This window comes from Dolichospermum sp. UHCC 0352 (assembly GCF_009711925.1).
GTDB classification, from domain to species: domain Bacteria; phylum Cyanobacteriota; class Cyanobacteriia; order Cyanobacteriales; family Nostocaceae; genus Dolichospermum; species Dolichospermum lemmermannii.
Genome location: NZ_VIKY01000263.1, coordinates 1 through 57,671 on the forward strand (window position 1 = coordinate 1; position 57,671 = coordinate 57,671).

At 37.2% G+C, this 57,671-nt stretch carries 22 protein-coding genes and 2 pseudogenes (1 of these 24 running past the window's edge); 15 read left to right on the top strand and 9 right to left on the bottom strand.

The features are described 5' to 3' along the window. Window positions 1-114: 114 nt before the first annotated feature. From FJR06_RS18645 to FJR06_RS18660, 4 genes and pseudogenes are all read right to left on the bottom strand, one after another. Window positions 115-1,398, bottom strand: coding sequence for an MFS transporter (locus FJR06_RS18645; protein ID WP_168652012.1), 1,284 nt, complete (start codon window positions 1,396-1,398; stop codon window positions 115-117). A 61-nt stretch (window positions 1,399-1,459) separates the two neighbouring features. Further along, the gene (locus FJR06_RS18650; RefSeq protein WP_168652013.1) at window positions 1,460-9,985 is read right to left on the bottom strand and encodes a non-ribosomal peptide synthetase; all 8,526 of its coding nucleotides are present in this window, start codon (window positions 9,983-9,985) and stop codon (window positions 1,460-1,462) included. Between the two features lie 34 nt (window positions 9,986-10,019). Further along, on the bottom strand, window positions 10,020-10,934 hold the full coding sequence (locus FJR06_RS18655) for a glycosyltransferase family 2 protein (protein ID WP_168652014.1): 915 nt from the start codon (window positions 10,932-10,934) through the stop codon (window positions 10,020-10,022). Window positions 10,935-10,940: 6 nt separating this feature from the next. Further along, window positions 10,941-11,321: pseudogene (locus tag FJR06_RS18660) on the bottom strand (hypothetical protein); the annotation flags it as partial. 192 nt (window positions 11,322-11,513) lie between these two features. Here FJR06_RS18660 and FJR06_RS18665 point away from each other — a divergent pair. The 3 genes from FJR06_RS18665 to FJR06_RS18675 all read left to right on the top strand — a co-directional run bounded on the left by FJR06_RS18665 (window position 11,514) and on the right by FJR06_RS18675 (window position 19,082). Then, complete coding sequence (locus tag FJR06_RS18665) at window positions 11,514-17,969, top strand: non-ribosomal peptide synthetase (protein WP_168652016.1); 6,456 nt, start codon at window positions 11,514-11,516, stop codon at window positions 17,967-17,969. Window positions 17,970-18,058: 89 nt separating this feature from the next. After that, window positions 18,059-18,268 carry an MbtH family protein gene (locus tag FJR06_RS18670; protein ID WP_168652017.1) on the top strand — a complete coding sequence of 70 codons (210 nt, stop codon included), beginning with the start codon at window positions 18,059-18,061 and terminating at the stop codon, window positions 18,266-18,268. Window positions 18,269-18,344: 76 nt separating this feature from the next. After that, window positions 18,345-19,082, top strand: coding sequence for a glycosyltransferase family 32 protein (locus FJR06_RS18675; protein WP_168652018.1), 738 nt, complete (start codon window positions 18,345-18,347; stop codon window positions 19,080-19,082). Window positions 19,083-19,698: 616 nt separating this feature from the next. On the opposite strand, the gene FJR06_RS18680 is transcribed toward FJR06_RS18675, so the two are convergent. The 5 genes from FJR06_RS18680 to FJR06_RS18700 all read right to left on the bottom strand — a co-directional run bounded on the left by FJR06_RS18680 (window position 19,699) and on the right by FJR06_RS18700 (window position 42,871). Then, on the bottom strand, window positions 19,699-20,904 hold the full coding sequence (locus FJR06_RS18680) for a macrolide family glycosyltransferase (protein ID WP_168652019.1): 1,206 nt from the start codon (window positions 20,902-20,904) through the stop codon (window positions 19,699-19,701). A gap of 83 nt (window positions 20,905-20,987) precedes the next feature. Next, entirely contained in the window at window positions 20,988-22,046 is a 1,059-nt protein-coding gene (locus FJR06_RS18685; RefSeq protein ID WP_015080898.1) for an NAD-dependent epimerase/dehydratase family protein, read from the bottom strand. An 18-nt stretch (window positions 22,047-22,064) separates the two neighbouring features. Next, on the bottom strand, window positions 22,065-33,005 hold the full coding sequence (locus FJR06_RS18690) for a non-ribosomal peptide synthetase (protein ID WP_168652020.1): 10,941 nt from the start codon (window positions 33,003-33,005) through the stop codon (window positions 22,065-22,067). A gap of 42 nt (window positions 33,006-33,047) precedes the next feature. Beyond that, the gene (locus FJR06_RS18695) at window positions 33,048-42,209 is read right to left on the bottom strand and encodes a non-ribosomal peptide synthetase (RefSeq protein WP_168652021.1); all 9,162 of its coding nucleotides are present in this window, start codon (window positions 42,207-42,209) and stop codon (window positions 33,048-33,050) included. Between the two features lie 89 nt (window positions 42,210-42,298). Beyond that, a complete protein-coding gene (locus tag FJR06_RS18700; RefSeq protein WP_168652022.1) occupies window positions 42,299-42,871 on the bottom strand; it encodes an aspartyl/asparaginyl beta-hydroxylase domain-containing protein in 573 nt (190 codons plus the stop codon). Between the two features lie 244 nt (window positions 42,872-43,115). On the opposite strand from FJR06_RS18700, the gene FJR06_RS18705 reads away from it, so the two are divergent. From FJR06_RS18705 to FJR06_RS18760, 12 genes and pseudogenes are all read left to right on the top strand, one after another. Then, a complete protein-coding gene (locus FJR06_RS18705; RefSeq protein WP_168652023.1) occupies window positions 43,116-43,880 on the top strand; it encodes an SDR family oxidoreductase in 765 nt (254 codons plus the stop codon). An 87-nt stretch (window positions 43,881-43,967) separates the two neighbouring features. Next, the gene (locus FJR06_RS18710) at window positions 43,968-45,317 is read left to right on the top strand and encodes an MFS transporter (RefSeq protein ID WP_254434452.1); all 1,350 of its coding nucleotides are present in this window, start codon (window positions 43,968-43,970) and stop codon (window positions 45,315-45,317) included. Further along, window positions 45,314-46,645, top strand: a complete 1,332-nt coding sequence (locus FJR06_RS18715; RefSeq protein WP_015080892.1) for an alpha/beta hydrolase-fold protein — start codon at window positions 45,314-45,316, stop codon at window positions 46,643-46,645. Before FJR06_RS18710 ends, FJR06_RS18715 begins: the two co-directional genes overlap by 4 nt. A gap of 37 nt (window positions 46,646-46,682) precedes the next feature. Beyond that, window positions 46,683-47,789 carry a hypothetical protein gene (locus FJR06_RS18720; protein WP_168652024.1) on the top strand — a complete coding sequence of 369 codons (1,107 nt, stop codon included), beginning with the start codon at window positions 46,683-46,685 and terminating at the stop codon, window positions 47,787-47,789. A gap of 7 nt (window positions 47,790-47,796) precedes the next feature. Continuing rightward, window positions 47,797-48,132, top strand: a complete 336-nt coding sequence (locus FJR06_RS18725; RefSeq protein WP_168652025.1) for a hypothetical protein — start codon at window positions 47,797-47,799, stop codon at window positions 48,130-48,132. Next, window positions 48,132-49,514 carry a fatty acid--CoA ligase family protein gene (locus FJR06_RS18730; protein WP_015080889.1) on the top strand — a complete coding sequence of 461 codons (1,383 nt, stop codon included), beginning with the start codon at window positions 48,132-48,134 and terminating at the stop codon, window positions 49,512-49,514. The genes FJR06_RS18725 and FJR06_RS18730 overlap by 1 nt, the downstream gene beginning before the upstream one ends. Window positions 49,515-49,548: 34 nt before the next feature. Beyond that, the gene (locus FJR06_RS18735) at window positions 49,549-51,189 is read left to right on the top strand and encodes a glycosyltransferase family 39 protein (RefSeq protein WP_168652026.1); all 1,641 of its coding nucleotides are present in this window, start codon (window positions 49,549-49,551) and stop codon (window positions 51,187-51,189) included. A gap of 42 nt (window positions 51,190-51,231) precedes the next feature. Further along, window positions 51,232-51,705: a GtrA family protein gene (locus FJR06_RS18740; RefSeq protein WP_085929749.1), complete on the top strand. Its 474-nt coding sequence runs from the start codon at window positions 51,232-51,234 to the stop codon at window positions 51,703-51,705. Continuing rightward, a pseudogene (locus FJR06_RS18745) lies at window positions 51,702-52,484 on the top strand (polyprenol monophosphomannose synthase); the annotation flags it as partial. The gene FJR06_RS18740 and the pseudogene FJR06_RS18745, both read left to right, overlap by 4 nt. A gap of 61 nt (window positions 52,485-52,545) precedes the next feature. Further along, window positions 52,546-53,583: a bifunctional 2-polyprenyl-6-hydroxyphenol methylase/3-demethylubiquinol 3-O-methyltransferase UbiG gene (locus FJR06_RS18750; RefSeq protein WP_168652027.1), complete on the top strand. Its 1,038-nt coding sequence runs from the start codon at window positions 52,546-52,548 to the stop codon at window positions 53,581-53,583. A 207-nt stretch (window positions 53,584-53,790) separates the two neighbouring features. Then, the gene (locus FJR06_RS18755; RefSeq protein ID WP_168652028.1) at window positions 53,791-55,821 is read left to right on the top strand and encodes an alpha-amylase family glycosyl hydrolase; all 2,031 of its coding nucleotides are present in this window, start codon (window positions 53,791-53,793) and stop codon (window positions 55,819-55,821) included. A gap of 413 nt (window positions 55,822-56,234) precedes the next feature. Continuing rightward, window positions 56,235-57,671 carry the 5' portion of an ABC transporter ATP-binding protein/permease gene (locus tag FJR06_RS18760; protein ID WP_168652029.1) on the top strand. 243 nt of this gene lie beyond the right edge of the window, so only the first 1,437 of its 1,680 coding nucleotides appear in the window; it begins with the start codon at window positions 56,235-56,237; its stop codon lies off the right edge, out of view.

Genomic DNA, 57,671 nt, shown 5'->3' on the forward strand with positions numbered 1-57,671 from the left:
TATTTTATAATTGCTGAAATGCTTTTTACATATACATTTTCGCAGTTTTTGACCCCTTTTTTTCTTTTCTTTGTGAGAAATCCGGGATCAGGGGGTTACTTCGTTCCCAATTCTTTATTGAGCCGATACTTCCAAATCTCGAATGGCAGGGTATTGAGAGCTAATAAATACTGTCGCTAATAGAAGAAATCCTATGATTACAAATAATAGTCCAATACCACGACCAGGACCAGACCCAATTATTTGGCCTAATAGTAATCCAGCCCCAGGTCCGTCAAAAGACATGAGTGGCTCAAAAACATAATCAGCAAGCGGTCCAGCAATAATCGCAGCAAGCGGTACAACCGTTACCCATATCGCTCCAGTTAAGGCAAATACTCTTCCCTGTAACGATTCAGGAACTATTGTCTGTAAGATAACTTGCACTGATCCACTGATAAAAGGTGTAGTCAGGAAGAAAAGTAAAGTAGCAATAGCAATTTGAATGATAGAAGGGCGTAAACCAGCAAGAATTATGCACAACCCACTCAGCGACATAGAGATGAGAATAGGATTGATCAAGTTCTGCCAATTTTTCTTCCATGTACTCATTACTATAGAACTGATTAACATCCCCATACCGCTAACAAATACTATCTGTCCTAAACCAGATGGACTGGTTAAAGAAAGAATTAGTGGAAAGCTTAGTACACTCATTAAACCGATAAAAAATTGGTAAATGGTGAATAGAATCAGAAAGCTAAGTAATCCAGGATGCTCTGTTAGATAAGTCCAACCGCTTAGTGCTTCTTGCCAAAATGAAGAAGATGGATTGTCCCGCTTCCCATCAGCAGCATGATTTAACTGAGGGAATCGTACCAATACAAGGGGAACAAGAGCAACTAACACAGTTACAAAGTTGATGATAAGAATATCTCTTGGCTTCAGAATACCCAGCAAAATACCTCCGAGTAAAGGTCCAATAAGTTGCTGAATGCCCGTTCCTAGTTGAATTATTCCATTTACCCGTGTTAAATCATCTTTAGGCACTAGAGAGGTAATAGAAGCTTGATAAGCAGATGAATGGAAGGCACCAATGATGGAAGTAAAAATATTTCTGAGATAGATGTGCCAAATCTCTAATTGACCAATACTTATTAGCACTATCAACATCAGAGTAAACAGTCCTTGACAGACACCACTAATTATCATGATCAAGCGACGATCCCAACGATCAACTAATATGCCTGTTATAGGCGAAACAATAATGATTGGTATTGTACAAGCAACGGTAAGGAAAGCAAATTGGGTGGTAGAGCGAGTTTCCTGAAAAATTGAGATATCCAGAGCAAACCCGGTCATGGAAACACCAATTAAAGAAATTAGTTGTCCTAACCAAATAAATGTAAAAGTCTGCATTTTTTATTTATAAAACCTACTGCACATAAATCTAGATGAGACTAGCATAACAAGCTACAAGCTAGTTATCTAAAATCTTCACAATTTCAGCTACTAAATTTCTGACATCAGGTTCTTTGAGCATGGTCTGATGTTCACCTGTTACGCAAGAAACACGCACTTTTTCACAGGTTAATTTTCCCCAACCAACTGTAGGATCATTTGGAAACTGTTCTGCTAAGGATGCAGTTTTAAAGACTGTAATAGGAGATTTCACAGGCTGTGGTTGATAAATTAGACTAGCTTGTAAATTAGCTTTATAAACGTTAATTAAACCTGCAATTAAATTCCGTCCTGAGTCTGGTGGGATAACTTCATGATGCTGCAAAGTTTGTAGCACATATTCAAATTGGGATTCTTGATCTAAAGTTGCTAGTTCTTCATAGGCAATATTGATGGTTTTTTGAAAATGCAATCCTATTTGTTCAACAATAAAGCAAAGAATACCAGCATCATCTTCAAGGGAAGCTGTAATTTCATCAGTTGCTAAAGGTGGATGGGTATCCATAATTAATAGATGTGCAATTTGTTCTCCTCCAGTTTCTAATTGAGCAGCCATTTCAAAAGCAATTAATCCTCCTAGTGAGTGACCACCTAATAAATAAGGTCCAAAAGGCTGTATTTCTCGAATAGCACTAATATAACTAGTTGCCATTGCTTCGATAGTATCTAAAGGCGGTTGTTTACCATCTAAACCACGTGCTTGAATTGCATAAATAGGACGTTGTTTATCCAGTTCCTTAGCTAATTTTTCGGCTAATACTGAATAGGATAAACCATAACCACCTGCTTGGTGAATGAGAAATAAGAGAGGTAAATTACCTTTAGTTTGCAAAGGAATGAGAACATCTAAATTACTGCTGGGTTTTTCCTGCTCCAGTAAGGTGGCAATTTTTTCTATTGTGCCTTCTCGGAATAAGGAAACAACTGGTAAATTACATTTTAATTTTTGTTCAATGGCAGCTATTAATCTAATGGCTAAGAGAGAATGACCACCTAAATCAAAGAAGTTTTCAGTTACACCTATAGGACTGACTTTTAATATTTCTTCCCATATTTCCACCAACTTATATTCTAAAGGTGTGCGGGGTGAAATTTGTTGATCAGAGTCAATATTTCTGTCTACACTTAGGGTAGATAGGGCTTTCCGATCAACTTTACCATTAGGTGTTAAAGGTAGATGATCTAAAATCACAAAATTACTGGGTATCATGTAATCAGGTAATTTTGCTTTTAAGAAATCGCGCCATATACCTGAAGAGATTAATGGCTGTTGCTGAGTAACAATATAGGCAATGAGACAGTTACTACCAAATGAATCTGTAGAAGTAATCACCACAGAATTAAGTACATCTGGATGTTGACTTAATGCTGTTTCAATTTCTCCCAATTCAATGCGGAAACCGCGTATTTTTACTTGATGATCAATCCGTCCTAAAAATTCGATGTTACCGTCAGGAAGATAACGAACTAAGTCACCTGTTTTATAGAGACGCGCACCTGGTTGATGACTAAAAGGATGAGGAATAAATTTATCATTATTTAATTCTGGACGATGGAAATAACCCCTCGCTAGTCCAAGACCCCCAATGTGTAGTTCTCCTGGAACACCAATAGGAACTGGTTGCAAATGGGAGTCAAGAATATAAATTTGAGTGTTAGCAATTGGGCGACCAATAGGAACTATTTGTTGGTTAATTTCATTCTTACAAGTCCAGAATGTGGCATCAATACAAGCCTCGGTAGGTCCATAGAAATTGTGTAAGTTCACGTTTAGTTTACTTAACAACCTCTGTTCCAGAACCACCGACAAAGGTTCACCCCCACAGAATATATGTTTTAAAGATTTACAAGCCTCAATTCCCCCCTGTTCTAACAGCATTTGTAGTAAAGATGGAACGAGTTGCACAATAGTTACTTGTTGCTCAGATATCAGTTTTAAGAGGTAAACACTGTCTTGATGACCGCCTTTTTCCGCAACTATTAACTGTCCTCCTGTTAATAAAGGCGCGTAAAATTCCCAAACTGAAGCATCGAAACTAAAGGGAGTTTTTTGTAATACTTTATCTGTTTCTTGGAAAGAGAAAGTTGCTTGCATCCATAACATATGATTACAGATAGCATGGTGTGGTATCATCACTCCTTTTGGTTTGCCACTTGAACCTGATGTGTAAATTAGATAGGCTAAATTTTCACAGACTACATGACTAGAAAAGTTTTCTGTACTTTCTTGAGCAATAATTTCCCATTCAGTATCTAAGCAAATAATTTTGTTAATTGCTGGGATATTTAAATTTTCCAGCAGTTCTTGTTGAGTTAATAATATTGATATTTGAGCATCTTCTAACATAAAATTTAGACGCTCTTGCGGATAGTTTGGATCAATGGGAACATAAGCACCACCAGCTTTCAGAATCCCTAGTAAACCAATTACCATTTCTAAAGAACGTTCAATACAGATTCCTACTAATACATCTGGTTTTACCTCTAAAGATTGTAAACAATGAGCTAATTGATTTGCCCGTTGATTTAACTCTTGATAACTAAGAGTTTGGTTTTTAAACACCATTGCAACTGCATTTGGTGTTTTCTCAACCTGTAATTCAAATAATTGGTGAAGGCATTTATCTTGGGGATAATTAACTTGCGTTTGATTCCATTGAACCAATAATTGATTTTGCTCATTTGGTGTAAGTATATATAACTCGTTAATTCGCTGTTCGGGTTGGGTAACAATACTATCTAATAAAGTTTGGAAATGTCCGATCATTCTGTTAATTGTTGCTACATTAAATAAATCGGTTCTATATTCCCATGTTCCCTCAATTCCTTGTTGGGTTTCTGTCATCAACAAAGTTAAATCAAACTTGGAAACCGCTTGTTCTAATTTCCAGGGAGTTAGTTGTAAATTGGGTAATTCTAATTTACCCATTGGTGTATTTTGCAGGACAAACATCACCTGAAATAAGGGATGATGGCTCAAATTTCTTTCGGGATGTAGTTCTTCGACAATTCTTTCAAAAGGTACATCCTGGTAAGCGTAAGCTTGTAAGGTTTCTTCTTTAATTCTGGAGAGTAAATTGATAAAATTAGGATTACCGCTTAAATCATTTCTAATCACTAAAGTATTGACAAAAAAGCCAATTAAATCTTCAACTTGTTTACGATTACGGTTAGCAATTGGTGTCCCAATTAATAAATCCTCTTGCCCTGAATAACGCATTAATAAGATGCTAAATACCCCTAATAATCCCATGAATAAGGTAGCACCTTGAGATTCACATAATTTTTGCAACTTCTCACTTGTTTGTTTATTAATGGTAAAGGATACTGCACTACCTTGATGACTAACAACTGGGGGACGAGGATAATCTGTTGGTAATTGTAAAACCTCAGTTGCACCAGCTAATTTTTGTTTCCAGTAAGCTAATTGTGCAGGTAATTGTGTTTGCTCAAAAGTTGTCCGTTGCCAATTAGCAAAGTCAGCATATTGTATAGATAAAGGAGATAAAGATTTGATATTATCCTGACAGAGTGCAGTATAAGATAAGGATAATTCCTTAATCATTAATCCCAAAGACCAAGCATCAGAAATGATATGATGTATTACTAAAACAAATATATAAACGTCTTCAGATAACTGATAGAGATGGACACGCAATAAAGGCAGTTTACGCAAATTAAAAGGAGAAATGATGACTTCTTTAACGGCATTTTTCAGTGTTTCTTGTTGGGTTTGAGAGTCTAAATGACTAAGATTTGTTACTGTTAACGGCACTTCTAAAAATTCATGAATTACTTGGATTGGTACACCGTCTTGACTATCAAAGGTTGTACGTAATACTTCATGACGTTGAATAATGATTTGCAAACTTTGATGTAATGCTTCTTGGTTTAAATTGCCATCTAAACGGAAAGCAACAGAGATATTATAAGCAGGAGTATTGGGTTCTAATAAATCTAAAAACCACAGTCGAGATTGAGAGAAAGAAAGTGGTAAATTTTCTCGGTGAGTTAGATGAGATATAATATCTTGAGGTGTATTTGTAGAATTACTCACTAGAGATAAACTATCAATTTCATCTGCTAAACCACCAATAGTGGAATATTCAAAAACCGCACGTAAAGGCAAAGCTAAACTAAATTCTTCTCTAATTCTAGAAACTAATTTAGTGGCTAAAAGTGAATGTCCACCTAAATGGAAGAAATCCTCTGTAATACCAATATTATCAATTCCTAAAACATCAATCCAGATTTGAGATAATTTCTTTTCTGTTGAAGTTGTGGCTGGAATAAAAGCTTGTTTACTAATAGTTAAATCTCGCTCTGGTATAGGTAAAGCACGTCTATCTAGTTTACCACTGGGAGTCATGGGGAAACTGTCTAACATCACAAAAGCAGATGGACGCATATATTCTGGTAATTTTTCCCGCACCTGTTTTTTTAGCTGGGAAATTAAGGATTTGGCAAAACGTCCTTTAAGTGGATTAATCCAGTAAGATTGATTACTTTCAGTGGATATTTTACTGCTAATTGGCATTACTGGTGCAAGACGTTTTCCTTCTGTTGTGGGATAGAAACAAACATCAAAATAATCAGGCTTTGTTAGTGAATAACTAATAGTTACTTGACAACCAATTTCTTGAGCAACTGCATATAAATCTGCTGGATCAATTGCTTTTTTGATATCAATATTTTCAATAACTTGCTTTAATTCAGCAATGGTATTTTCACTATTATTCTCTGATATCCATTGACAAATGGCAACATCTTTAATTAACCGAGAATGGGGTATATTACACCAACCAATTGTACCCACTTTGATAATTTGCTGTTTTAAATCTTCTAATTGTAAATTTGCTGTTTCCCAATCTTGCCAAATAACTTTTATTGGTTGATTTGCTGATGTACCTAATTTATCTAAAACGACATCATAACGATATTTAGTAAGTTCATTATCGCTATTTTCGGCTTTGAGTTGAATTTCTACTGCTGTTAAATCGGGGAATACTTCTGTTAAATTAACAAAGAAAAGCGGATCAATTACTAACTCGTTTTCTGTTTTGGCTATGCGCCTAATTTGGGTATTAAAGGTTTCTTTATCTGTATTATCATTAGCTTGAAAATAGGCAACACTGGCATGAAAATAATTTAAAAGTGATAAATTCCGATTATCACCAATAAATAAACTTCCTCCTGGTGCTAGTATTCGTAAAGCACCTGTAATTACTTGCTGTAAATACTCAATAGAGGGAAAATATTGAGCAACAGAATTAATCACAATGCTATCGAAATAATTTTCAGGAATTTCTGAAAAGTCAGTGGCTTCTCTAGTTAATAAATTGATATGATTCCAGGAGCGATTTTGGAGAATATTTGTCAAGCGAATAATTGCAGCTTGGGAAAAATCTGTTCCCCAATAAGATTCTACTTGATCAGCAATATTTAATAATATCATCCCTGTACCGCAACCAATTTCTAAAACTCTTTGGGGTTTTAGAGCTTGAATTCGTGTTAAGGTATTATTTAACCATTGACGCATTTCTTCAGCAGGAATAGGTTGATTGTCGTAACTACTATTCCAACCGATAATATTAAATGATTCGTTAGTTTCTGTTTCAGTCAGATGATAGGTGTCGTTAAAAGTATATTGCCATTCTTCGGTTTGTTCTCTTATCAAAGTTTCCGAGTCGAAAATTTGATTTTTAGGAACAATATAAGCCTCTATTCGTACATCTTCTTCAGCTTCTTCTCTGACAATGACTAAGGCATCACGTACTTCTGGATGATGCTTAATAACTGCTTCAATTTCACCTAATTCAATGCGGAAACCACGAACTTTTACTTGATGATCGTTTCTTCCTATATATTCAATTTCACCGTTATCAAGAAAGCGAGCTAAATCACCAGTTTTGTAGAGACGTTCTGGTTTTGAATTATTAAATGGATTGGGAATCATCCTCTCTGCGGTTAATTGTGGACGATTAAAATAACCGCGAGTTACACCTGCACCACCAACATACATTTCCCCAACTACGCCAATGGGAACGGGTTGACAATGACGATCTAAAATATATAAGGAAAGATCAGGAATTGGTTTACCAATTAAACTTCCTAACCGTTGTTTAACATCTTTTAAATAAATCGGACGGTAAGTAACGTGAACTGTGGTTTCTGTAATTCCGTACATATTTACGAGTAAGGGAAATTGATCATCATGACGTTCAAACCAAGGTTCTAAACTTGCTAAATCGAGGGCTTCACCTCCAAAAATAACATAACGTAATTCTATTTCTGCTTCTCGACAAAGTATTGATTCTGCTTGAATTAATTGCCGAAAAGCTGAGGGTGTTTGGTTTAAAACTGTGACTTTAGAATCACATAATAAGTTATAAAATTCTTCAGGTGAACGACTAACTAGATACGGAACAATTACTAAATGACCACCAAAGAAAATAGCACCCCAAATTTCCCAAACTGAGAAATCAAAAGCGCAGGAATGAAAGAGTGTCCAAACATCTTTGGCGTTAAAGTTAAACCATTTTTCAGTTGCTAACATTAACCGCACAACATGACGATGACTGACAACAACTCCTTTGGGTTTTCCTGTAGAACCGGAGGTATAAATAATGTAGGCGGCGTTATCTGGAAAGACTAATATTTCTGGATCTGTTGTTGGCGCTTGTGCCAGTTCAGTTTGACAGTTATCAATAAATATAATTTTAGCTGAATGGGGTGGTATTTGTGTTTCAAATTGAGTATGTGTGAGTAAAACTGTAACTTGACTATCCTCTAACATATAGGCTATGCGATCGCTCGGATAGTCAGGATCAAAGGGAACATAAACACCCCCAGCTTTCAAAATAGCCAAAATAGCCACTATCAAATCTAAGGAACGGGACAACCATAGTCCCACTCTTGCTTCTGGTATCACTCCAGCACTAATTAAATAATGTGCTAATTGGTTAGCGCGATGATTTACTTCTGAGTAAGTGAGGTTCTCATTTTCAAATATCAATGCTATTTGTTGAGGACGTAATTTTGCTTGTTGAGTAAAAATTTCATGCAAACAAAACTGCACAGGAAAAGTTTGGGAAGGTTGATTTGGTGCTAAAACAGCTAATTCTTCTGTTCGTAAAAGAGGTACACGACTGACTGGGGTATCTGGTTGGGAGATTAAATTTTCTAGGAGTTGGCAAAAATGACGGGCAAATCTTTCTACTGTTTCTCTTTTAAATAAATCTATGTTGTAGGATAAAACTCCATTTAACCTATCTTCACTTTCAGTAATGAACAATTCTAAATCAAAACGAGCCGCTTCTTGATTTGCTAAAATGGAAACTTCTAAATCACCTGTGCTAAATTCTGGTTTGGGTGCATTTAATAAAGTAAAGGCAATTTGGAATAAAGGATTGCGACTGGTATCTCTTTCTAAATCTAATCTTTCTACTAAAGTTTCAAAGGGAACTTCTGTATGTTCAAAACCCGTCAAAATTGTTGTTTTAACTCTATTTAATAGAGTTTTGAAACTAGGTTCATCAGCTAAATTACTGCGAATTACTAACATATTCACGAAAAACCCAATCAGTTTTTCTGCATCCATTCCCGGACGGTTAGCAATGGAAGTTCCTACAGGTATATCGTCTTGTCCTGTGTAACGTGATAATAGCACTTGAAAAGCAGCCATCAAGGTCATAAATAGGGTTGTCCCCTCTTTTTGACTCAAGGTACGAATGGCTGTAGTTAGATGATTTGATAGTTCAAATTTAACTAAATCTCCGCGAAATGTTTGTAAACGGGGTCTAGAAAAATCAGTGGGAAATTGTAAAATTGGTAATTCTGCTAATTGCTTCTCCCAATAATTGAGACTATTTTCTAAATGAGAATTATGAGATTTTTCTTTTTGCCATAGGGCATAATCAGTATATTGAAATTTTAATTCAGGAAGTGTGATTTGCTCTCCTGAAATGGCTAATTGATAAAGCAGAGCTATTTCTTGTAAAATCACACCAATAGACCAAGCATCAGCGATAATATGATGTAAAGTCAGGGTGAGAATATGTTGATTTGCTGCAAGTTGAAAAAGGCGAGCGCTGATTAATGGACCAGTTTGTAAGTCAAAGGTATAACTACTTTCAGCACCTGTTATGTTAGCAATTATTTGTGTAGGTTCAGTTATATTTTTACTCCAATCTTCTAATACCAGTTCAGTCAAAGGATGAGGATGGATTTTTTGCCAAGGTTCTCCATCAATATCTACAAATGTGCTGCGGAGGCTTTCATGTCGTTGTTGTAATTGTTGAAAAGCCTGTTGCAAAGCGGGGACATTCAATAATCCTTGGAGGCTAAAAACAGAACAAATATTATAAGCTGAGGATGTTGGTTCTAATTCATAGAGAAACCATAACCGTCTTTGCTGAAAGGAAGCAGGTGCTTGGGTAAGGTTAAGACGTGAAATTAATAAGTTATCCTTTTCTAATTCGATTCCTTCTTCTTCGAGGAGCAATTCTAAAAGATCAATATCTTCAGCTTCTGAATAGTTCATCATATTAATAATATATTAAAGTTACAAAGACCGAAAATTATACCAAATAGTTTTTTGCTGCTTGGAAATATAAACTCAAAGCTGACAGGATTTTCCTTTCTGTGATTAACTGATTAGCAGACATCATTGCTACTAAAGGAACTAATCTTTTTTCATAAAAAAATATGGCTTGATCAACTTGTTTTTTTTGCTCAGAATTTAATTTTTTTTTATCTTTCCACTTATTTATCAGGTTTTTAGCCTCTTTTCCAAAATCGCCTTGTCTATGTAATTGATTGATACTGTGTAAACGATATTGATGCAGTTTTTCTGCTACAAAATGAACTGAGCTTATTAAGGCAATTTGTACCAATAGATCTTGTATATATGCACCATTTTTTCCTAAATTTTCATCCCATCCTGATGTTTGTTCATAAATGCTACGACGGAAAACAGTACGTCCGTCTAATCCTCCTCCTAACCCAGATGCAATGGCTACTAAAGGTGTTTCAGGTGTATTGTATGGTAAAGTTTTTACACTGAACATGGAAGGAATCAATCTAGGACAATAAACAGTATCTATGGGTTTATCCTCTGCGTCAATATTATAGTAATCGCAGTAAGCTGCACCAACATCAAGGTGTGTATTTAGGTAGGTAATCATGACTTCTAGCATCTGCGGTTCTAAACAGTCATCCGCATCAAAAAATAGTAAGTATTGCGATTGTTCAGAACAGGACTTAAAGCCATTGTTCCGTGTAATGCACATACCATTATTAGACTGTCTAATTAACTTCAAACGTGGTTCTATTTCTGTATAGGATGCGACAATTCCGGCAGAATTATCCGTACTTCCATCATCTACAATAATATGATCCCAATCCGTGAGTGTTTGAGCGCGAACACTTTCTATCGCTTTACCAATAAATTTTTCGGCGTTGTAACAGGGAGTGATAATACTCACTTTTACCATAAAAAATTAGCTCCAGTAATAAACTGCATCATGCTGTTTAGCGAAGGAAAGAAAGCCACCAATGGTTATTCTGGTGCGATCGCCCAATGTTGGTACAATACAATGATAAAAACGACCACCATCGAAAAGCATCATATCTCCAACATTCGGCTTAAAAGTCATACTCCCATATTCTTGATCAAATAATGAATGTGATTTATAATACGAACGATTTATGTTGTCAAATGCTAACTCCTCACCGTCCCACTCCATTCCATAGACTACCAATTCCCCACCAGATTCGGGGAGAACTAAGGGAACGAAGAAACTTAGCTGGTCTGTGACATCAACCAAAGTTCTCAAATGCTCACTTTGAGGACTATTTAAAAAATCAGGCATAATCTTTACTCCAACACTATGTTTTTTAGGTTACGGTATTGACATTACCATATATTTCATATAATCATCTTCTTGTCAATCAAATGCTTCTAAAACCAATGATAGGTTCTTATTATGTGTTGTGGTAAAAAATAAAGTTTTGATTATCAAAGCATCATCAGATATTTTAAACAGTTCATTGATTTAAGGAACTAATACATTATGAATCAGATATTGCCATTATCAATCAATCAAAGAGAAATCTATATTGACCAAAGGATGTGGGCAGAAGGTTTTCATCTCAATATTGGTGCGACTGTAATTGTTTATGGCACTTTTAAACGGGAAGTTTTCAACTATGCCATGAATAAGATAATTGATTGTTATCCCGGTTTGCGGACACGAATTTATGAAGTTGAAGGTAAACCTTTACAGACCATAGCAAATCATGAAAATGCTAATATTCCTTTGATTGATTTTTCCATTCGGGAAAACAGCAAAGAACAGGCTGAAGAATATATAAATCAGGAATTTAAAAAACCTTTTAGTTTTGGTGAAAATGCCTCTTTGGTTGACTTTCAATTAATTCGAGTTCGAGAGGATTACCATATTATTTTCGCAAAATATCATCATGCTATTACTGATGGTTGGGGAACCGCTATTTTCTTTCGAGAGGTAATTAAAACTTACAATCAAATTATCCATGATGGTAAGGATAATCAAATAGAAAGAGATTGGGTAATTGCTGAATATATAGATGACGAAGCAGCATATTTAGAATCAAAGAATTTTCAGCGCGATCGCAATTATTGGCAGCAACGTTTAAGCGACATTTCCCCTAATATTTTCACCTCAATTAAACAACAAGAATTGCACGGACAACGACAATCTATTTACATTTCCCGTGAACAATATAACCGGGTTAGTCAACTTTGCCAAAACATCCAATCAAACGTATTTCATTTTATCCTGAGTTTGATTTCCATATATTTAACTAAACGCTATAGCAAGAAAGATTTAGTTGTAGGTTTGTCTCTCTTAAACCGGAATAAAAAAAGCTTTAAAGATGCCATTGGTTTATTTGTTAGCACCATTCCTTTTCGTGTGGATGTTAATGGTAATGAAACAATTCATGAGTTATTAAATAAGATTCGTTCTTTACTACGCCAAGATTATCGTCATCAACGCTTTCCTGTGGGAGAAATGAAGCGTATTTCTGGGTTTCAATCCAATAATAAAGAACATTTATTTGAAGTTTATCTTTCCTATGAAAGACATGATTACAATGAATATTTTGCCGATACTCAAACAAGTTGTATTCCTCTTTATAGTCAGCAGCAAAAAGTCCCTCTAATTATTTATGTGCGAGAATATGAAGAAAATAGCGATATTAAAATAGATTTTGATTATAACCTTTCTTATCTGGATGCAGAAACAGTTGAGCAGATAACTACAAATTTCCAAAATCTATTTACTGAAGCAGCAAATAATTTAGAAAGTACGATTTGTGATCTTGCCATTTCCTTGCCAGAAGCAAGAGATATTACTATTTCTCAACCCGAAATATTAATAAAAGACACCACGGAAACACTAATTTCTGCCTTTGTAAGTATTGCTCAAAAATATCCAGAAAAATCAGCAGTTCAATTTAATAAACATATTCTGAATTATACAGAATTGAATAGTCAAGCCAATCAGTTGGCACATTATTTACTTAGTCAAGGAGTAAAACCAGGGACAAGAATAGGAATATGTTTGGAACGTTCGGAACAGATAATTACTGCTATTTTGGCAATTCTCAAAACTGGATCAGCTTATGTTCCCCTTGATCCTAATTCTCCTGCTGTCCGTCGGCAATTAATTCTGGAAGATAGTGGCATTTTAGTATTAATTACAGAAGAAACACTACTATCAGAATTAACTGACGAAAAAATTACCGCTTTTACTCTCAAATCTATCGAATCTGAACTTATCCAGCAACCACAGACATCACCACAAATCACGGTAAAACCGGAATTTCCTGCCTATATTATTTACACTAGCGGTTCGACTGGAACTCCTAAAGGTTGTATTGTCACTCACAGTAACGCTATCCGGTTAATGCGTTCTACAGAACCCTGGTTTGGTTTTAATGAAAATGATATTTGGACGCTGTTTCATTCCTTTGCTTTTGACTTTTCTGTATGGGAATTGTGGGGTGCTTTATTATATGGTGGTAAGGTAATTATTGTTCCTTTTTGGTTAAGCCGCACACCAGAAACATTCCGAGAATTTCTCACCACAGAAGGAGTGACAGTCCTCAATCAAACCCCTTCAGCTTTTTATCAATTGATTCGCACTGATGAAGCTAGTGTGGGAGAATTAGCATTACGCTATGTAATATTTGGTGGTGAAGCTTTAGATTTACAAAGTTTGCAACCTTGGTTAGAAAAATATGGGGATAAAAAACCTCGTTTAGTGAATATGTACGGGATTACAGAAACTACCGTTCATGTTACTTATCGTCCTATTTCTCGTCAGGATTTAAAAGTAAAAGCGAGTGTAATTGGTAGAGAAATTCCTGATCTTTCGATCTACTTACTAGATGAAAAATTAGAACCGGTTGCTGATGGTATTCCTGGAGAAATTTATGTAGCTGGTGCAGGAGTGACAGGTGGTTATTTAAATCGTCCAGGATTAACAGCAGAAAGGTTTTTACCAAATCCCTTTGGTAGTGGAAGAATTTATCGCAGTGGTGATTTAGCGCAAAGATTAAGCAATGGAGATTTAGAGTATTTAGGGAGAATAGATCAACAAGTCAAAATTCGCGGTTTTCGGATTGAGTTGGGAGAGATTCAAGCAGCGTTAACATCTCATTTTCAAGTCCGAGAAGCGGTGGTTATTACTGATGAATGGGAAGAAGAAAAACGTCTAGTTGCTTATTATGTGCCTGGAGAATCTCAACTGCATGGAAATGAACTGCGTCAATATTTGAAGAATAAGTTGCCTGATTATATGGTTCCCGCAGCTTATGTAAGTGTGGATGTTTTTCCTTTGAATGTGAATGGTAAAATTGATGTTAAGGCTTTACCTACACCAGATTGGAATTTGTTAAGAGTAGAAGAGGATTATGTCGCTCCCCGCAATGCTGATGAAGAAAGTTTATGTGCTATTGTGGCGGAAACTTTGGGTTTGGAAAAGGTAGGTATTGATGATAATTTCTTTGAAATTGGTGGAGATTCAATTTTAGCTTTACAAGTGATTGCTAAAGCTAAAAAAGCTGGTTTTGGGATTTCAGCTAGAGAGTTATATGAATTTGCAACTGTGCGTTATTTGGCTACTAAAAAAGCAACAGGTACAATATCATCATCTAATATTAATCAAACTCCTGCAAGTAATTTAATTTCAGCAGCAGACAAACAGCTTTTACCGCAAGATGCTGAAGATGCTTATCCTCTTTCTAGTTTACAGGGAGGAATGCTTTATCACAGTGAATTACATCCTGATTCGGCAATTTTTCACCAAATTTTTACCTTTGATTTACATTTGAGTTATTCAGAATCAGCCTGGAAAAAGGCAATTCTTGATATTTGTTTAGCGAATCCAGTGTTAAGAAGTTCCTTTCATTGGACAGGATATAGCACTCCTATCCAAATTGTACATAAAGACGTTGAACTACCTTTAACTGTAGTTGATTTGCGAACTTTGAAAGCCAATGCACTTGCACAAATTGCTGCATGGATCGAATCTGAAAAAAACCGGGCTTTTGATATTAAGAAATCACCTCTGTTCCGTTTCCAAATTCATAGAGTATCAGATGAAGAACTCAGTTTTAGTTTTAGTTTTCATCATGTCATTCTAGATGGTTGGAGTGTGGCAACTTTACTAACGCAACTATTACAGCGTTATGTGCAGTATTTAGAATCGGAAACTTTGTTACCTTTGTCCATATCAGAGATTACTTACAAAGATTTTATTATTCAAGAACAAAATGCGATCGCTAATCAAGAAATTCGGCAATTTTGGCAACAACATCTCAGTAATTTACAAGTAACTACCCTCCCGCGTCTTCATACAGGAAGCACTGCCAAAGAATCTCAAAAACGCCAGTTAAAACGCCTATCAGTAACTATTAATGAGGAATTAGCCAATAATATTCGTAAACTCACAAAAAATATCGGTGTTCCCTTAAAAACAGCCCTTTTAGCTTTACATCTGCGGGTTCTCTCCTTTATCACTGGACAAAAAGAGGTGGTAACAGGTAACGTAATTAATGCCAGACCCGAAACTACTGATAGTGAAAATTTATTGGGTTTGTTTGTGAATACAGTACCCTTGCGCTTGGAATTAACTTCTGATAGTTGGATGGATTTGATACAGGCTGTTTTTCGTGCAGAGACAGAAATTCTTCCCTATCGTGACTTTCCTTTAGCGGAAATTCAGCGCCTCATTGACAAACGCCCCCTATTTGAAGTGGGATTTAATTATGTGCATTTTCACGTCTATGAAGCATTGCTAAATTTACCAGAAATTCAAGTTGACAAAATTGATATTTTTGAAGAAACGGATTTCCCTTTCTTGACAGAATTTTGTTTAGTACCAGGAAGTGCAGCTTTAGAACTGAATTTAATCTATGACATCCAACAATTTACAGATCCACAAGTTGAGCAATATAGCCAGTATTACCAAGCTGCCTTAGCGGAGATGGCGACTCATCCGCAAATATCATATCACAGGCGATCACTCATCTCTATCCCAGAACGGCAACAATTACTGCAAGCAGTCAACACCAACCCCCAAAACTTTTTATCTGCTGATACCATAGTTTCTGTCTTTAGTCAAGCAGCAATAAAATATACAAATAAAACTGCCCTAGTTCATCAACAAACCAGCCTCAGTTTTACAGAATTAGAAACCCGTGCCAATGGCCTCGCCCATTATCTGCAAACTCAAGGAGTCAAGCCGGAATGCTTGGTAGGTGTGTATTTAGAACGTTCAGAACAATTGGTGATTACCATTTTAGCGATTTTGAAAGCTGGTGCTGCTTATGTTCCCATTGATCCTAATTACCCAAGCGATCGCATAGAATTTTTGTTACAAGATAGTGGTATTATCTTCTTAATCACAGAAAAAGCCTTAATTTCCCAATTACCTGAATGTGAAAAAGAAATCCTCATCCTCGAAGATATTGTCACCCAGTTAAAACCGGAAAATTCTCAACCGCCAATAGTCCGTATATTACCAGATTGTCCAGCCTATGTAATTTATACTAGTGGTTCTACAGGCACGCCCAAAGGTTGTATAGTCACTCATAGTAACGTCATTCGCCTCCTCAAAGCTACCGCATCCTGGTTTGAGTTTAACAGTCAAGATGTCTGGACTTTATTTCACTCCTACGCCTTCGACTTCTCAGTATGGGAAATCTGGGGAGCTTTATTATATGGTGGTCAAGTGGTGGTAGTTCCTTATTGGACAAGTCGTTCACCAGCAGACTTTTTCCAACTGCTACAAACACACAAAGTTACAGTATTAAATCAAACACCTTCAGCCTTTAAACAATTAATCCCCATTGCCAAAGAAAAGCAAGAAAAGTTACCTTTGCGCTACGTAATTTTTGGTGGAGAAGCCTTAGAACTACCAAGTTTACAACCTTGGACGGAATTATATGGTGACGAACAACCAAAATTAATTAATATGTACGGTATCACCGAAACCACCGTTCACGTCACCTATAGACCGATTACTCAAGCAGATATAATCAGTAACCGCGGTAGCCTTATCGGTCAGCCTATTCCCGATTTACAACTTTATATCTTAGATGAGAACTTAGAACCTTCACCCTTATGCGTTCCAGGGGAAATTTATGTTGGTGGTGCTGGAGTGACTAGGGGATATTTGCATCAACCGCGCTTGAGTGCAGAAAGATTTATTCCCAACCCTTACAGCCAAATCCCTGGTAGTCGTTTATATCGTAGCGGTGACTTAGCTAGGCGTTTACCAGAGGGAGAAATAGAATATCTCGGACGTGCTGACCAGCAAATTAAAATACGTGGTTTCCGCATCGAACTAGGAGAAATTACTGGAGTTATTAATAGTCATCCTCAAGTTAAACAAGCATTAGTCATGGTGCAAAAAGCCGCAACTGGAGACAATCGCATAGTTGCCTATTTTACATCTGATACCGCACCACACCTGAAAACAGACCTACCAGAGTTTTTAAAGAGTAAACTACCCGATTACATGATACCAGCGGCCTTTGTGCCACTAGAAACCATACCCTTAACAGTTAACGGGAAAGTAGACCAACAAGCCTTACCTGCACCGGATTGGAATTGGACAAGTAAACCTTATATTGCCCCCAGAAATGACCAGGAAGCAACTATTTGTGACATCATGGCTTCCTTGTTAAAACTAGAACGGGTAGGAGTAAAAGATGATTTCTTTGAAATTGGTGGAGATTCCTTGTTAGTAACACAACTAGCCATGCGTCTGCGTCAAACATACAACAGCGAATTTCCCTTATCGGAGTTATTTAGTAATCGTACCCCAGAAGCGATCGCCAAGCTGACCGAAGGTATCCCTTTATCACCAGCAAATTCTCCCACAGCATCAACAACCACTGATATCCCCAAAGCCAACCGACAAAGACGTTCTGTCAACTTAAGTGATGATGGTACTTTAGTTAAAGACAATAGATAACAAGTCCTTGGACAAAATCAAATTTAATCTGTGTAATTTTGTTCTGTCATTATATAATCCAATCAATAAGATCAAGGAAATAAAAAACCATGAGTAACAACGAACAAAACGACGAAACTATCTATCTTGTAGTAGTCAATCATGAAGAACAATATTCAATTTGGCCTAAATGGAAACAGGAACTACCATTAGGGTGGAAATCTGTGGGTAAAGAAGGTATTAAAACTGAATGTTTGGCTTATATTGAAGAAGTATGGACGGATATGCGTCCTTTAAGTTTACGTAAAGCCATGCAATAATCATCAAATTAAACAAATACTAATCAGGGAATAGACTAATTACCAATTACCTATTCCCAATTACCCAACTAAATTTATGAGCAAAATTCCCAAAATCATCCATCAGATTTTCTTTCTAGGAGAAGCAGCAGTACCAGAAAAATATCGCCTTTATCATCAAACAGTTCTGCAAAATCATCCTCATTGGGAACATCAATTTTGGGATGAAGCCAAAGCCAGACAATTTATGGAAGCACATTATTCCTGGTTTCTACCAGTATTTGACGGTTATCCCCATGATATTCAACGTCGTGATGCTATTCGTTATTTTATCCTTTATCACTACGGAGGATTTTATCTGGATATGGATGTTGAATCCCTTAAACCACTTGATGATTTATTAGCAGATTTCGAGCTTGTATTATCAAAGTTAGTGGGGTTTAGTAATGCAATTATGGGTAGTATTCCCAATCATCCCCTGTGGCTGAAAGTATTTGAAGAATTAGAAAAACGTCAACATAATTTAGACAATAAAACTATGCCTATTTATGTTGGCTACAGTACCGGACCAATCATGTTAAATGATTGTGTAGTAGCAGGTAAATTTCATGAAAACCCTACAGTTCTTGTATGTCCAGGGTACATTTTTGAACCCGGTGCGCCAATGGAACTTAATGGTAAAATCTTCAAAAGTCGGCAGACATCAGAGACTTATACCATACACCACATGACTACTTCTTGGTTGCCTAAAAAACACCAAATAGCTAGAGTTTTATTCGGTATAATTTTAGAGCCATATTGGTTTTTCCGCTCTTTTGTACAAAGTAAAGTATAATTATTTCATATTGGCTATAGTCCTCATTATCTTCTTAACCCACTAAAATTTTATACCTTATATATTTTCTTCTTTTTTAATTAGCAAATCTTTATTACAAAAGAAAATTGATTCTAATTATAATCCCAATAATCCACAAATTTGGTCTTTAATAATTTTATTATTTTGCTTTTTTGTCATTGAGTGGCGATATTTTAACCAGCCTATAATATGGGGTTGGGGTGTTGCTAACAAAGAAGGTTTACCAATTTATTCTAGGGTATCTTTAGTTCTTTGCTCTTGGTTAGTCACTTTAATTTCGCTAAAAATCAGACATTTACCTCCTTTAATAATTAAAATTATCTCTGATTTTTCTTTGGGTATTTATTGTCTACATATATTCTTGATATTCATAATTATTCGATTATTTCCAGAACAACCTTATCCTCATTATGTTCATTATTTAATATTTGGAGGATTACTTGTAGTGACAATTTCCATAACTAAAATTATGAAGAATTTACCGATTTTCCAAGATATTATATAGTTTACACACTAAAAAATGCTGATTTAGTGGAATCTACAAGTGTGAGATCCCACATAAAAAAGTTTTTAAATATCCTCTAATACCAATATTCTAATTGCTATTCTTTTCATACACATATCGCCAAATTTCATTTACTGCTCGTTCTACACCTCCAGCCGCGCGACAAGCATCACCTAAAAGACCACTATTGACTCCAAAAGAACTATCATCAAAAATCTGCTGTGCTGTCTGTTGCAAATTTTCTACAGTAACATCTTCTAACATCATCATAATTCCTGCACCCTGCTCCTGAATGCGACGGGAAATTATTTCCTGTTCATAAGTTTGGGGGACTGCAATCATTGGTACTGCATACCAAACAGCTTCCCTTGCACCGCCACCTGCTCCGTGCATAATAAATAAACTGGCGCGTTCTAATATTTTTAATTGAGGAACAGTACCAGTAGGTCGAATAATAAAATTATCTGGAATATCTCCTAGCAGCGTTACATCCATAGCAGGACTTAATATCATCACTACTTGAGCGTCTGTATTGCCAAAGGCTTGAAGACAACTGCGATAAAATTCCACACCGGGGTCATGAATATTGCCAAAGGAAATTAGAATCAACTTATCTTTTTGCAGTTGTTCCATTGGGAAATCATATTCCATTCCTCGCACCGGATTACAAGGGCCAACAAAATGGAAACGCTCGTCAAATTTATCACTATAGGGTTGTAATTCTGGTGGTAAATAACATAAGTTTAGCGGTTCAATATTGGTAAAGGTATCCACAAATTTAATGGGTGGTATACCATAAATTCCTCGTAGTTCTCGCTGATATTGACGATAATGTTTCATCCCAGCAGCAGCCTGTTTTAAAAATCCTGGTAATTTCTTTCTTAGCCAAGGACATTCATAGAAAGTTTGAGGAGTAAAAGCTGCCGTAGCAATGGAATTAACAGCAGGAATATTCAGGATTTGGGCTACTAATCTTCCCCAAAGACAGAGGGAATCATGAATAATATAATCTGGCTTTTCTGCACGTACTGACTCCAGCAATTCTGGCAATATTTGATGGGCGCACCAAGTTAAGGAAGGGACTAAAGACATTTCATTTTCTGCTGGTGGTGCTGTTTCCGGATTTAGCGGTGGATAAGAACGAAATTTAGCTCCAAAAGATTCAATTTCTGCTTGAAAATTAGGAGCTTCATAATAAATTACCTCCTCACCTCTGTGAATTAATTCTTTCACTAATCCCAAGGTGGGGATGACATGACCGGCTGCGGAAACGTTGAAAAAAACTACACGACCCATATTTAAGTTCCCTGTTGTATATAGAAAGTTATCAAGATAGATCCTGATCAGGATGGGGTTTTACCTAATTTTTTGATAACAGCTTAATTCATGCAAATTTCATCTCTCCAAGCTGCAACAATATCAGCAAAGATTGAGTTTAAGGATTTGGTAATATACCAATTAGGATAATGGTCTTTAATTTTGCGTAAATCGCTATAGTAACAGATATGATCACCCTCCCGATTTATTGGCACATACTCATATACCATTGGTTTATTTGTTAATGCAGCCACGATTTCAAAAGCTTCTAATATTGAACAGGTATTTTCTTTTCCCCCGCCTAAATTATAAACCTCACCACTACGTGGTGCTGCCATAAATTCTTCTATAAAACGGGTAACATCGTAAGCATGGATATTATCTCGGACTTGTTTACCTTGATATCCAAATATTTTGTAAGTACGATCTTCTAAATTACATTTGACTAAATAACTCAAAAAACCGTGCAGTTCTACACCAGAATGATTAGGACCTGTTAGACAACCTCCACGTAAACAGCAGGTTTTTAAGCCAAAATAACGCCCATATTCTTGAACCATAATATCGGCTGCAAGTTTAGAAGCACCAAATAGGGAGTGTTTGGATTGATCAATGCGAAAAGATTCGGGTATACCATGCTGATAAGTAAGATCAGCATAATCCCAACGGGTTGCTAACTCCAGCATCGGTATTTCATTTGGTGCATCACCATAAACTTTGTTGGTTGACATATGCACAAAGGGAACTGAAGGAACAAATTGCCGAGTTGCTTCTAAAAGATTGAGTGTTCCTACAGCATTGGTATCAAAATCATCAAAAGGGATTTTGGCGGCTAGATCATGACTGGGTTGGGCGGCTGTATGCACGATCGCATCTGGTCTAAGACTATCAATTAAGTCTAAAATAGCAGTGCGATCGCGGATATCAATTTCATGATGCACAAAACCCTTAATTTTCGACTCTAGCCGTTTTTGATTCCAACGAGTATCCCCTTGATTACCAAAAAATACGGCTCTTTGATTATTATCAATACCGTGAATTGCCCAACCTTTTTGAGCAAAATATTCACAGACTTCCGAACCAATTAATCCTGATGATCCAGTGACAAGTAGTTTTTTCATGTTGGTTAATTTCTTGGGTTAATTTTGTTGCTGCTTGGCTTGTAATAATTGGGCTTTTTCTTCTGGTGTCATGCGTTTAAGACGTAAAAAGGCTTTAGCAATTTTTTCTGTATTTCCTGATTTGGTTTCTCTTTCTACCAGAAGTGGCGCTATTTCTTCAATAGTTACAGTAGAAAATAGTTCTCTTAATGCCAAATCAACGGCAAATACTTTTTTAATCCGTCCATGAAATTGCCCAGCTAACAGCGAATGTCCCCCCAAATGGAAGAAGTTATCTTTTACCCCCACTTTTTCAACTTTGAGTAATTCTTGCCACATTTCTACTAATGCTTCTTCAATGGGATTTCTGGGTGCTAAATAATCTACTTGTGCATCTGCTTGAGTAGGTATGGGTAAAGCACGGCGATTTACCTTATTATTAGCGGTAAGAGGCATAGTATCTAAAAAGACCCAAGCCGAAGGTATCATATAATCGGGCAGTTTTGTCGAGAGATATAAGCGCAGGGTTTCTATTGTTGGTGTTTCCTCAATGGCTACGCCACGCAAGTTATCAGATTTAGCCACTAAATAAGCCACAAGCTTTTGATCTGTAAAAGTCTCACCAATTGCTTGGACAATGGCTTGAGTAATGGCTGGATGACTTTCTAGAACAGTTTCAATTTCTCCCAACTCAATGCGATAACCACGGATTTTTACTTGATAATCGAGTCTTCCTAAAAATTCAATTTCTCCATTTGGTAGCCACCGTGCTAAATCTCCAGTGCGATACAAACGCTCTCCGGGTTGTTGTGAAAATAGGTTAGGTATAAATGTTGTTGATGTCAGTCTTGGATTGCCACGATAACCTCGCGCTAGTCCCATGCCGCCAATGTACAATTCACCAGCAATTCCTACTGGTAGTGGATTTAAACCCCTGTCCAAAATATACAAAGATGTGTTAGTAATTCCCTGACCAATAGAAAGGGCATCTTCTGGTTGCTCTACCTTTTTCATGGCTGACCAAATAGTAGTTTCTGTAGGTCCGTAAACGTTCCACAGATTTACCTTTGATTCTAAGAGAGAAGCCGCTAATTCTCCTGGCATTGCTTCCCCACCACAGAGGGCGCAAAAGTCATTTTGTGGTTGCCAACCTGCGGTTAATAGTAATCTCCAAGTTGTGGGAGTGGCTTGCATAATTGTTGCTTGAGATTGTTGCAACAATTGAGCTAATTTAAATCCATCCTGGGTTGTTTCTCTGTCAGCTAGAACTAATTTTGCACCACTAATTAAGGGTAAAAATAATTCTAAACCGGCAATATCAAAGGAAATTGTTGTTACCGCAACTTGGGTATCAGCCGCAGTTAATTGTAGTTTGGCTTGGAAACTGAGGAGGAAATTCACTAAAGATTGATGTTGAATTTGTACTCCTTTGGGTCTGCCAGTCGAACCAGAAGTGTAAATTGTGTATGCTAAATTTAAGGGTGTTTGCGGTGGAGAAATGACTGTTGGATCTTGTGGTATTGCTTCTAGTAAGAGGATTTGGGCTGATGATGTGGGTATGTGGGGGGCAATTTGAGATTCTGTGAGGATTACCCCAGCCTGACTATCAGCAAGTATCCATTGTAAGCGATCGCTTGGGAAGGCTGGATCTAGTGGTAAATAAGCTGCACCAGTTTTGATAATTCCTAACAATGCCATGACTAAACCTGCATGGCGTTCTAAACATACAGCTACTAATGTTTCTTGTTTGACTCCTAACTGGATTAATGCTTGGGCAATTTGATCAGATTTTTGATCTAATTCACGATATGTTAACCATTTTTTACCTTGAAGAATAGCAGGGGAGTCGGGATTTTGTGAGACTTGTTGGCTAAATAAATCTAGGATGGTACTAATTGGTAATGGATGATGGGTAATTGGTTGGTCAGGGGAAGTTCGCAGACCAATTTCACCAATATATTGTGGTGATTTGGTGGCAAAGGTGGTTAAAATATGGGTTAGTTGCTGTAATAATTGCTCCCGTTCTTTTACCGTCCCTATATTTTTTTGGAAGGCAATTTTTAGGGTTAGATCTTCTCCTGGTAAAGCGTAGAGACTGACAGGATAATGATTTTTTTCTAAAGACTCTACACCATTGATTACCAAGTCACCGGGATGGTTACGTAAATTTTCGCCTACGGGGTAATTTTCATAAACCACAATAGACTCAAATAAAGACTCCCCTCTGTTGACATCACTCCAACCTTGAATATCTACCAAACGATTGTAGGAATATTCATTGATGGATAAAATGCGATCGCCTACTTCTTTTAACCATTTTTGCACAGGTGTGGCTGCATCAAATTTTAACCGCAAAGGTAGGGTATTAATAAACAAACCCACCATCTCACTAAAACCTGACAATTCTGTTGTCCTTCCTGAAACCGTCATCCCAAAAACAACTTCATCAGCACCACTATATTTACTCAACAAAATTCCCCAAGCGGCTTGCACTAAAGTATTGACTGTAATTTGATTTTTATTGGCGTAGGTTTTCAGTTGTGTGTAAATTTCCGGCGCAATAGTAGCTTCTAAAATTTGGTAATCAGTAGATTTTTGATTTATTAATCCTAAGCTAGTTGCAGACTGTAAACCTGCTAATTCTTGCCGCCAAAATGCTTCTGCTGTGTGAGTTTCTTTTTGATTTAACCAGACAATAAAATCTCGATAATTTGGTGTTGGTGATAAATGCAAAACTTGATGACTTTGTTGTGCTTGATAAAAAGCAATGACATCGCCAAAAACTAGAGGTAAAGACCAACCATCTAACAATATATGATGATGAGTCCAACAGAATCGCCATTTTTGGGATTCGGTTCTTACTAACGTTAACCGCATTAAAGGTGCTGTTTCTGTGGATAAGTTTTGTTGACGGTCATTTGTTAATAAATCTGTCCACATTGACTCTAATTCATTAACGCCTAAATTCTGCCAATCTTCGACGATAAAAGGCAAATTTACACTACTATGCACTCTAGCTACAGGATGAGGAAGCGATCGCCAAATAAAGGAAGTACGCAAGCTAGAATGACGATTAATGCAGCTTTCCCAAGCAGTTTTAAATATTTCTACATCCAAATTTCCTTCAATATTACCTGTTACTTGTTGCAGGTAAATATCCTTATCAGTTTCATAGTTAGTATGGAAAAGAATACCTTCTTGCACTGGTGCTAGAGGATAAATATCTTCTAAATCAGTAGTTCCCTCGACAGCTATATTTAATTGTTCCTGAGTTAAATTAACCAAGGGAAAATCTCTAGGTTGCCAACTTTCAGCTTGATAATCACTAGCTGTTAATAAATCTCTTAAACATCTTTGATAACTATTTACTAGATTGTGAATAGTTACTTCTTGATGTAAGGCTTTACTAAAACCAAATCGCATTTGCAATTTACCGTTAGCAATTAAACCAGTTATTTCTAATTGAAAAGCACGTTGATTTTCTGGATGTCGAGAAATTCCTGTATCTTCAACAGCAGGTGTAAATGGTGCATCTGGTGTAATTTGTTCGTCAAATTGTCCCAAATAGTTAAAAATAATCCCTTGGGGAATGGGCGATAAAATAGCAGCATATTCTGGTTTTTGACTGAGAATACCGTAAGAAAAACCATTATTGGGTAAGTTTCTGAGATGTTCTTTAGTTGTGGCTAAATTATCTAAAATATTGCCATTTGATTTTGCTAATTTGCAGGGGAATAGAGATGTAAACCAGCCAACAGCATCAGATATATCTAAAGTGGTTTCTCTACCATGACTTTCCAAAGCAATGACAATTTCTGATTTACCAATCCATTCGCTAACTGCTGCTAAAAGTGCTGTGAGGAGAACTTCTTGAATGCGTGCTTTGCGGGTACGAGGGATATCAAATAATAGTTTATCCGTTTCTTCTTTGGTGAAATTACACTCAATTTGCGTTGCCGAATTTTCTGTATTATTTGCTAGTTCTATGTCTCCTACGTCGCCATGCAAGCTATTAGGTAAATCCAGGGGTAATGTGAAATTATCTACAGTTTGGTGTTTCCAAAAGTCAACATCTTTTTCCCAATTAGCACTTTGAATGGTTTGTTGTAAATAATTACTCCATTGTGGAAAACTTACACTCTGCTTTTGCAAAGATTGAGGCATATTTTCCACAACTTTCGCTGCTAAATCTTGCAAAATCACACGCCAAGAAACACCATCAACTATGAGGTGATGAATAATCAATAATAGTTTATCGGCTGTGTTTGCTGCTGTTTGGAAATAGACAGCACGGAACAGAGTACCAGTTTCTAGATTAAGTTGGCTTTGAAACTTAGTGGCTATGGTTTGCAGTTGTGCAGATAATTCAGTTTCAGGAATATTTGTTAAATCAACAATATCCAAATTTACACCTTGAATATTAGGATCTAATTCTTGTATCCAACCTGTTTCACTTTGGCGGAATTTTAACCGGAAAGCTGGATGTTTGGTGACAAGTTGATTTACAGCTTTTTGGAATTTGGCAATATTGAATTGTGGTTTGATATCCAATAAAATAGCCTGATTCCAATGTTCTGGATAAGCTAAAGATTGTTGAAAAAACCAATTCTGAATGGGAGTTAAAGGAATTTCACCTTGTTCAATAGTTGGTAATTTTACAGATTGATCATCAACTTTCCTGACATGAGAGGCTAAATCACTTACTTGGGGATGGTTAAATAAATCTTGAGGTGTAAAATAAAAACCTAAATCCCTGGCTTTAGCAATAATTTGTAATCCAATAATTGAGTCTCCACCTAATTCAAAAAAGTTATCTGTCACCCCAACACGAGATACTTGTAATACTTGTTCCCACAGTTGAGTTAAAATCTTTTCTGTTTCATTTTCTGGGGCTATATATTCGTCTCTTGTGCTTGTCTTTTCAATTTCTGGATTGGGTAAAGAATTAAGATCAATTTTACCATTTGGTAATAATGGCCAATTTTCAATTTTAACAAAGAAAGCGGGAATCATGTAATCGGGAAGAATTTGCGCTAGTTCCAAACGCAGAATTTTTTGCCAATTTGTGATTGTTTCTTGTAGTTGCAAATAAGCAATCAGCCGATTTGGTTTTCCTGGAGTAATAATTGCTTTAACTACTGCACGATTCACCCAAGTTTGTTGTTCTAATGCAGCGACAATTTCACCAGTTTCGATGCGGAAACCCCGAATTTTTACCTGTTGATCTGCACGTCCTAGAAATTCTATTGTACCATCTGGTAAGTAACGAGCGCGATCGCCTGTGCGATACATTCTTTCACCTTCCACAAAAGGATCGGGTAAAAACCGTTCCCCAGTCATTCCTGGTGCATTCCAGTAACCACGCGCTAATTGATATCCAGATACAAATAACTCTCCTGGTGTCCCCACTGGTACAGGTTGCAGATGAGAATTAAGAACATATAACTTAGTATTGGTGACTGGTTCACCAATGGGAATAATATCAGCATTTTCATTTTCTCGACAATCATGAACAGCCACATCAATTGTCGTTTCTGCTGGTCCATAAAGATTGATTAAAGGAATAGCTAAATTTTCTTTAAATTCATGCCAAACCCGTTTTTTCAGCGCTTCTCCACCACTAAAAACTAATCGCAAACTAGAACATTGAGAAAATTTTGGTTCACCCAAGATGATTTCTAATAAACTGGGGACTAATTGCAGCAATGTGACATTTTCTTGTTGTATTGTTTTCACCAAATAAGCTGGATCTTGATGTCCTCCTGGTTTAGCAATAACCAGTTTTGCACCCACCATTAAAGGTGTCCAAAATTCCCACACGGAAGCATCAAAACTAAATGGTGTTTTTTGCAGAACTATATCATGATTATTAACTGTAAAATTCTCTAAAAACCAATTTTGGTGATAGGCTAATGCTTGGTGAGAAACAGCTACACCTTTTGGTCTACCAGTTGAACCAGAAGTAAAAATGATATAGGCAATATTGTCAGGAAAAACGGTAATTTCTAAGTTGTCAGTAAATTGGGTTTCTATTTCTTCTTTGTAGATATCCAGACAAATAGTTTCACCATAATTGACCTTTAATTCTGACCGAGTTAGTAATAAATTAACCTTGGCATCTTCCAACATAGATTGGATACGCGCAGCGGGATAATGGGGGTCTATGGGTACATAACAACCACCTGCTTTCAGGACACCTAGCATGGTACAAACCATATCTAAGGAACGTTCTAAACAAATACCCACAGGTTGTTCATGACTAATACCATGCTTTTGTAAAAACCGCGCCAGGCGATTAGCTTTTTGGTTTAATTGCTGATATGTCCAAACTTCTCCTTCACAAATAACAGCAATAGAATCAGGATTTACGGCTGCTTGTTGAGTGACAATTTCATGGACTGGAGTAATTTCTAATTGATCATTTTTATCATTCGTGAAAATTTCCTGTGGTGTGAGCAAATATTCTCTATTTTTTTGAGGATTTTTACTCAATAATTCTGCACTGGTTTGATAGTAATTAGCAATGTTATTGATTTGTGCTGCGGTCAGTTCCTGACTGTTGTAGGTAATATTTAAACTGATGTTAACAGCAGCCACCTCTTCATTCCAAGTAACTGCAAAAGGAATATTTGTTTCCTCAAAAGATGTTGATTCTAGTAATTCAACTTCTCGCCAATTTAGTAATCCTTTGTAAACATGAAAATGCACAAAATTCAAAGAAGTTTCAAATAAAGGTTGATTACCATTTAGCCGTTGCAGTTCTGCTAAAGGAAAACGACGATTTGGCATTAATGCTTGTTCAGCCCGCCATGTTTCTTTAATCAAATTTACCCAAGAACCACGAGGTAATTTTAACCGTAATGGTAAGGTATTTAAAAATAGTCCTAAAATGCGATCGCTATCTGTTTCATCTGGCCTACCGTTACTTACCAAACCTGTAACTATTTCTTCTTCTCCTGAAAAAACAGCCAGAATATGTAGATGTAACGCCAGCAATACAGTCCTTAAAGGTACACCCAATTGATGAGATACATCTTTTAAACCTTGAGAAATTGTGTCTGATAAAGTTAGATCAATTTTCCCCATGCTTGATTGTGATTCCGAGGAAACTGTTATCGGTAAACGAGGTATTTTAGTAAAAGAAATTTCCTTCAGTTGTTGTTGCCAAAATTCCCTTTTTTTCTGATCTTGTAAAGCCTGTTGTTCTAAAGCAATAAATCGAGAATATTCTAAATTAGTTTGAGGATGTAAAATCGGCACACCCTTACCCATTAAATTTAGATATAAACCTGTTAATTCTGCTAAAAAGTTAGCAAAACTCCAACCATCTATAATGGCATGATGGAAACTAAAAGTTGCTTCCATCACATTTTGATCCAGCAAATGAATATGAAAACGCATTAACGGCGCACTTTTATAATCAAACCGACTTACTCGTTCTTGATCAATAAAGGTTTTGATATAATTATCTTGTGCTGATGGCAATAAATTAGTTAAATCTGCAAAAATCACCTTTGCGGGTACATCTTTAACAATCACCTGAGTTGGTTGACTAAATTCAGCTAAATAAAATGCCGTTCTTAATACCCTATGTCTAGCAAACATTTGACCATAAGCTTGTTCCCAAACTTGCAAATCAAAAGGTATACGAATCCGAAAACTAAAAACATCATGGTAAGTTGTTGAACTCTGAGAATATTCACCATGAAATAACATTCCGGCTTGCAATTGTGCTAAAGGATAAGCATCAATGGCAATATTTTCTAAATTTTCTCTATCTGCATCGGTAATTAAAGCAAACGGTTCTTGATGCCAAACTTGAGTTTCTACTGTTGCTGCTGTCTCCAAAAATTCCGCTAATTCCAATAAAACAGGATGGGAAAATATTTGCTCAATTTTTAAGTTTAATCCAGCGGCTTGTGCTAGAGAACAAACCCGAATACTGCGGATAGAATCGCCACCTAAAACGAAATAATTATCAAATCTGCCAACTCGATTTATACCTAAAACCTGTTGCCAAATTTCCGCTATTTTTTGCTCAATTTCTGTGGCTGGTGCTACAAATTCAATCCCTATATTTTCTCGATTAATTTCTGGTATGGGTAGGGATTTTCTATCTATTTTACCGTTGGGAGTGAGGGGAAATTTATCTAAATAAACTATCTGCGATGGAATCATATAATCCGGTAAAAGCTGTTGCAGATGATTTCGCAGAGTTTGAATATTTGGTTGTTTTCCAGAAGTACAAACCAGATAGGCAATTAACCGTTTTTGATTTCTTTCTGCATCAGTCGCAACTATCACAATATTTTCCTGCACATCTGGAAACTGGGAAAGAGCAGTTTCAATTTCGCCAATTTCAATGCGGAAACCGCGTATTTTAACTTGGTTATCTATCCGTCCTAAATATTCCAAATCGCCATTAGGCAGAAAACGACCCAAATCACCTGTACGATACAAGCATGAACTTGAAGAAAAATGATCTTTAACAAACCTTTCTGCTGTCAATTCTGGGCGGTTTAAATAGCCACGAGCAACTCCCGCACCACCCACATACATTTCCCCAATTACTCCTGTTGGGAGACGATTTCCATCAGAATCAAGAATATAAAGATGTAAATCGGGAATTGGTTGACCAATTAAACTACCAGATGAATTATCTACATCTTGTTTGCTAATTGGTCTATAGGTAACATGAACTGTGGTTTCTGTAATTCCATACATATTCACCAAGCGCGTCTGATTTTCCCCATAATGTTCAAACCAAGGACGCAGACTTGCAAGATTCAAAGCTTCACCACCAAAAATGATGTAACGTAAACTTGATAAATTAACAGTAACATCTTTACAAGCTAATAATTGAGCAAAGGCCGAAGGAGTTTGATTAAGAACAGTAACTTGCTCATTTTGTAGTAGTTGTAAAAATCTTTGAGGGTCACGACTCACACAATGAGGAACAATGACTAATTTTCCACCATAAAATAAAGCTCCCCAAATTTCCCACACAGAAAAGTCGAAAGCAAAGGAATGGAAGAATGTCCACACATCTTGCTCGTTAAATTTAAACCAATGTTCTGTACTCTTAAACAATCGAGTTAGATTGTGTTGAGTGACTAATACACCTTTAGGTTTTCCTGTTGAACCAGATGTATAAATAATATAAGCTCCTGAATCTGGCTCAATATTATCTATAATTAAAGCCTCTGTGCTTACATTCAAATAAGGTGCATTTTCTGCATCTAAACAAATTTTGATGGTCGAGTCTGGAAGTTTTTCAGTAATATTAGTTGTGGTGAGAATTAATTCTGCTTCACAGTCAGTAATAGTAAATTCAATTCTATCATCAGGATATGCCGGATCAACGGGAACATAAACTCCCCCTGCTTTGACTACAGCCAACATGGCTATAATCATTTCTGGGGAACGTTCTAAACAAATTACTACTCGTTTTTCTGCACTAATTCCTAATGATTGTAAATATCGAGCTATGCGGTTAGACTGACGGTCTAATTCTTGATATGTGAGGCTTTCATTGTCATAAGTTAGGGCAATGCGTTCTGGATATTTCTTAACAGTTTCTGTGAAGATTTCAGCAATGGTAATTGGTAACTGTTCTTTCTTTTCTGTTTTCTGTTCTCTTTCTTCATAGCCAAGCAGTGATAAAGAGTGCAAAAGTGCTTGAGAATTATTGGCCATGTTTAACAACAAATTGCTAAATTGTTCTAGCAATAATTCCATAGTTACTGCATCAAAACGAGCCGCATTGTAGCTTAACTTCAGAGAAATTATCTCCCCAGGAACGACTACTAAAGTTAAGGGATAATGGGTACTTTCAGAGAAGGATGACTCTGGTACATTTAAACCAAAATCTTCAGTTTTTAAGGAGTTGTCAAAGGGGAAATTTTCAAAAGCTAACAAACTTTCAAACATTTGTTGTCCACGGGGGACACGACTCCAGCTTTGAATGTCTGATAAACTAGTATGTTCAAATTGACGCATTAAAGATGCTCTAGCTTGCAGTTTTTGTAACCAAGATTCCAGAGTTTCTTCTCCAGATATCAAGACACGAAATGGTAAGGTATTAATAAAGGGTCCAATCATCCCTTCTACCCCTGGCAATTCTGGAGGTCTTCCTGCAACTGTAATGCCATAAACAATATCTGTAGTCCGACTATAGCGGTTAAGTAATATTGCCCAAGCCCCTTGAATTACAGTGTTGAGAGTGACGCTACAATTACGGGCTAATTTTTGTAAAAATGCGGTATTTTCTGGTGATAATAGTTGGTTAATTTCTCCACCTTTAAAGGTGTCGCTGACTTTGGTTTTAGAAGTCATTAATAATGGGGTAGCACTTTCAAAGTCGCCCATATATTCACGCCAAAAAAATTCACCATCTTGGGGATTTTTCTGTTTTAACCAAGCAATAAAATCACCATAGGGGCGGACATTAGGTAGGGAAATATTTATATTTTCTCTGGCTGCTTTATGCAGCATTAAAAATTCTCGCAGTAGAATTGGCCAAGACCAACCATCTAAAATTAAGTGGTGATGACTCCAGATTAAATGCCAACGATCTTCTTCTAACCGAATTAAGCTGACTCGCATTAAGGGGGGACGATTGAGAACGAAACCCTGTCGTTTATCTGATTCTAAAAATTCTTCAAGGCGGATTTTTTGGGCTATGCTACTTAATCCTCGCCAATCTTCTTCTGTGATATTAAATACGAGATTGCGAAATACGATTTGTACGGGTTCTGTTTGTCCTTTGGTAACAATAGCAGTCCGCAAAATGGGGTGACGATCTACTAAAGTTTGCCAAGCTTGACGTACTGCGACTATAGATACATCTCCCTGTAATTGACAATGTAATTGTTCAAAATAAACCCCTGATTCTGGTTCATAGAGGGAATGAAATAATAGTCCTTTTTGTAAGGGAGTAAGAGGAAAAATATCTTGGATTTTATCTTTGAGACTTGTCATAATTAACCTTGTGTTTTATTAAAAGCAGAGCATAAAAAAGAGTTATTCTAAATCTTCTAAAATCGAATCTAGTTCGTTTTCAGATAAATCAACTAGGTTGAAATCAGTAGCACTATAAAATGATGAATTACTAGATGTTGAATCTGTGAGGTATAAACGCAGGTTCTCCACATATTTTTCTCCTAGATGATTGATGGTTTGTTTTTGATGTATATTTTGACTGTAAGACCATTCTATTTGCAGAAAATCGTTTTGAATACGTGCATTAATTGCTAACAGGTGAGGACGTTCTTGTTTAGCAAATAGCCCCGTTCCTGTAGGCACATGACTAAGATTAAATAGGTGATTACCTGGGGATTTGTTGTCAATTTGCCCCAAATAGTTGAAACTGATAGCAGATTGATTAGCATAATTAAGGTTTTCCTGTAAGGTTTTATTTTGACTGACATATCGTAGTAATCCAAAACTGATGCCATGATGGGGAATATTTCTAATTTGAGTTTTAATTGCTTTGATTAATGTATCTTGATGGGTATTGGTTTCTGGTTGCTGTAGTAAAATTGGATAGAGGGAGGTAAACCAACCTACTGTTCTAGAAATATCTAATTGATCAATTAGTTCTTCTCTACCATGGCCTTCTAAATCAATGAGCCAATTGTCAGCTTGATAAGTTTCCCAGAGAGTTTTAAATAATGCCGCCAACATGATTTCTTGGATATTGGCATGATAGGTTATAGTTGCTTGTTTGAGGAGAATATTTGTCTCTTCTGGGGTTAATTGGTAAGATATTATGGCTGTACTGTCTACTGTATTTTTACCGTTGATAACTGGATAATCAACGGGTAAGGTAGCGACAGGATTTGAGAAAATGTTCTGCCAAAAGGGGATATCTTTAATGATCGCATCAGAATCTGCTAAAGTTCGCAAAGATGCAGTCCATTCTCGATAGGAGGATGTTTTTGATGGTAAGGAAATGGGTTGATCATCTATAGTTCGTTGATAGGCTTGGTTTAAGTCTGTGAGTAAAATTCGCCAGGATACGCCATCTATAATTAAATGATGAGCAAAGAGAAATAAAACGTTACCATACTCGCTGAGATTGGTAGCATATAACAACCGCAGTAATGGCGGATTATCTAATTGAAAACTTGCGTGTTCTGCTTCGACAATTGCGGTTAAAGCCTCTTGTTGGGTTTGGGGTGAATGGTCGCTAAAGTCTGCAATTTGCAAAGGTGGGCTTTTCGCAGTACCAGTATAAAATTGTTGCCATTGTCCTTGATTTTGGGAGAATCCCAAGCGGAAAACGTCGTGATGGGCAACTAAGGCGTTTAAGGACACAATCAAGGCATCTATATTTAAAGGTTCACTGCTATTCAGGGCTATTGCTTGATTCCAGTGGTGGAGATGAGTCCAATTTTTGCTCAAAAACCAATACTGAATGGGGGAAAGGTCAACAACAGCAGTTAACGGCTCAATAATTTCTATTTTCCGCGCTAATGGTTTAGCTATTGCAGCAAGTCGTGATAAAGTTTGAGCTTCAAAGATGTCTTTGGGGTTAATTTCCCAACCAGCAGCACGAACGCGAGAAACTATTTGCAAACTGATAATCGAATCTCCTCCTAATTCAAAGAAATTATCATCAGGATTGACGGTTTCCAGTCCTAAGACTTCTGCCCAGATTTGCGCGAATATCTCCTCTGTAGGCGTTTTAGCTATGGTTGGTGTAGTTGATATTTCCGGTGCGGGTAAGACTCGACGATCTATTTTCCCGTTAGGTGTGAGTGGCCAAGCTGAAACTAACACTACTGCACTAGGTAACATATATGCAGGTAAAGTTTCTGCTAAATAATCCTTTAATTCTTGACTAGTTGGTGGGTTGTCTTGCGGTGCTAGGGCGTAAGCAACTATGCGTTTACGTCCGGGTAAATCTTGGCGCAATAAAACTACCGCACTATCTACGGTTTTATGCTTAGTTAGGGCGGCTTCAATTTCACCTAGTTCTATGCGGTATCCGTTAAGTTTAACTTGGGCATCCTGACGACCCATGAAGCGGATATTACCTTGTAGATCATATACACCGCGATCGCCTGTTTTGTAAAGTCTTGCCCCTGGTGTTTTACTAAAAGGATGGGGTATAAATGCGGTTGCTGTTAAATCGGGACGGTGTAAATAACCCCGTGCTAAACTGATACCTCCAATATATATTTCCCCAGTGACACCAGGGGACACTGGTTCTAAAAATGAGTCAAGAAGGTAAATTTCGACGTTAGCGATCGCTCTGCCAATACTCGGTTCTCTCAACAAATTGCTACAATTCATCAAGCTGGCGCAAACTGTAGCTTCCGTTGGTCCGTAAGCATTGAAACAGGTGCGGCTCTCTCCACTCCAACGCCGCAATAAATCCCCAGAAACCGTTTCCCCTGCCACAATCAAAGTCTGCAATTTGGGTAAATTTGCTGGTTCAATAGCAGCTACTAAGGAAGGAGGGAGGGTAACATGAGTTATTTGCCATGCAGTTAATGTCTCCCATAGAGCAGCATTAGGAGAGCGATTTGCTTGTTCTTGCAGATATAAAGTTGCACCGCTACCCAAAGCCATAAATATCTCGGAAACTGCCGCATCGAAATTCAAAGAAGCAAATTGATAAACGCGACTTTTGGCTGTGACACCGAAACTTGCAGTTTGATTGCGTACCAGATTCTCTATCCCTGCGTGAGAAACCAAAACACCCTTGGGTTTACCTGTAGAACCGGATGTATAGATCACATAAGCCAGATTTTCTGGTCTAACTTTTAAGCAAGGACGAGGAATATTTGCCGTTAAATCTAATTCAGAAATAGCAATAACTTTGACATCATCTGGAAATAATCCTGGTGCAGAAACTGTTTTTGTTAAAATCAAACGAGTTTGACTATCTTCTACAATAAATTGCCGTCGTGTTTCTGGATAACTGCGATCTAAGGGTAAAAAGGCTGCACCTATTTTTAACACAGCCAGGAGAGAAATCACATATTCAATAGAAGGATCAAAATATAAGCCAATTATGGACTCAAATCCAAACCCTGTGGCGATGAGTTTAGCTGCCAAATTATTGGCATATTTATCCAAATCACTATAAGTAATTTCACTCTCACAACAAACCAATGCCACGCTATCAGGCTGTAAATCAGCACGTTCTTCAAATAATTGATGAGCAGGACGAAAATCCCCCCAAGTAATAGTATTAACTGCAATGTTACTGATAATTTGCGATCGCTCTGGTTTTGATAACGCCGGGATTGTTCCTAATGCCACATTCGGCTGTTCTGCCATATTCATCATGATATTCCGCAGGCGCAACAGCATGATTCTAGCCGCTGAAGGCGATAAAAATCTAGTTTGATAATTTAGTTTTAATAATAATCCCTGATCAGGAATTACACCCACCGTTAAAGGATAATTTGTTCTTTCATAAAACTGGATTTCATCAACTCTAAAATCTTGCCCTTGTTCCTTTAAACTTTGGTCAACAGGGTAATTTTCAAATACTAAAATACTCTCAAATAAAGACTCTCCTGACCCTATTTGAATCTCTTTTTGAATATCTGTTAATTTACTATATTCATATTCTCTCATTTCAACATGATGCTGTTGAATATTTTGCAACCAAGCAGCAACAGATAAACTAGGATTAATTTGGACTCGCATTGGCAAAGTATTGATAAATAACCCCACCATACTTTCTATTTCTGGTAATTCCGGTGGCCTACCAGAAACAGTAACACCAAATAATACATCTTCCCCTGCGCCATGCTTTTGTAAACAAATTCCCCAAGCACCTTGAGCTACAGTATTCAATGTTAATCGCTGGTTTTGTGCCATCTTTTGCAATACTGCAAATTCATCTTGACTCAGACGTAATTCTACTTCTTGATATGCAGGTAAATTAACATCAAATTCTGATTCTGGTATCTGCCAAGACAGACGAGTAGATGTAGAAACATCAGCTAAATTTTCCTGCCAAAATTGTTTTGCTTCCTGCAAATTCCGAGTTGCTAACCACTGAATATAATGGCGATAAGGAGGAACCGGTGGCAAAGAATGGGGAACTCTTTGACAGGTTGATTGATAAATAGTCAGAACTTCTTTGAAAATAACTGGTAATGACCAACCATCAAGGGTAATATGGTGATGACTCCACACCCATTGCCAGGTAAAATTATCTAAGCGCATGACGCTAAACCGCATCAAAGAATATTGGTCTAAAATAAATCCTTGTTGCCGTTCTGCGATGAGATATTCCTGAAGTTTATCTTCTTGCTGAGTAGAAGATAAATCACGCCAATCTTTTTGGACAATGGAAAAATCAACAGATTTACTCACAATTTGTAGAGGGGTATCTTGGTTATCCCAAACAAAAGCACTCCGCAAAATAGGATGTCTATCTACAACAGCTTGCCAAGCAAAATTAAAGTTGTCAACATCTAATTTGCCAATAATTTTACCAGTAACTTGTTCAAAGTAAATAGCATCTTCTGAATTATATATTGTGTGAAATAACATCCCTTCTTGCAAAGGAGATAGGGGATAAATATCTTCTAACTGAGAATATTTTTCCTGGAGCTTATTTACAGAAGATTGAGAAATTTTAACTAGGGGAAAATCTGATGGTGTATAGCTACCTACACCTACTTCTTTGCAATGGTTGATAATTTCTAGAAGATTTTTGTGAAATTCATCCGCCCATTTAGTAATTGTTTCTTCTTGATGTAACTTAGAACTATATAACCAATCAACCCGCAACTCTCCCTCAACAACAATGGCGTTAATATCAATAAGATGGGGACGCAAGCCTTCAGGATTTCGAGTTTGTTCTATTTCTGAATTCAATAAGCGGAGTAATTTTTTATTTTTACCACTTTCACTGCGTACTTGACCAAGATAATTAAAACTAATTTCTGGTGATTGATAATTGGTAAATTTCGGCTTTTCTCCCTTCTCCCTATTCTCTGTTCCCTGTTCCCTGTTCCCTGTTCCCTCTTCAAGATATCTTAAAAGTCCATAACCAAACCCGCGTTTGGGAACAGCACGCAATTTTTCTTTGACGGTTTTAATGATTTCTGATTCTAAATTAATATCCGGCAATTCTAAACTGAGAGGATAAAGAGTGGTGAACCAACCCAGGGTGCGCGTGATATCTAAATCTGAAGATAATTCCTCTCTACCATGCCCTTCCATCATAATTTGGAGATTTGATTTTTGGGTGATATTTCCCAAAGTTTTCGTTAAAGCTGCCAGTAATAATTCTTGGGGTTGGGTGCGGTAAGCTTTATTAGCTTTTGTTAAAAATATCTGAGTTTGTGCTGTGGTTAATTTACAAGCAACTGTTTTCACAGAAGACTCTGAGTTATTTATTAAGCTTTGGGGAAAATCTAGGGGAATTTTTGCTGCTTCTTTTTGAATAGTATTGAGCCAAAATTGTGTTTCTGCTTGAATATCTATAGAGTTCCTATAGGTTTGCAGAAAGTGACTCCATTGTTGGAAAGATGAGGTAGATGGTGAAAGTTGACTACCACTGATTGCTTCCACCAAATCTTGCAGTAAAATCCGCCAAGAAACACCATCAACAACCAAGTGATGAATGACTATTAAAAGTTGAGATGGGCGATTTTCTCCTAAATCAAACCAAATTGACCGAGCCAGAGGTCCATTAGTTAAATTTAGCGATCGCTGTACTCTCTCTCCAACTTCCCTCATCATAGTATTTTGTTCTAACTCTGTTTTCAGAGCTAAATCAACAATTTCCCAAGTTAAATTCTCCTCTTGGGTAGCTTTGTTTTCTACATAAAACTGTCGCCAAACTCCTTGTTTCTGTTCAAAGCGTAATCGTAAAGTATCGTGATACTCGGAAATTAATTGAATTGCGGATGCAACTGTTGAAGCTTCTAAAGATTGATGAACTTCTAAAACTAAAGCTTGATTCCAATGGTGAGGATTGGGAATGTTCAGATCAAAAAACCATTTTTGGATAGGAGTCAAAGGAACTTCTCCGGCAACTATAGCAGTAGTTTCCACTGGCAAATTCTGCTTTTGTACTATAGTAGATAGGCGTTTTACAGTTTGTTCTTGAAAAATTTCCTTGGGTGTTAATATCCAACCTTGACGACGCATTTCTGTAACGACTCGCAAGGCCAAAATAGAATCACCACCTAAATCAAAGAAGTTATCTTCAATTCCTATAGCATCTATACCTAACACTTGTTCCCAAACATGACAAATTACCTTTTCAGCATCGGTTTGTGGAGGTGTAAAACTGCGTCTAGCTGCCGCTTTATTCCAATCTGGTATAGGTAATGCTTGACGATTAATCTTACCTTGAGCAGTCAATGGCACCGCATCTACCACCATAAAAGCCGCCGGGATCATATAATCTGGTAAACTCTCTTTTAGATCCGTCCGTAACTTATTGTAGTCAATCTCACTATTCGAGACAATATAAGCTACTAAACGCTGATCATCTTCAGCTTCTGAGTAGACAATAACCACAGCTTCTAACACCTCTGGAAGTGCCGTTAAAGCTGCTTCAATTTCACCTAATTCAATGCGAAAACCGCGTACTTTTACCTGTAAATCGCAGCGTCCTAAATATTCAATATCACCATTTCTCAACCTTCTCGCCAAATCTCCTGTCCGATATAATCTCGCTCCCAATTGTTGACTAAAAGGATCAGGAATAAACCTTTCTGCTGTTAAAGCAGAACGATTAAGATAACCCCTAGATACGCCCATACCACCCACATAGATTTCTCCAGGAACACCATAAGGTGAAGGTTCAAAACCGGAATCTAATATATATAAAGATAAATCTGCAATCGGTACACCAATCACACTACCGCGATTTTCTAAAATATCCTCTTCTAGAATGGGACGGTAAGTAACGTGAACAGTAGTTTCTGTAATCCCATACATATTAATTAAACGCGGGTGACTATCACCATAACGTTTAATCCAAGGTTTGAGACTTTGTAATTCTAATGCTTCTCCGCCAAGAATAATTACTCGTAAACTATTTAATTTATCGGCAAATTCTTCATCAGCCCGGATTAACTGCCGAAAAGCAGAAGGAGTTTGATTGAGAATCGTCACACCTTCTTGTTGTAAAAGAGTGCGAAAAGCTGTGGGAGAACGACTTTCTAAATAAGGAACAATAACTAATTTACCACCATACAATAATGCTCCCCACATTTCCCACACTGAAAAATCAAAAGCGAAAGAATGAAACATTGTCCAAACATCTTTGCTATTAAACTCAAACCATGCTTGGGTATTTTCCATCAGTCTCACAACATTGTTATGACTGACTAAACAACCTTTTGGTTGTCCAGTCGAACCGCTAGTGTAGATGATGTAAGCCGTTTGATGAGAGAGAATTTGAGAAGTAAGAATTACATTCGGTGCAAACTCTATCTTATCAATCACCAAAATTTCCGCAATATTTACCGGAATTGTAGATAGTAAATTCTCTACTGTTAATAGTAAATTAATTCCACTATCTTGAGCAATAAAACCTAGCCTTTCTGGCGGATAATGAGGATCTAGGGGTACATAAGTTCCACCCGCTTTCAAAACTGCCAGTATAGAAATTATTAACTCTACACTACGTTCTTGAAAAATCCCTACTCGTGTTTCTCTAACCACTCCTTTTTGTTGTAAAGCAGCAGCTAAAATATTTGAGAGTTGGTCTAATTCTTGATAAGTTAATTTTTTTTCTGAGTCAACTACAGCTACGTTATCACTATAAATATTAGCTATATTAGCAAATAGTGCAACTAAATTTGTTGTCTCTGATTTTGTGTATTCTAATGCAGAACTTAATGCTAAAAGCTTTTGTCTTTCCCTAGTTCTTAATAGAGGTAAAGTGTTAATATCAACATCAGGATTATTAACAACAGCAATTAACAATTGTTGATAATGTGTGAGTATTTGTTGGGCAGTTTCCGTTGTAAATAAATCAGTATTATATTCTAGCGCTACTATCCATCCCTCAGCCGCAGGTTCTAACATCAGACTCAGATCAAATTTAGCACCACCATTGTCAAGATAGATAGGTGTAATTGTAATTTCTGGTAATTGAATTTCGCCATTTGGTGCATTTTGTAGAGCAAAAAGTGTCTGAAAAATTGGTGAACGACTAGGATCACGCTTAATTTTTAGTTTGTCAGTTATTAATTCTAAAGGAACATCTTGATTTGTGTAAACATCTAGGCAGGTTGATGATATTCGCTGTAATAATTGTCGAAATGAAGGTTGACCCGAAAGATCACTGCGTAGGGGTAAAGTATTAACAAAACAACCAATTAGATTTTCAATTTCGCTACGTCTACGATTGGCAAAAGGACTACCAACGACAATATCATCTTGACCAGAATAACGAAATAATAGAATTTGATAAACTGCTAAAGCCACCATGAAAAAGGTGACACCTTCAGTTTTAGCCAATGTTTCTAAAGAATTAGTAATAGATGCTGATAGCGGTTCACGTAACACTGCACCATCAAAAGTTTGTGATGCTGGACGGATTTTGTCTAGAGGTAAATCAAGAACTGGTAAGGGAGACGCTAAGGTTTGTTCCCAATATGCTAGTTGTTGTTGAACTGTCTGTGTTTGCAACCAAGTTTCTTGCCATTCGGCATAATCTCCATATTGAATCGGTAGTTCTGGCAAAGAAATATGTGAACCTTTAACCGCAGCACTATAAAATTGTGTCAGTTCTTGAATAAATATTCCTAATGACCAACCATCACTGATAATGTGATGGAGATTTATTAAAAGAATATGTTCCTGTGTTGATATTTGATATAAAATCACTCTCATCAATTGGTCTTTGACGAGATTGAAGGGTTGACGCGATTCTGTTTCTAAGATGATTTTGAGATGATCAGATTGCTTATCTGCAAGTGATTCTATAATTTTATATTCGAGATGAAACTCTCGTTCTGAATGAATTAATTGAACGGGTTCTGCATTTTCTATAGCAAAGGTTGTTCTGAGAATTTCATGGCGGTTCATGATTTCCCGAAAGCTATTTTCTAAAGCTATTCGATTAAGATTGCCCACTAACTTTAAGGCAATAGGAATATTATAAGCTATATTGCCAGGAGATAATATTTCCTGATACCATAATTGTCTTTGAGAAAGAGATAGAGGCAATACATAAACTTCCATAAATCAAACCACTTAAGTAATTTTCTGAACAACTGCGATCGCTCCATAGTAGGGTAAACCCATAGAACAGAAGACAACTAAATCACTAGTTATTTTGACAATTCAGTTTGAGATAAAATATTTAACCAATACTCTTCATCAATCCCTTGACTACTGCTTATTGGCTCTGTCAAAATTGACTCCGGCTTCTTAAAGTCAATAAGTAAAACGATTCTTGTTTTGTCAGATTTATTCCAGGCCTCATGCTCATAAGTATCGTCAAAAATTAGACATTTTCCTGCCTGCCAACTTTTTGTTTCTTTATCTACCCGAATTGCACAATCATCCGGTACAACTAAACCTAAGTGACAGCGCAGAACTGCCTTAGTAGCCCCAAAATGAGGTCCAATATATGTCCCTGGTGCTAAAGAAGAAAATCCGGCTGACATCATACCGGGGATGTTTTCAACTAGTTTGGTTGTTTCGGGACATAATCTACAGTTTTCGTCTAATCTTTGTCCAAAAGCATATAATCCAAACACTTCCCAGCCTTGGTTATAAATATTTTTTTCTGGCCAATCAATAAAGTTTTTTGGTTGGAGTTGTTCTAATTCGGTGCGAACCATTAGCCAGTTATTTTCTAAAGGCGCAATAAATTCAAAGTCTCTAGATTCAAAAAACATATCCCAGTATTCTCACTTTCTTTGTATATTATATTGTCAGTAGTTTACCCCAATTACTAGAATATCATAAATTTTGAAATTTTCACCAGACGTATAAAAAAATAATTTAAAAAATTTTTCAGGCTCAAAAACTCTCAGGTTGACGTAAAATACACTTGACATTGTATAATTTTAACAGAAATCCAATACATTTTTATACATAGACAAACAAATTTTGACACACGAAAATGGACTGTAAGGTTTTATGAAATTAGAAAATATTAGAGCTATAGTTACCGGTGCAGCTAGTGGCATTGGGCGTTGCATCGCGCTAGAAATGGCTCGTGCTGGGGCTAAGGTGGTTGCTGGTGATTTAGATATGGACGGGCTAAAAAATTTAGTAACAGAAGCTGTAGAATTACCGGGAGAAATCTACGGATTGCATTTGGATGTTGCCAATGAATCAAGTGTTAAAGATTTTATACCTTTAGCATCTTCAAAAATAGGATATGCTAATACCCTAGTTAATAACGCAGGTATACTTAGAGATGGATTGTTAGTTACACAAGATGAAGAGGGTTGGTTGCGTAAACTACCGACGGCTCAATGGAAGCGAGTGATTGATGTAAATTTGACCGGTGCTTTTTTTATGGCACGGGAGTTTGCAGCTTTAGCCATTGAGCAAAATATTTCTCCTGCGTTGATTATCAATATTTCCTCTGTCACCAGGTCAGGCAATCCAGGTCAGTCTAATTATAGTGCCTCTAAGGCAGGACTAGATGCGGATACACGCACATGGGCTTTGGAATTAGCTGCTTTCGGTTTTCGAGTAGCAGGTATAGCACCTGGGCTAACAAATACGCCAATTCTGAGTCGGGTATCCCCAGATGCTTTAGCGGAAATGACTGCTACCATACCTCTAGGGCGTATTGCTGAACCTTATGAAATCTGGCAGGCCGCACGGTTTATTATTGAATGTGACTACTTTACTGGTAGCATTATAGACGTGGATGGCGGGGCGCGATTTTAAGCTACACATATAACAGGAAAGTAGAGAAGAGAGTTTATAGACTTTACGTAAATGGAAAAACCAATTTTTACAACTCACTAAATATAGATGCAAATGATGAAACATCTTAATCAACTCATTGAACCGATTCGTGAACTCCGTAACTTTATTATTTTCTGGTTAGGGCAGTCTGTATCTGAAATCGGTAATCGTCTCACAGGATTTGGTTTAAGTATTTGGGTTTATCAAAATACTCACGCCGTTGCCCAATTAAGCCTAGTTTTATTTTTTACTATATTGCCAGGCGTATTAATTACTCCTTTTGTTGGTGCATTGGTGGATAAATGGCATCGCAAAACAACAATTATTATCAGTGAAATAGGTGCAGCCACTGTTATACTCACACTTGCCTTACTGCTACTGACTGACAATCTACAACTCTGGCATACTTATGTCGCTGCATTTTTTACCTCAGTCTGCGGTTCTTTTCAAATGACAGCCAAGGCTGCCGCTTTACCGATGATGGTTTCTAGTAATCAGATGGGACGAGCTAATGGTTTAATACATTTTAGTTCAGCAGTAGGACAATTAGCAGCACCAGTATTAGCCGGTATCATTATCGTTAATTTCCAACTTCAAGGCTTATTAATGATAGATTTATGCAGCTATTTGATTGGGTTTTTAACGTTATTAATTATTGATATTCCTCAGCCTGAGCCTAGTATTATCCCGATAACAGGAATAACTGCTATCTTTAATAACATTTTTTACGGCTGGGAAAATATTTCTTCTCGCCTTTTTTTGATGATCATGCTGGCATTCATGACAATTAATTCTTTTGTGAATGGTATGACTACAGTTTTAATTAATCCCCTCATTTTATCCTTTTCCACAGCAACAACCTATGGCAGTATAATGTCAATCGCTGGCTGTGGAATGCTTGCTGGCAGCATTTTTATGAGTATCTGGGGAGGTGGGAAAAAATCTATCTCTCCTTTGTTTATATTTTCTAGTTTAAATGGCATAGCTTTAGTAATTGCTGGTCTCAAACCTTCTGTCCCGTTAATTACCTTGGGTATATCGCTTTCGTTTTTTACACTGCCAATTATTCTCAGCACTAATGCCACAATTTGGCAAAATAGCGTGCATCCAAATGTTCAAGGGCGTGTACTGGGACTGTTCTACACTATTACAGGCTTGGGGGCAGCGTTTGGTACTCTCAGTGCTAGTCCACTGACTGATACAATTCTAGAACCGATGCTGGATGTTGACGGCGTACTTGCTAACAGTATTGGTAGATTAATTGAAACAGGTCCAGGTCGGGGAATTGGGTTTTTGATGATTATGGAAGGGGTGCTGATGTTATTTGTGTCCATCATTTTGTTCAATTATTTTTACTTCCAACATATTGATGAGGAGTTGTTGGTTGGTGATAGAAAAACTGTAGAGAATTTATGAACGGAAAATTTCATCAAACCCAGGAAAAACCAATGCGTGGGAAGATTGAGAAAATTGATTTAGATTCAAAAATTTCAGGTTTTGTCCGCAAGTTGTATATCTATTTGCCCCCCAGTTATGCAGATAATTTGACTCGGAGTTATCCGGTTCTTTATATGCACTCTGGGCAGCACCTGTTTGAGCCAAAAAAAGTGGATGGTGAATCTTGGCGAATACATGAAACAATTGAGCAACTATTACATGGTGATTTAATTCATGAAATTATTGTCGTCGGTATCGCTGCTGCTGCTGCTACTGTGACATCTGATTACTGGCATTATGCGGGTTTGTATAAAGATCAAGCACTAGGAGGTCATACCTATGAGGGTTTCATTATACAAGAGGTAAAGCCTTTTATAGATAATAATTTCAGGACTTTGAGCGATCGCTCCCACACTGCCATAATCGGCTCTTGTGCTGGTGCAACTGTCAGCTATAACATTGCCGAACGCCACCCTGATGTTTTTGGCAAAGTAGGGATGCTTTCCCCGGCTGTTCGTAGTTTTGATAGTAATACTTGGCTCTACTCCTGGCCAATGCAAAAACCACAGTTCATGCTCTGGATTGATGTCGGTGATGCGGAAGGAATTTATACCCGCCCGGTAAGAGAATTGGTTGATGTGCTAGTTATTCAAGGTTGTGTGCCTAATATTGACCTTTTCTACTATTTAGAACCCGATGCTGCTCACGTAGACACTCACTGGGGTAAGCGCTTAAAACACCCACTACTGTTGTTTTTCGGTAAGGAAGGGACACCTGTTTCTGTGGAACTACAAGGTGATCAAGTCCTGGGAGTAGGTAGCGCACCATTAACAGTTAATCCGGTTGTAGAGTATGACACTGGACTACGATGTACTGATCTTACTGGTAGCTATGATGTGGAAGATCCACAGATTTTGCAGGTGCAACCAGGCAACCGATTGACTGGACTTTCCACTGGTATGACCAGAGTATCCTTTTCATCTCAAGGAGTAAAAACATCCGATAATTTCCAAGTTGTACCTAGTTTACCTGATCAAGTGCAAGTTCATCTACGCGCCCATGTTCCAGATGAAACTCCGAATGTTGAGCAGATACATTTTGGAACTATGACCTTACAGCGAACCAGCGGAAATTTCTATGAGGGAAAATATACCTTGCCACGGGGTTTTAATCTAGCAACTGTTTTTAGCTGTGAGATGTATAACTTTGAGTGTCAAAAGGACGGTTCACCAATGCCACTGCGGTTTTTACAAGTGCAAAAAGATATATCTATTGAGTATAGGATTGAAAACTGGTCTAAGCTCTAATCTACAATTTGAGGTTTCATTCAGAGTAAAAAATGATATGGATAAAATCACTCTTGCATCCCAACTTCAATTGGAATTTCCCTATTACTACGTATGTCATTATCCATTAGTAGATTTGCATTTACGCCAGAATCAGGGTCGAAGTATACTCAGTCTCCTACCTAATGCTGATTTTTGGAGTATCCCTGTGTTTAGCGTTGATACCACTGATGTAGTGCCGAACCTGGTGATGCAGCGTGGATATAAGCTTTTTCGAGAGGGGATGGATCTATTTGAATTAACTACAACCGGTGAATCTTCCTTCCAAGAGGGACTTGCTCAAATTAGTGCCTCCATAAAACGCAATCAACCAGTAATTCTTACAGGGACGACTTACGAACTACCACATAGTCCAGATTTTCATAATCCAAATTATCTCAAACCGCCGACTAACTCTACATTAGGTGGTAGTTTTATGATCGGTGATCACTATATCACTGTGGTGGGAATAGGATCTGAAGAGGTTTTCATTTATGACCCTATACCTAACAAGTTTCTGGGAACGATTTCTCTTGAGTCCTTAGAAAAATTCTGGCGCGGGAATCTCCAGTTTCCAGAATTTACTCAAGCTAGGGGCTATTCTTTTTTAGTCACTTACGGTATTATCAATGTGACAATTGCAGAGCATTATCAAAATAAAAAGTTTGATTCGGTGGCAATCAATGTTCTAAATAAAGTCAATACTGCTTTTCTGGAGGGGCGGACAAGAAGTAGACCAGGTAGACTTTATTTATCAGGTGTTGCTCTCAACACTTATATCTATGAAGCTTTTTGTGCTTATTACTCCACATCGGGAGAAATTCCGCAATCTTTGGGAAAATGCCTCTTTGATATGCGCTGGAGTCGCTATTATTTGCGGGACTTCCTCCATGATTTGGATCAAGAACTCAATCTTCCTGTCTCAGAACTCGTGGATGAGATTCTCGTGATTATCCAATTGTGGGAAGAGGTTTACAAATCATTTCTGATTATTGTCCGTAAAAACTCCCAGGACAATCAGACTCAAGTGCAAAAATTTATCACTTTTCTGGCTGAGGTGATCAAACGTGAGAAGGAGTTCCACTGTCAGATTCAGGATTGGTTAAGCAAAACAAAAGTGGGGTAAATTTTAAATGTCAGAACCATCCAAGATTAACGAAACTGTTCAGGGTATTGTCCTGGACTGTATTCAGGAAGTAACTACACAAGGCTGGGGTCGTATCCAAATTGAACAGGGTGCTGCTGCTAATATTCTTGCAGGTGGTGGATACATAGATTCTTTGGGACTGACTTCATTGCTGATAGCGATTGAGCAGGATATTGAGGCTGAGTTGGGATTCACGATTAATTTAACTAGCACAATTACCGAAATTACTCCCAGTAGCACTAATCCATTAGCTACGGTGGGATCATTAACTGATTATATAGTTGATTGTATTCACAATGCTACTGTGTGTGGGGGTGTCTGATGGCTATTGAATTTCTATTGGAGAGGTTTGATCAGACCAAAGATGCTGAGGCGTTAATCTGGGGCGACTCCTACGGAGCGCTAGTTCCCGCCGGGACGCAATGCGTTCGCTATCGTTCGGTGCTTTATAGTGAACTTGGGCAATTAGTCAAATTTTGGCAGGAACGATTGCAAAAGGAGGTTGTTCCCAAAGGTGCAGTGATCGCTTTGGAAGCAGATTTTTCACCCAATTCTGTAGCTTTGTTATTGTCCTTACTCCAACATAATTGCATTGTGGCACTGTTAACAGCAGAGATGAAAACCAGTCGGGACGAGTTGCGTCAGATAGCAGAGGTAGAATGGATCATCAAGGTTGGCTTAGATGATAATGTGAGTATTGAGCAGACTGGAACTCAAGCTAGACATGAGCTTCTGCATCAACTGCGCGATCGCCAACATCCCGGACTGATCATTTTTACATCCGGCTCCACAGGCAAAAGCAAAGCTGCTGTCCATGATTTCATTTTAATGCAAGAGAAGTTCCAAACGGTAAGACCTGCCCAAAGAACACTACTATTTTTATTATTTGACCATATTGGTGGTATTAACACTCTCCTGCACGTTCTCGCCAATGGGGGATGTGCAGTTATACCTTTAGATCACTCTCCAGAAACAGTAGCAGCAGCGATCGCCAAGCATCGGATACAAGTATTACCCACCTCACCCACCTTTCTCAATCTTCTACTTCTGGGTGGTGTTCACCAGAGATACGACCTTAGTTCCTTAGAAATTGTTACCTATGGGACAGAAGTGATGCCAGAAAGCGTTTTGAGCAATTTAAATCAGCTTTTTCCCAATATCCGTTTCCATCAAACCTACGGACTCACCGAACTGGGTATCATGCGTTCAAAATCCCGTTCCTCTGATTCTCTCTGGTTTAAGGTGGGTGGGGAAGGATATGAAACCCGCATCGTCAATGGAATGCTGGAAATTCAAGCCAAAAGTGCCATGCTAGGCTACTTAAATGCTCCAGCACCTTTTACACCAGATGGTTGGTACATGACGGGAGACTTGGTGGAAATTGACGGTGATTGGCTAAAAATTCTCGGACGCAAATCCGAATTGATTAATGTTGGTGGACAAAAGGTTTATCCTGCTGAAGTAGAGAATGTTTTACAGACTATGGAAGGTGTGCTAGAAGTGTCCGTTAAGGGTGAAGCAAATCCCATTACTGGAAATATAGTTACCGCTAAGGTTCGTCTGACAACAGATGAATCTCTGCGGGAATTTCGGATCAGATTACGAGCCTTTTGCCAAGATAAGTTAGAGTCTTACAAAATTCCTATGCGAGTTATGTTGGTGAAAGAAAAACTGCATAGCGATCGCTTTAAGAAAACCCATTAGCTTCTAATCAGAAAAAAAATTCTCACATCATCAAATGAACCAATCACAACTACTAACAAAAACAAATCCCCCAAGTTGGTTAAAAATTTTAGTAATAATCTTCATGGGATTAAGTATTTTCTGTCGGTTTACCAATTTAGGGCAAAAAATTTATTCCAGTGATGAAAATTGGACATCTGTAGCAATTTCTGGACACACATTAAACGAGTTGAAACAGGAAGTTTCTCAAAATCAAGGCATAATTCCCATTAGTAATTTTGACAAATATCAACATATTAATCTAGATCGCGGTGTGGCTGATACAGTAAATTATTTAATCACCTCAGACCCACAGCATCCCCCTTTGTATTACGTTATGGTCAGATTGTGGGCGGAAGTATTTGGAGATTCGCCGGCAGGAGTGAGGAGTTTATCAGCAATCATCAGTTTATTGATTTTTCCTACTGTATATTGGCTCTGTTTAGAGTTATTTGATTCAGCCGTTGTGGGATGGATAGCAATGGCATTAATTGCTGTGTCTCCCCTACAATTATATTTTGCTCAAGAAGCACGTCAATATACTTTATGGATGGTGGAAATCCTTGGATCAAGTGCTGCTTTATTGCGAGCTATGAAACAAGAAAATAAAATTAATTGGGCTTTGTATAGCCTATCTTTAGTCTTGGGTTTATACACCCATTTATTCACGTTTTTGATCATGATATCTCATGGTATTTATGTAATTATTCAACAACAGTTTCATTTTACAAAAACTTTCATTAATTATCTAATTAGTACAATCGCTGCCTTTTTAATATTTTTACCTTGGTTGCTTGTATTTATCACCCATCTTCAAACAGCATTAGCGTTAACTTCAGGGTTTGGCATAAAATATATCAATAATCCTTTCGAGCTAATTGCTATTTTTCTAGACCGAGTTACTCGCATATTTTTTGATCTAAATTTTACTACAAGTATAATACTTGCCCGCTTCACTGATGAAGGTTCTTTATACTATAGTATTACTTCGTTAATATTTAGCTTAATTCTAATTATTTATTCCCTATTTCTTCTAGTAAGAAATTATCAAAATAAAGCTTATTTATTTATTTTTCTATTGGGAGGATTTCCTAGTTTATTGTTGATGGTATATGACATAACCTCTGGAGGAAGTCGGTCTCTTCAAGTCCGCTACCAATTGCCTTTATATCTTTGCTTAGAAATTACGGTAGCTTATCTTTTAAGTTTTGCTTTTCAAATTCTGCAAGAGCAACTTTGGCGGAGAAAAATAGCTCAATTACTGATGGTTTTATTTCTTTTAGCTGGATTAGTTTCTGATGTTACATTTTTTCAAGCTCGGAGTTGGTGGACGCAATCAAGTAGTAGATTGATTATCCAAACTATTCAAACTATGAATAAATCAGAAAGTCCATTATTGGTAATTAATAACGCTCCTATAAATTTAGGAGGAATTTTAGCTTTAAGTCATTATTCTCCAAAAGTTCCTTTATTGCCAGTAGCAGACAATGAAATTATGCAAATTCCTGAAAATTATCATCAGATTTTCTTCATACAAAATAATAGTCGGTCATTCCATCAAATGGAACAGGATGAAAAGTATGCTGAAAAAGCAATAATAGTATTGGATATACCACCGGGAGGTTTATGGGAATTTGAGAAAGGTCAGCAATCATAAACATTGATTTTGAAAGTAAAATTATCAATAGAGAAAAAGGCAATGAATCATTTTCTGGAGATTACCAATCTCATCAACAGACTGCAATTAAGTTCTTCTTGGGTTTTTCTCAGTCGTCTGGTTCGTTTCGCTATTGTAGGTTTAAGTGGTGTATTTGTAGATTTGGGAGTATTTTACTTTCTACATACATTCTTAGGTTGGTTATTAACTCCCAGTGGAATGCTTTCTACCGAAGTGGCAATTATTAATAATTTTCTCTGGAATGATGTATGGACATTTGGTGATATATCTGATTCACAACAGTTAGATAATAAGCGATTACAAAGGTTTTTCAAGTTTAATCTAATTTGTTTTTTCGGACTGATTTTAAATAGTTTAATTGTGAATTTTTTAGTTTATAAATTTGAAATCAATGAATATATGGCAAAATTGATAGCAATTATTTGTGTGACATTCTGGAATTTTGGTATTAATTTAAGGTTGAACTGGCAAATTAAGGAAACAACAGAATCATGATCACTAATAGCTTAAACGACTTGATATCAGTCCCGGTGGGAACGTTAAAAATTCCGGCATTGTCAGAACTTTCGCAGTCTAACGAGCCTGTTTATTGCTCTTTGATTATTCCTACATACAATGAAAGCAAGAACATTTTAGCAGTGGTGCATTTGTTAAGCCATTTGCTTGATGAAGCGTTACCAAATAATTATGAATTGGTTGTAATTGATGATGATAGTCCCGATCGCACATGGGAAATTGCCCAGGGACTAACAAAAGATTATCCTCACCTGCGGGTGATGCGTCGTCAGGGAGAACGAGGCCTATCTACTGCGGTGATTAGGGGTTGGCAGGTAGCTCAAGGGCAAATACTAGCAGTAATTGATGGGGATTTACAACATCCGCCAGAGGTATTAATAAAGTTATTAGAGGCGATCGCCCAGGGAGCGGATCTTGCTGTTGCTAGTCGTCATGTAGAAGGTGGTGGAACTAGTGATTGGCAATGGCATCGGCGATTTTTATCACGGGGGGCGCAATTCTTGGGATTGATGATTTTACCCAGTGTCGTTAGTCGTGTTTCTGATCCCATGAGTGGTTATTTTTTAGTCCGTCGAGAAGCGATCGCCCAGCAATCAATGAATCCCCTGGGTTACAAGATTTTAATTGAAGTATTAGGGCGATGTCAGATTAATCGTATTACAGAAGTCGGCTATGTGTTTCAAGAGCGTCAAGAAGGAGCGAGCAAAGTCACTTGGCGACAATATTTAGAGTATTTAATGCACTTAATCCGGCTGCGTTTTTAATAGTATAATCACTGTCAATAAATTTTGTTTGTTTTACGTTCACTCAGGTATAATCATGGAAAAAATTACTGCTACAGTCTACGACACAATTGACCCCTACCAATGGGTAACAGATATAGCTCATCAAGCCTGGAAAACTAGAGATCAGGAAGTTTGGGCTAACAACATTCAAGACTTGATTACACCTGACGCAGTTGTTCTTGATGCTGGATGTGGATTAGGAAGATTACTGCCTCGGTTTTGGTCAGCTAAAAAGATTGTTTTGGTCGAACCAGATCAAAAGAGATTTTTGCACGCTTCCGTAGTAGCTAAATGTTTGCTTAATCAAGACCAAAAACTATTAGAAAAATTAAAGGATGACGGGTTTTGGCAAACTGATGAATATAATGGTTTACTCAAGGAAGCACATACATCACCAGTTAAAAGTGATAAAGTTCATCTTCTGAATGATGTCATGCAAAGTCCAGCTATTGAGCAATATGGAAAGTTTGATCTCATCGTTTGTTCCCACATTTTTGAACATATTTCTTTAGACATTATCCAAGAAAGTATCGCCGCTTTTTATAACTTTCTGAAGCCAAATGGTTCTTTAGTAATATTTGCTTGTAAATCTCCCATCCTCTATCACAAGAAGGCCAGTAAAGAGTTTTCTACTCATCTTCTGATTGCACGAGCAGAATTTGCTGAAACTTGCAAAGGTGGTCCGTCCGCAGGTTTAGGAGTCAGATATATGCCATTTGAACTGTTCCAATCAATCCTTTCTAATCCGTTCAATCCCACATTACAAGAGACATTTGGAGATGAGTTTAAATCCAAATCAGAACATTATCAACTTCCTACCACACCGCTATTTACCATCAAGCAATGGGAGGCATATCATTCTGAGTTTTATACTCACAAAACTATGGAAGTGGGAACATATATTGAATATCCACAAATTCAGGCTCTTCTCTATCATCCAGTTAAACCAATAGAGAGTGTGGCAGAAGTATTAGAACTTGAACATCAAGTTAATCAAAATGAAACGTTGAAAAAAATGCATTTGATTGATATGGTTGTAGTCGCAAAAAAAATGAACCCTGATATTTTTTAGACTTCAACAATAAATCCAGGACTTACGCAACTGGCACATTGGCAAGGTGCATCAGACAGCAAAAATTTAGCAAATAAACAGATTGTTGATATCTGATGCACCCTACAATAGATTTTTGGTGTGACACTTGCGTAAGTCCTAAAATCCTTAAAATGCTGATGATCATTAGTTTTCCAACACACCATTTTTAATTCGGAGGAATGCTATATGCGCTATTTTGATGAATACTGTGAAATACATTTAGACCCTAACATTGCACCATATACATGGGTGTTTAGAACTAACGAGAAAATCTGTATCAGATTTGGTGTTCACTTATCCAAACATCCAGATTTGGGGCAGATAGCTTATGAGTTAAATGATGGACAAGGATATTGCGATATAGATCGCATTGTAGCACAGCCGGAAAGCGTCATCGAAAATGGCTTTAAAATGTTTTCAGTCGTCTTACCTCCTATTGGAAATGGCGGAGGATATGAATATAGGTTAGGATACGTGGATACTGATGGGAATGAACATACAAGTGAGCGATCGCAGTTCCTCTTTATCTGCGATGAAGCACCACGTTCAATGGCAGAAATTCCCTCCCTATTTCTCGGATTTGTCAATAATCAGCCCCTGTATGGACCTAAACCATCAGTGTCCATCACACCTGGTCCTGATGATTGGAATTCTCGTTTATTTTACTCAATCATTATTGATAGATTTGCTCGCAGTACGGACAACGATAACACTGGTCTAAGTGCAGTTAAATATGATCCATCTTCTCCCCATGCCAGTCATGGCGGCACAATTCGCGGTGTAACTGACCAGATAGCATACTTGAAAGCACTAGGAATCAGAGTCATTATTCTGAGTCCTGTCTATGTCAACGAGGCTGATGGTTATCATGGCTATCATCCTATTCATTTATTAATGGTTGATCCCCGTCTGGGTACACTTGAATGTCTGCGTGAATTGGTGAAAAAAGCGCATGAAGCTGATATTGCCGTCATTTTAGATGTAGTTGTCAATCACATCGCAGATAGCATTAACTGGGAAGAATATGGCGGTCCACCAGGGGGAGAATTCAAGTATGTGCAAGGTGAAGAAGCTGCGGTTATGCCTTTTCCCATCGAGGCACGTAATACGGCGCTTTTTCACGGACCAGAATACACCGACATGGTGAATCAAAGACTCTTTGGGTTTCTCGAAGACTGGCGCACGGAGACGAAATATGTCCGCGAGTTACTGATTCAACACCTTAAATACTGGATTGCCGAAACAGATATTGATGGTTTTCGCTACGATTCAGCCCGTCATGTTGGGGTTGATTTTTGGGAACCTTGTGTAGAAGAAATATTAAGATATGCAACACATCTAGGGAAAAAAGAATTTATACAAATAGCAGAACACGCAGGAAGCACCCACGCAGAAGTAATTGAATATAATAGTGCCAAATTTTCCGGTTTGATTGACTATCCAACCTACTATTCTATTAAAAATAGTCTGGCTGATGGTCATTGGCTAGGAGGTTTTGCAGATTATTGTTGTGGTTTTCTAAAACCATCGCAGCAATATCATCATGGTTGGCAGAATAATCTGATGTTCCTGGATAACCAAGACACAACCAGAATTTTTCATCAATTCTTGTGTCGGATGGAAAATCGAGATGAAGCGCGAGTCCGGTTACATTTTGCCCTTGCTTGTTTAATTTTAGGTCCACAAACACCTTTTATCTATCAAGGAACAGAACAAGAGTTTTGTGGTGCTTTAGGAGTATATCAATGTGAGGATACAGGGAATTGGCTGGGTCATGATTGTTATGTACGGGAGGATATGTTTGAAAATCCTGCTTGTGCTTGGCAGTTTGGGTCAATTAATCGGAAAACCTTTCAGCCATATAGTCAACACCATCCCACTTTTTTACTAATTCACAAACTTGCTGAAATTCGTGGGCAAAACAAACTGATTCAAAATGGCACAAGAACCTTATTGTGTTCTCATGAAAATGGTATGTGGTGTGTGCTTATTCATGGTACTGGTGATCAACAACCGCTGTTAATAGCCATGAATTTGGGAATTACTCCCGTATCTGAGCAGAGTTTAAAGATTCCTAGCTGCTATGGAGATTTTTGTACAATTGATATCCTAATTACTACGTCAGGTGGATTACTTAAACTGGTGGCAGACGAAATACAAATTCAGCTTTCAGCTTTTACATTTATGCTGGGGAAACTATCCAAAAGTCTTTCTTGAATATTAATATTTTGAGTATTTTAGCCAAGTTATACATCTAAATTTGTGATACAAAATTCAATCGGCTACTGAGAGGATGTTTGAAAAGTATCAGAATTAATCGAGATCCCCCCAACCCCCCTTACAAAGGGGGGCTAAATTCCTCAAAGTCCCCCTTTTCAAGGGGGATTTAGGGGGATCTGCGGGTGTCAGATACCACACGAAAAAGTTTTCAAACAACCTCTGACTCTATTATCAATACATATAATCCACACAGCTTAATCGTTTGATTCTATTGTTTGAATTAAGATTTTACTCTTTTCTCTTTTGCTTATGATATAAGGGATATAGTAATGCTAAACTCCTACACATCTAGGTTTAGCAAAAAAATCTGGAGTCAACTAAAATCATTAACACTGATTAACCATATAAAGATGAATGGATTTAAACTCAGAGCAGTATCGCAATTTTGGGCGATCGCCAAACTCTATTGGTTAGGTAATGAAAAACGAGGTGCGATCAGTTTACTTGGACTTCTAGCGATTTTACTATTCGCTAATACTCAAGTTAAGGTTTTTCTAAATACCGTACAGGGAAACCTGATTTCTGCCCTTTCGGTTCGTAATAGTACAGGATTTTGGCAAGGTATAACAGTTGCTTTTGCTGGAATTGTTATCTTTGGTTTTTTAAACTCTGGCTATGGCTATTTACGAGAAATAATCGGTTTATATTGGCGCAAATGGTTAACCCATGATTTACTCAATCAATATTTTCAAAATCGTGCTTTTTATGAATTGAGTAATTTTGATAAAGAAATTGATAACCCAGACCAACGTATTTCTGAAGACGTTGCTAATTTTTGTCAGCAATCTATTGGTTTCTTGGTCAATTGTCTGGAGTCAATTTTGGTAGTGATTGCATTTAGTGTCATTCTCTGGTCTATTTCTCCTAATTTAGTTATTGCTTTAATACTCTATTCTATATTAGCTTATACAATTACTATTGTTTTTTATGGTAAAAAATTAACTCAACTCAATATTGAACAACTCAGAAAAGAGGCTAATTTTCGCTTCAGCTTAGTTCGCATTCGAGAAAATTCTGAGTCTATCGCCTTCTATAATGGCATATCTCAAGAAGAAAACAAAGTTAAATTTATATTTAATCAAGTATTTAATAATTTTAAAAAATTAATCCTCTGGTCAGAAGTATATTTAAATGTATTTAAATATCAATTTGGTTATCTGCCTTGGATTATCCCAGCGTTAATTTTAGGAAACCAAATTCTCTCAGGGGAAACTGAAGTAGGCAAAATCACCGAAGCTGGAGGAGCTTTTGGACAAGTTGCTTTTTCAGTGAATTTGATTATGTATCAATTTGAAAAATTTACAAAATTTGCTGCGGCCATTAATCGGTTATATGTTTTTCATGAATATCTCCAAAAATCCAGAAAATCAACTGCTGATAACAGCAATATTCAGATACTAAAAGAAAACAGATTAGCATTTGAAAATCTGACTGTTCAGACTCCTAACTATGAAAAAACCCTATTTCAAAACCTTTCTCTAGAATTACAAGCGGGTCAAAGCTTACTTGTCATGGGAGATAGTGGTTGTGGGAAAAGTTCTTTATTGCGTGTCTTAGCTGGCTTATGGAATTCAGGAACTGGTGTAATTGTGCGTCCAGAATTAGAAGAAATACTATTTTTACCTCAGCGTCCTTACATGATTTTAGGTACTCTGCGAGAGCAGTTAATCTATCCCCATAGCAATGCTAATATTAGTGATGAAGAACTTTATCAAATCATCAAGTTAGTGAATTTATCAGACTTAGCCACAAGATTTGGGGGTTTAGATATAGAGAAAGATTGGAGT

Bases quoted from the DNA above. Each gene is read 5' to 3' on its own strand.
- FJR06_RS18655 (WP_168652014.1), bottom strand. From the start codon at position 10,934: ATGGTAAAAGTGAGTATTATCACTCCCTGTTACAACGCCGAAAAATTT.
- FJR06_RS18750 (WP_168652027.1), top strand. From the start codon at position 52,546: ATGGAAAAAATTACTGCTACAGTCTACGACACAATTGACCCCTACCAA.
- FJR06_RS18690 (WP_168652020.1), bottom strand. From the start codon at position 33,005: ATGACAAGTCTCAAAGATAAAATCCAAGATATTTTTCCTCTTACTCCC.
- FJR06_RS18680 (WP_168652019.1), bottom strand. From the start codon at position 20,904: ATGGGTCGTGTAGTTTTTTTCAACGTTTCCGCAGCCGGTCATGTCATC.
- FJR06_RS18670 (WP_168652017.1), top strand. From the start codon at position 18,059: ATGAGTAACAACGAACAAAACGACGAAACTATCTATCTTGTAGTAGTC.
- FJR06_RS18755 (WP_168652028.1), top strand. From the start codon at position 53,791: ATGCGCTATTTTGATGAATACTGTGAAATACATTTAGACCCTAACATT.
- FJR06_RS18665 (WP_168652016.1), top strand. From the start codon at position 11,514: ATGAATCAGATATTGCCATTATCAATCAATCAAAGAGAAATCTATATT.
- FJR06_RS18685 (WP_015080898.1), bottom strand. From the start codon at position 22,046: ATGAAAAAACTACTTGTCACTGGATCATCAGGATTAATTGGTTCGGAA.
- FJR06_RS18715 (WP_015080892.1), top strand. From the start codon at position 45,314: ATGAACGGAAAATTTCATCAAACCCAGGAAAAACCAATGCGTGGGAAG.
- FJR06_RS18730 (WP_015080889.1), top strand. From the start codon at position 48,132: ATGGCTATTGAATTTCTATTGGAGAGGTTTGATCAGACCAAAGATGCT.
- FJR06_RS18675 (WP_168652018.1), top strand. From the start codon at position 18,345: ATGAGCAAAATTCCCAAAATCATCCATCAGATTTTCTTTCTAGGAGAA.
- FJR06_RS18710 (WP_254434452.1), top strand. From the start codon at position 43,968: ATGCAAATGATGAAACATCTTAATCAACTCATTGAACCGATTCGTGAA.
- FJR06_RS18645 (WP_168652012.1), bottom strand. From the start codon at position 1,398: ATGCAGACTTTTACATTTATTTGGTTAGGACAACTAATTTCTTTAATT.
- FJR06_RS18740 (WP_085929749.1), top strand. From the start codon at position 51,232: ATGAATCATTTTCTGGAGATTACCAATCTCATCAACAGACTGCAATTA.
- FJR06_RS18700 (WP_168652022.1), bottom strand. From the start codon at position 42,871: ATGTTTTTTGAATCTAGAGACTTTGAATTTATTGCGCCTTTAGAAAAT.
- FJR06_RS18735 (WP_168652026.1), top strand. From the start codon at position 49,549: ATGAACCAATCACAACTACTAACAAAAACAAATCCCCCAAGTTGGTTA.
- FJR06_RS18705 (WP_168652023.1), top strand. From the start codon at position 43,116: ATGAAATTAGAAAATATTAGAGCTATAGTTACCGGTGCAGCTAGTGGC.
- FJR06_RS18720 (WP_168652024.1), top strand. From the start codon at position 46,683: ATGGATAAAATCACTCTTGCATCCCAACTTCAATTGGAATTTCCCTAT.
- FJR06_RS18725 (WP_168652025.1), top strand. From the start codon at position 47,797: ATGTCAGAACCATCCAAGATTAACGAAACTGTTCAGGGTATTGTCCTG.
- FJR06_RS18695 (WP_168652021.1), bottom strand. From the start codon at position 42,209: ATGGAAGTTTATGTATTGCCTCTATCTCTTTCTCAAAGACAATTATGG.
- FJR06_RS18650 (WP_168652013.1), bottom strand. From the start codon at position 9,985: ATGATGAACTATTCAGAAGCTGAAGATATTGATCTTTTAGAATTGCTC.